This window comes from Methylobacterium sp. E-025 (assembly GCF_022829705.1).
Classification (GTDB): Bacteria; Pseudomonadota; Alphaproteobacteria; order Rhizobiales; family Beijerinckiaceae; genus Methylobacterium.
In genome coordinates this window covers 1-55,244 of sequence record NZ_JAKSYR010000091.1, presented here as the reverse complement: position 1 = coordinate 55,244, position 55,244 = coordinate 1, and the positions used below count along the sequence as shown (strand labels likewise).

Genomic DNA, 55,244 nt, shown 5'->3' with positions numbered 1-55,244 from the left:
ATGCCCCCTCGACGCTTCCTCGGCCCGCGGGCTACGAGGGATGATCGTGCCACCGTCTCGGCCAGGGGATGCGGGTGGCGACGGGACGTTCGCGAAGAGGCACGGGGTCGCCGCGCTTTCCGGGGCCGGGATAGCAGTGGTCGCAAGGACTGACACGGACTCGACGGAGGCGGCAGAGCGCGACGCGCCCGTCGCGGTGCCGCGTTCCGACCGCTGGCTCAAGCGCCTCGGCCTTTCCGGACGGCTCTTCCTCGTCACCGTCGCCTTCGTCGCGGCGATCGAGATCCTGATCTTCGTGCCCGCGGTCGCGAATTACCGCCTGTCCTGGCTGTCCGACCGGATCAGCGCCGCGCAGGTCGCGGCCCTCGTGCTCGATGCCAGCGAAGGGCACCCGGTGTCCGACGAGCTCGCCCGGCGCCTGCTGGCCGGCGTCGGCGCCCGCGCGATCGCGGTCCGCGACGGCGACACCCGCCAGCTCCTGTCGATCGAGCCGATGCCGGACCGGGTCTCCGACACGGTCGACCTGCGCAACCGATCGATCTGGTGCGCCATCCGCGGCGCCTGGCGGACGCTGACCGAACCGGTCGACGAGCCGATCCGCATCGTCGGCCAGGGCTGGGAAGGCTTCGACCTGGTCGAGATCATCCTCGACGACGCGCCGCTGAAGCAGGCGGTGGTCGATTTCGCGATCCGGCTGGCGGTGTCGTCGCTGATCATCGCCACCGCCGCGGCCGGCCTCGTCTTCTTCGTGCTGCAGACCCTGATCGTGCGGCCGGTGCGCCGGCTCGCGCGCAACATCACCGCCTTCGCCGACGACCCGGAGGGGGCCGACCGGATCATCACGCCCGCGCCGCGCAGCGACGAGATCGGGCTCGCCGAGACCGCGCTGGCGCGGATGCAGCGGACGCTCGCGGACCAGCTGCGCCAGAAGCGCCGGCTCGCCGAGCTCGGGCTCTCGGTCGCCAAGATCAACCACGAGCTGCGCAACCTGCTGACCGGAGCGCAGCTGCTCGGCGACCGGCTCGAGGAAACCTCGGACCCGACGGTGCAGCGCGTGGCGCCGCGCCTCGTCGCGACGCTGGGGCGGGCGATCCGCTTCTGCGAGGCGACGCTGGCCTACGGCCGCGCCGCCGAGCGCACGCCGCGCAGCCGCGCGTTCGCGCTGGCCCCGGTCCTGGCGGAACTCGCCGATCTCGCGGCGCTCTCCGCCCACGGCCGCGTCCGGGTCGTGACCGAGGTCGCCCCCGAGCTGACGGTGTTCGCCGATTCCGAGCAGATCGGGCGGGCGATCGGAAACCTGGTGCGCAACGCCGTGCAGGCGCACGACTTCACCGAGGCGAACGTGGCCTCGCCGGAGGTGCGGATCACGGCCGGGCGCGAATGCGCCGGTGCGGTGACGATCCTGGTGGCCGATAACGGTCCCGGCCTGCCGGCGCGGGCGAAGGAGCACCTGTTCGAGGCCTTCCAAGGCTCGATGCGCTCGGGCGGCACCGGGCTCGGCCTCGCCATCGCCTCCGAGCTCGTGCGGCTGAACGGCGGGACGCTGTCGCTCGACCCCGCCGCCGAGGGCACCCGGTTCCGGATCGTGCTGCCGGACGCCGAGGCCTGAGGCCTACTCGGCGGCTTCCATCATGGGCGCGGCCACCGTGATGCCGATGTCGCGCAGCAGGGCGGCGTCGGAATCGGTCTCGTTGTTGGCGGTGGTCAGCAGGCGCTCGCCGTAGAAGATCGAGTTGGCGCCGGCGAGGAAGCACAGGATCTGCGCCTCGCGGGTCAGCCCCTTGCGCCCGGCGCTGAGGCGCACCCGCGCCTTCGGCATCACGATCCGCGCGGTCGCGCACATCCGCACGAGGTCGAGCGGGTCGACCGGCGGGCGGTCCTCCAGCGGCGTGCCCTCGACGGCGACGAGGGCGTTGATCGGCACGCTCTCGGGATGCGGCGCGTGGTTGGCGAGCACCTGGAGCATCGCGGCCCGGTCGGTCACGCCCTCGCCCATGCCGACGATGCCGCCGCAGCACAGGCCGATGCCGGCCTCGCGCACGTTATCCAGGGTCTGGAGCCGGTCGGCGTAGGTCCGGGTCGAGATGATGTCCTCGTAGAAGTCCGGGCCGGTGTCGAGGTTGTGATTGTAGGAAGTCAGCCCGGCCTCGGCGAGCCGCCCGGCCTGGGACGGCGTCAGCATGCCGAGAGTGACGCACGCCTCCATGCCCAGGCCGCGCACGCCGCGGACCATGGCCAGCACCGCGTCGAATTCCGGGCCGTCCTTCGGCTGGCGCCAGGCGGCGCCCATGCAGAACCGATGCGCCCCGGCCGCCTTCGCCTCGGCGGCCTCGCGCAGAACCGCGTCGACCGGCATCAGGCGCTCCTTGGCCAAGCCGGTGCCCTTGTGATGGGCCGATTGCGGGCAGTAGGCGCAATCCTCGGGGCAGCCGCCGGTCTTGATCGACAGGAGCGAGGCGCGCTGGATGTCGGCCGGATCGTTGTGGGCCCGGTGCACGGAGGCGGCGCGAAACACGAGGTCGAGCAGCGGCAGGTCGTGGATCGCGCGGATCTCCTCGACCGTCCAGTCGTGGCGGATGGCGGGGGCGGCGGGGAGCGGGGTCGGCTGCATCATGCGCCCATGAGGCGAATCCGCGGGCGAAAATCAAGCCGTCCGGCTCAGGCCGCCGCACCGCGCAGGCGCGACAGGCCATGCCAGGCCGGCGCGATCACGAAGCTCGTCAGCGGAATCAGCAGGCCGCCGACGACGAGGCCGACGAGACCGGAGCCGGCGGCCGTCACCAGCCATTCGGCAAGGCCGGACAGGGCAGGCGGCAGCAGGCCGGCGACCGCTTCGGAGGCCGCATGCAGGGCGTGGGCGACCTGCGGCAGGCCGTAGGTCTCGAGCCCGTGGACCAGGATGCCGCCGCCGACCCAGATCATCGCCGCCGTGCCGACGATGGCGAGCAGGGCCAGGAACGGCGGCATCCCGGTGACGATGCCCCGGCCGAGCGCGCGGGTGACGCCGCCGAACGCGGAGGTGGAGGTGCTCGCCGCCATCGCCAGACCGGCGTCGTCCGCCTTCACGATCAGCGCCACCGCGCCGTAGACGAAGGCGGTGATGCCGACGGCCACCAGCGCCATCACGGCGGCCTTCGTGGCGACGCCGCCGTCGGGCAGCGCCGCCAGGGTGATCGCCATGATCTCGGCCGAGAGGATGAAGTCGGTCTTGATCGCGCCCGAGACCTTGCGGTCCTCCATTGCCCGGCCGTCGCCGGCGGCATCGCGCGGGGTGTCGTCGGCGTGGCCGGCATGCGGGAACAGCGCCTCGTAGACCTTCTCGGCGCCCTCGTAGCAGAGGTAGGCGCCGCCGAGCATCAGCAGCGGCGTGATCGCCCAGGGCGCGAAGGCGCCGAGCGCCAGGGCGGCCGGGAGCAGGAACAGCAGCTTGTTGCGCAGCGACCCCAGCGCGATCCTGCCGACGATCGGCAGCTCGCGCTCGGCGGCGAAGCCGACGACGTAGCGCGGCGTCACCGCCGCATCGTCGATCACCACGCCGGCCGCCTTCACGCCGGCCTTGGCCGCCTGGGCGGCGACGTCGTCGAGCGAGGCCGCGGCGACCTTGGCGATCCCGGCGATGTCGTCGAGAAGGGCGATCAGACCGATGCTCACGTGACGGCGTCCTCCGAGGTACAGAGCCTTCTGTGCAGAGGACGTTCACGAAGTCGAGAGCGGATCGCCGTCCGTCGTGGCGGCACGACCGCAGCCATCGAGGAAAAGCGTCAGTTCGTGGGCTCGCCGGCGGAGACCTTCGCGGTCCAGTCGTCGAAGGCGATCACCGGCTGGCGCTGCTCGCCCAGCCCCTCGATGCGCACGATCATCTCGTCACCGGCCTTGAGATAGCGCGGCGGCTTCATGCCGAGGCCGACGCCGGGCGGGGTGCCGGTGGTGATGATGTCGCCGGGCTCGAGCATCATGAAATGCGAGACGTAGGCGACGAGCTGGGGCACGTCGAAGATCATCGTCGCGGTCGAGCCGGTCTGCATTCGCTTCTCGTTCACGTCGAGGCTCATCGCGAGGTTGCCGAGGTCGGGGATCTCGTCGAGGGTCACGAGCCACGGGCCGAGCGGCCCGAAGGTCGGGCAGCCCTTGCCCTTCGTCCAGGTCGGGCCGCGCTCCATCTGCCATTCGCGCTCGGAAACGTCGTTGCAGATGCACACGCCCGCCACGTAGTTGAGCGCCTCGTTGGCGTGGACGTAGGAGGCGCGGGAGCCGATCACCACGGCGAGCTCGACCTCCCAGTCGGTCTTGGCCGATCCCTTGGGGATGATCACCGTGTCGTTGGCACCGACGATGCAGGACGGCGCCTTGTTGAAGACGATCGGCTCGGACGGGATCGGCGAGCCGGTCTCGGCGGCGTGATCCGCGAAGTTCAGGCCGATCGCGACGAAGTTGCGGGTGCCGCCGACGCAGGGGCCGAGCCGGGTCGAAGCCGGCAGGAGCGGCAGCGTCTCCGGGTCGATCACGCGCAGGCGGTCGAGCGCTTCGGGCGAGAGCCCGGGCCCGGCGATGTCGCGCAGGACCGCGGACAGGTCGCGCAGGCCGCCGTTCCCGTCGATCAGGCCCGGCTTCTCGTCCCCCGTCGCTCCGTGCCGAACCAGCTTCATGTGCGCCCCCCGTTTCGAACGATCCTGACGCGGAAGGTGGTCGCCGCGGCAGGCGGGTCAAGCCGACGCTCAGGCCTTCATGCGCACGTAGGTGCCGGGGGCGGGCGCCAGCGAGGGCAGCGCGTCGCCGCCGGGCTTGCGGGCGGACACGCGCTCGGGCGCCTGCGCCTCGAGCCACTTGAACCAGTACGGCCACCACGAGCCCTTGGTCTCGGTGGCGGCCCCGAGCCAATCCTCCAGGCGCCCTTCCGCCTTTCCGCCGGTCCAGTAGCCGTATTTCGGCTTGGAGGGCGGGTTGACGACGCCGGCGATGTGGCCGGAGCCGGCCAGCACGTAGTCCACCGGGCCGCCGAACTTCGAAGAGCCCTCGAACACCGAGATCGCCGGCGCGATGTGGTCCTCGCGCGTGGCGAGGTTGAACACCGGCACCGTCACCTTCTTCAGGTCGAGGCGGATGTTGCCGAGCACCATCCGGCCCTGCGCGAGGTTGTTCTCGAGGTAGCAGTTGCGCAGGTAGAAGGCGTGGTTGGCCGCCGGCATGCGGGTGGCGTCGGCGTTCCAGTACAGCAGGTCGAAGGCGCTCGGCGGCTTGCCCTTGACGTAGTTGTTGACGACGTAGGACCAGATCAGGTCGTTCGGCCGCAGCATGTTGAACGCGTTGGCCATCTTGGCGCCGTCGAGGTAACCGCGCTCGGCCATCTGGGTCTCGATCTGCCGGATCTGCCCCTCGTCGGCGAAGACCTTGAGGTCGCCGGCATGGGTGAAGTCGACCTGCGTGGTCAGGAAGGTCGCGCTCTTGATGCGCTTGTTGCCGGTGGCGGCCTGCATCGCGAGCGTGACGGCGAGCAGCGTGCCGCCGACGCAGTAGCCGGCCGCCGCCACTTCCGTCTCGCCGGTGGCGACGCCGATCGCGTCGATCGCCGCCTCGATGCCCTCGCGCATGTAGGACTCGAAGTCCTTGTCGCGGTGGCGCTCGTCCGGGTTGACCCAGGAGATCACGAAGACGGTGAGGCCCTGGTCGACCATCCAGCCGATCAGGCTTTTCGCCGGATTCAGGTCGAGGATGTAGAACTTGTTGATCCACGGCGGCACGATCAGGAACGGGCGCTTCAGCACCGTCTCGGTGCGCGGCGCGTACTGGATCAGCTCCATCAGGTCGTTGCGGAACACCACCTCGCCGGGCGTCACCGCGACGTCGACGCCGAACTCGAACGCGTTCCGGTCGGTCTGGCGCACCCGCAGCTCGCCGGCGCCGGCCTCGATGTCCTCCTGCAGCATCTTCATGCCGCGGACGAGGTTGGCGCCGTTCTCCTGCAGCGTGTGCCGGATCAGCTCGGGGTTGGTCATCACGAAGTTCGAGGGCGAGAGCGCGCCGGCGAGCTGGCGCAGGTAGAACTGCGCCTTGTGGCGGGTGTGCTCGTCGATGCCCTCGGCCTCGTTCACCAGGCCTTCGGCCCAGCGGGTGGTGATCAGGTAGCCCTGCTTGATGAAGTCGAAGTACGGATTCGACGACCATTCGGCGTCGGCGAACCGCGCATCCTTCGGCTCGGGTTGCGCCACCGGCTCGGCCTCCTGGCCCTGGAGGCGCATCCACGTCGTGCCCCACAGAGCGACGAAGGCCTCGCTGAGCTTGGCCTGCGCCTCGAGCGTCCGCTTCGGATCGGAAAGCCACGTCTCGGCCACGGTGCCGAGGGTGCGCACGAGCTCGCTCGCCTCCTGCGGCGGCTTGGGCTGGACCGGCAGGCCGTCCTCGGGAGCGACGTAGCGCGCGGCGGCCCGTCCGAGCTGTTCCATGAACTGGCCCGCATTGCGCGAGAGGGTCTCGAAATCGAGCATCGCGGGCGTCGTCGGCTGCGTCGTCACGCGTGATCCACTCCCTGGCTTCGTCCGCGCCGGCAGCGCGGGCGGACCCGAGCACCCGCCCCGGAGGGCGGTCCGAGCCTCGTTTCCGCCAAATTAACGCGCCAACCCCGAATTTGCCCAGCGCGGCAGGCGCGAACGGCGATATAACTGCGGCATGACCTCAACTTGCGACAAGGTTCCGGACCCCGGCACGACTTCTCCGGGCAGGCCGTCGAATCCGTCCGGCTCCGCAGCGCAGGGCATCGCGTTCCGGCGCCTCCTCGGCACGCTCGCGCTCTGCGCGGCGGCGGCCACGGGCGCCTGCTCCTCCGACCTCTCGCCGATCAAGACGCTGGCGGTCGAGGCCGGCTACGGCCCGAAAACCGTCGCCGCGCCGGACTTCGTGGCGAACTCGCGGCCGAAGGGCGGGACCGAGTTCATGCCGGTCGGCGTCTCCGCTCCGGCGCGTCCGGTGCGGGCGAAGTCGGCCGAGAGCCAGAAGGCGCTGGAAGCCGAGCTCGAAGGCGCCCGCGGCCGCAACGAATCGCGGGGCCGGGCCGCGGAGAGCGCCGGCAAGGCGACGAAGCCGGCGAGCGCGCCGGCCCAGCCGGCACAATAAGGCCGATATTCGGGGTCGGCGGCAGGCCGCTTCGATGTTAGAGAGGCCGACCGCCACCCGTCGGGGCCGCCAGTGCCGCCCCACGGGATCCGCGCCGATGGACAGATGGCCATGACCGATTTTCACCGCATCAAGCGCCTGCCCCCCTACGTGTTCGAGCAGGTCAATCGGATCAAGGCCGCCGCCCGCGCCAACGGCGCCGACATCATCGACCTCGGGATGGGCAACCCCGACCTCGACGCCCCCAAGCACGTCATCGCCAAGCTGTGCGAGACGGCCGGGCGCCCGCGCACCGACCGCTACTCGGCCTCGAAGGGCATCGCCGGCCTGCGCCGCGCCCAGGCGGGCTACTACCAGCGCCGCTTCGGCGTGAGCCTGAACCCCGACACCCAGGTGGTCGCCACCCTCGGCTCGAAGGAGGGCTTCGCCAACATGGCGCAGGCGATCACCGCGCCGGGCGACGTGGTGCTGGTGCCGAACCCGAGCTACCCGATCCACGCCTTCGGCTTCCTGATGGCGGGCGGCGTGATCCGCTCCGTCCCGGCCGAGCCGACGCCCGCGTTCTTCCCGGCGCTGGAGCGCGCCATGGCGCACTCGATCCCGAAGCCGGTGGCCCTGGTGGTTTGCTACCCGTCGAACCCGACGGCCTACGTGGCGACGCTCGACTTCTACCGGGACCTCGTCGCCTTCGCGAAGCGCCACGAGATCATCCTGCTCTCGGACCTCGCCTATGCCGAGGTGTACTTCGACGGCGAGCCGCCGCCCTCGGTGCTGCAGGTGCCGGGTGCGATCGACGTGACGGTGGAGTTCACCTCGCTGTCGAAGACCTATTCCATGGCTGGCTGGCGCATGGGCTTCGCCGTCGGCAACGAGCGCCTGCTCGCCGCGCTGTCGCGGGTGAAGTCCTACCTCGATTACGGCGCCTTCACGCCGATCCAGGTCGCGGCGACCGCCGCGCTCAACGGGCCGGACGATTGCATCCAGGAGATGCGGGCGATCTACAGGAAGCGCCGCGACGCGCTGGTCGAGTCCTTCGGCAAGGCCGGCTGGAAGATCCCGGCGCCCGCCGCCTCGATGTTCGCCTGGGTGCCGATCCCGGAGAAGTTCAAGGCGCTCGGCAGCCTCGAATTCTCGAAGCTCCTCCTCGAGAAGTCGGACGTCGCGGTGGCGCCCGGCATCGGGTTCGGCGAGTTCGGCGACGACTTCGTCCGCATCGCCCTCGTCGAGAACGAGCAGCGCATCCGCCAGGCGGCCCGCAACGTCCGCCGCTTCCTCGAGACCGCGGACAAGACGCTGCACAACGTCGTGCCGCTGGCCAAGAGCGCCTAATCCCGATTGTTGCGGCGGGGCGACAGGCCCGGCCAAAGCGCGATAGGTGTGCTGCATGTGCTTGTCACCCGCCGGCCCCGTGCGCAGGGTCGGCGGCAATGATCCGCACTCGCGTCCCCGAGGCTTGCATGCGTCGCCTGTCCCTGCCCGCCGCCCTGCTGCTGGCGGCAGCCGCCTCGGCCTGCGCGCCGAACCCGATCGTCGCCCGCGACCCGATCCCGGCGCCGGGCCCTGATGCGGCCTTCGCCTGCGATTCGCGCCCGCTGGTGCTGAACGCCTTCGACACGACCTGCAAGCCGATCGCCCGGCAGCCGGCGGTCGTGCTGCATTCCAAGGGCTGATCGAGGCTGATCGAGAGCCGACCGACCGGGGCTTCCGGTCGGTTTTTCCGGGGGCGATGCCGCGGCCGGCGCGTCGCGGCGACGGACACGCGGCCGCGCATCGGGCATGATGCCCCGACGATCGAACCCGCCCCTCAGCGACGGAGCACGCGATGAACACCTTCCTCCGACACGGCCTCGCCGCCGGCCTGTTCGCGCTCGCCGGTGCCGGTGCCGCCCAGGCCCAGTCCGGGGCCTACGTGTTCCAGGGTCCGGACGGCCCCACGGTGCTGCAGGTCGACGGCGCCAACCGCCCGATCGTCCCGCCCGCGCGCCCCGACCTCGCGGTGCCGGCGATCGCCGTGCCGCAGGTGATGAACGGCGGCGGCTACGGCATCACCGGCTTTAACTACTACGACAGCGGCCTCATGGAGGGCCGCACCGATCCCCGCGCCAAGCGGCGCTACGTGCTGGCACCGGCCTGGATCGCCGGCTACGGCCAACACTGACGGGCTCGACGCGGCGCGCTGATTTTCCAACGCGCCGCGCGGATTTCGTCGACGCGCCGCGCGATCCGGCTCAGTCCTTCGACGGGTCGTGGCCCCAGTTCATCAGCGACAGCGCCCAGGCCGAGTCGGGATCGTTGCGGGACTTGCCGCCCTGCGCGAGGTGCCGGCGGACGTAGCCGACGACCTTGCGCATTTGGCCGTAATCGTCGTCCGTGAGGTCGGCCTTCTTCTTGGCCTTGATCTCGAGAATGCGGCGCCCCTCCTTGTGCCCAGTGGCCTCGCCGCCGCCGGACTTCTGCCCAACCGACTTGCTGGCGTCGGAGTCGAGGTGCTTCCTCAAGGCGGCGGGCGTCATGTTCACCGCCGCGTCGAACTCCTTCCGGGTCTGCTCGCGGTCGTGCTCGGCGTCGTCCCGCGAATCCTTGTTCTCGGCCTTCGTCATCGCGCGTCCCTCCCGATCGGGGTGAAAATCCCCGGTCAACGCACGAGGCGGCCATGGTTTCACGGATCGGCGCGGGTGGGAGCGTCGCATGAGCTCGGCACGCGCCATGGGATGGGAGCCGTTTACAGAGGCGCCCGCCGCCGGTATCACCCCGCTCGACCTCTTTGAGCCCCCGACACAAGCGACACACCCTCGAAATGCGCGCCGAGATCGAGCAAGCCTCGGATGCCGCCAAGCAGTCGATCGGACTGCTGAGGAGGCATCTTTGACTGGGATACCGTCGATAAACGACTCGCGGAGCTGAATGCGGCGTCCGAGAACCCGGAACTGTGGAACGACGCCGACGCCGCGCAGAAGGTGATGCGCGAGCGCCAGCAGCTCGACGAGGCCGTGGCCGCCATCCGCAAGCTCGAGCAGGACCTCGACGACGGGGCGATGCTGATCGAGCTCGGCGAGACGGAGGGCGACGAGGCCTCGATCCGCGAGGGCGAGGCCACGATCCTCACCGTCGAGAAGGAGGCGGCCGGCCGTCAGGTCGAGACGCTGCTGTCGGGCGAGGCCGACGGCTTCGACACCTATCTCGAGGTCCATGCGGGCGCCGGCGGCACCGAGAGCCAGGATTGGGCCAACATGCTCCAGCGCATGTACGGCCGCTGGGCCGAGCGCCGGAAGTACAAGGTCGACATCGTCGAGTGGTCGGACGGGGAAGAGGCCGGGATCAAGGGCGCCACGCTCCTGATCAAGGGCCACAACGCCTACGGCTGGCTCAAGACCGAGTCCGGCGTGCACCGCCTGGTGCGCATCTCGCCCTACGATTCGAGCGCGCGGCGGCACACCAGCTTCGCCTCCGTCTGGGTCTACCCGGTGATCGACGACCGGATCGAGATCGAGATCAAGGAATCCGACTGCCGGATCGACACCTACCGGTCGTCGGGCGCGGGCGGGCAGCACGTCAACACCACCGACTCGGCGGTGCGCATCACCCACAACCCGACCGGGATCGTGGTGGCGTGCCAGCAGGAGCGCTCGCAGCACAAGAACCGGGCGACCGCCTGGAACATGCTGCGCGCCCGCCTGTACGAGGCCGAGCTGAAGAAGCGGGAGGAGAAGGCCAACGCCGAGGCCGCCTCCAAGACCGACATCGGCTGGGGCCACCAGATCCGCTCCTACGTGCTGCAGCCCTACCAGCTCGTGAAGGACCTGCGCACCGGCACGCAGTCGACCGACCCGGACGAGGTCCTCGACGGCGACATCGACCCCTTCATCGAGGCGTCGCTGGCGCAGCGCCTGTACGGGGCGACGGAGAAGGTCGAGGACATCGACTGAGGCGGCAGGACGGGAACCGTTTTTCGTCCATCGAACGCTTGCCATTCCGGGTTCGCCTCGGGCGCCCCGGAATGGCGGGACACGCGACGTCGCGCCGGCCGCGACGTCAGGGCCCACCGCCCTCGGCGAGTTCGCGCCCCGCCTCCAGGAACCCCAGCGGGTCGACCGGCTCGCCGTCGATCCGGGTCTCGTAGTGCAGGTGCGCGCCGGTCGAGCGCCCGGTCGAGCCGACGCGGCCGACCAGATCACCGGCGCGGAGCCATTGGCCGGCCCGTACCGCCATGCGCGACAGGTGCGCGAAGCGCGTGACCACGCCGTGGCCGTGGTCGATCTCCACCATGTTGCCGTAGCCGCCGGTGGCCTCCGCCGTGACGACGCGCCCGGGCGCGGTGGCCAGCGCTGGCTCGCCCATCTCCGCCTTCAGGTCGAGCCCGGTATGCAGCGCGAGCCCCCGCGTGAACGGGTCGAGCCGCGGCCCGAAGGTGCTGGCCACGCCGCGGTCGCGCGGCAGCGGGCGGTCGAGCGGCAGGCGGGCGGCGAGCCGGCGCAGCGCCTGGGCATCGCCGACGGTGCGGGACGCGACCGCGAGGGCGTCGGCGAACGGGCTCGGATCGATCGGCACGAGCGGCCCGCCCAGGCCCGCCGCGGCCGGACGCTGCAGGTCGATTCCGGTCCGCTCCAGGGCGCGGCGCAGGCGTCCGAGATCGCTCGCCGCCCGCTCGGTGATGCGGTCGAGCCCGAGCACCTGCGCCGCCGCGAGGCCGTCGAGCCGCCCGGCGAGGGCCGCAACCTGCAGGTCGGTCTCGCGCGCGCTGCGACGCCCGGGCCGCGCCTCGACCCCGCGCAGGCCGAGATCGCTCTCGCCCGCCGAGGATGGGCCGGGCAGCGAACCGGTGGTCGGCGGATCGATCGGATCGGACGACGCGTCGTCCGGCTGCGCGAGACGGGCGAGCACGGCCTGCCGCCGCTCCAGATCGTTCTGGCGCGCCGTCAGCCCGTCGAGGCGCGCCGCGACGGCGACCTGCGCCTCCGCCCGCGCCGAGCCGCCGCGGTCGAGCTCGGCCCGCAACGCGGCGAGGCGCGCCTCGTAGGCCGTCTGCATCGCGCCCTGCCGCGCGACGAACCCGGCGAGGATGTCGTCGTGGAACACCACCAGCCCGCTCGCGCCGGCGGCCCACAGGCCGGTGACGAGAAGGGCAGCGGCGAGAAGCCGGCTCCTGCGGTGCGGAAGGCTGGCGGAAGGGGTCATCGATTCGGGCCCGATGCCGAGGGCGCCATCGAAGGCCGACAGGGTTAAGAAACCGAGAACCCTCATGCCTCCCGCGGGATGCGGGATCGGCTCAGGGGAGGGCGCGGGCGGCCTCAAGCACCTCCTCGGCATGGCCCGGCACCTTCACCTTCGGCCAGATCCGCGCGATGCGACCGTCTCGGTCGAGCAGCATCGTGGTGCGCTCGACGCCCATGTACTTGCGCCCGTACATGCTCTTCTCAACCCAGACGCCGTAGGCCTCGAGCATCGCCTTGCCCTCGTCGGAGGCGAGCGGGAAGGCGAGGTCGTGCTTGGACGCGAACTTGTCGTGGCTCTTCACCGGGTCGGGCGAGACCCCGATCACGACGGCGTCGGCCGCGTCGAAGTCGGCCAGCCTCGCGTTGAAGGCCTGCGCCTCCAGAGTGCATCCGCTGGTGTCGTCTTTCGGGTAGAAGTAGAGCACGATCTTGTGACCGACGTGCTCGCCGAGCTGGAGCGTCTTGCCGCCGGAGCCGGGAAGGGTGAAGTCGGGAGCGCGTTCGCCTTGGGCGAGGGGCATCGTGCCATCCTTTCGGCCGATTGATGGTGTGCTTTGGCGCGGTGCCGGACCATCCGATGCCCGCGCTTCGGGCGCGAGAGCCGGACACGCTCCGGAAACGCGTCGTCACGAGGTTGCGTCCTAGAATGAGCGCACGTTGCGAAACAGCGGACGCGCCGATGCAAGGTTCTCATGCCTGAGGAAGAGGCCCGGCCTGAGGATACGCCCGGCGGCGGGCAGACGCGCAAGGCCGTTCGGTGCTGGACGCGGCGCTGCCTGTGGACGGCCGCCGCCCTCGTCGTCGTGCTCGGCCTCGGCCTCGGGGGCGGGGTCATGCGCCTCGCATACGGGCCCCTGCAGATCGACGGCCTGTCGGCGCGGGTCTCGTCGGCGCTCGCCGACCGGATCGGGCCGGGCTGGCGCATCAGCCTGCGCGACAGCACCCTCGAGCTCGACTCCGAGAACGCCCTGGCGCTGCGCGTCAGCGGGCTCGATATCCGCAACCCGCAGGGCGCCCTCGTGGTCCGCGCGCCGCTCGCCCTCGTCAGCATCGATCCCTGGAGCCTGCTGAAGCTCGCGCCGACGCCGCGCTCGATCGAGTTCCGCGACGTGCAGATGACGGCGCTCGTCCACCGCGACGGCTCGATCGCCTTCGCGGCCGCCGAGCCGGCGCATCCGGGCGACGCCTCGCCGCACACGCCGCCGAGCGTGGATGCGGCGCGCGGCATGGTCTCGCCGCTCTCGGCCGCAACGGCCTCGATCTTCGGCGTCGTGCTCGACTCCGCCGGCGTCGTCGGCGCGCTCGACCGCGCCCGCATCACCAATGCCCGCCTCACGCTGATCGACGACGACGCCCGCGAGCGCGCGGTGTTCGAGCACGTCAACGGCCTGTTCGGCCGGGACCCGAACCAGGACGCGCGCCTGTTCGAGCTGCGCATCGACGGGCCGCACGGGCAATGGCGCTTCGGCGGCACCCTGCGCGAGGCCGGCGGCCCGCGCCGCACCGGGATCATCACCCTCGACGACCTGCCGGCCACCGACCTGCTGCTGCTCTCCGGCCAGTCGAAGCTGCCGATCACCACCGACCTGAAGCTCTCGGCGCGGGCCGACGTCGCCCTCGACGGCGGCCGCATCGAGGCGATGAAGGCGACGCTGCGCACCAGCGACGGCACCTTCCTCGTCGAGGAGAAGGACTTCAACCCGGTCACCGTCGAGAGCCTGAAGGCCACGGTGAGCTGGGACGAGACCGCCCGGGTGATGACGCTCGACGGGCTCGACTACCTCGGCGCCGGCAACGCGGTGAACCTCACCGGCACCTGGGCCGTGGCCAAGCCGGGCGAGGACTTCGCCTGGACCGCGACCCTGTCGAGTCGGAACGCGACGCTCCGGGGCGCCGCCCCCAAGGACAAGCCGATCACCATCGCGGCGATGGACGGGCACCTCACCGGCCGCGCCGGCGGCGTCGCGATCGACAGCTTCGCGATGAGCGGCGACGGCATCCACGGCAACATGTCCGGCACCCTCGGCACCACCGCCGACGACGACGGCCTCACGCTCCACGTCACCGCCAGCGACAGCGAGGCCCGCACGGCGCTGCGGCTCTGGCCGGAGAACATCGCGCCGGGCGCGCGCAACTACCTCGTCGACGAGCTGCGCGCCGCCCGCATCGAGGCGGTCGACATCACCGTCGACATGTCGGGCGCCGAGCTCGCCGCGGCGACGCGGGGCGACCCGATGCCGGACAACGCGGTGCATATCGACTTCCGCGTCTCGGACGCGACGCTCGAGGTCTCGCCCGACGCGCCGCCGCTGACCCGAGGCAACGTCGCCGGCACGATCACCGGGCGCTCGACCCGGATCAGGAACGTCACCGCCGACATCCGCATGACCGACGGGCGCGCGCTGAACATCGCCGAGGGCGCCTTCGTCATCCCGGAGATCTCGCCCGACAAGGTCGTGGCGGATATCGGCCTTCGCCTGTCGGGCGGCGCCGACGCGCTGGCGGCCCTGCTGCAGACCAAGATGTTCAAGGCGCTGTCGGGTGTCGATCTCGACCCGTCGACGGTGAAGGGCCAGGCCGACCTGCGCATCGGCTTCCCGCTCGACCTCAAGCACATCCCCGACCTGCCCGACCTACCGGTCAGCGTCTCGGGCACGCTGAACGACCTCGCCGTCGACAAGGTCGTCGGCAAGGACAAGCTCGAAGCCGGCCGCTTCGCCGTGACCTACGACCCGCGCGGCTTCACCCTGAAGGGCGACGCCAAGCTGTCGGGCGCGCCGGTCTCGATCGACATGCATCAGGCCAAGACCGGCGGCACCGGCGAGGTGCTGGTGAACCTGACCGTCGACGACGCCCTGCGGGCGCGCAAGGGCCTGCCGACGGCCCCCCAGCTGAGCGGCCCGATCGCGGTCAAGGCCACCATCCCGCTGGTCAAGGCCGGCGCCACGAAACCCCCGATCCGGGTCGAGGCCGACCTCGCCCGCGCCGGGATCGACGGCCTGCTGCCGGGCCTGAGCAAGGCCGCGGGCAAGGCCGGGCGCCTGACCTTCTTCCTGGTCGATACCGGCCCGGGGATGGACCTGCGCGACATCGCCCTCGATGCCGGCTCGACCACGGCCCGCGGCAGCGCCTCGATCACCGGCGAGGGCGGCCTCGAGCGGGCGGACCTGACCAACCTCAAGCTCTCGCCCGGCGACGACATGCGCGTCACGCTGGATCGCAACGGAAACGGCTACCGCGTCGCGGTGAAGGGGGCGGTGGCCGACGCGCGCCCGTTCCTGAAGATGCTGACCGCGCCCGAAGGCAAGTCGCAGCGGGACGCCAACCCGAAGGACATCGACGCCGACATCCAGCTCGGCATCCTCACCGGCTTCAACGAGGAGGCGCTGACCAACGCCAGCGTGAAGCTGTCCATGCGCGGCAAGGACGTGCGCGCGGCGGCGATGAGCGGCAAGTTCCGCTCCGCCCCCTTCGTCGCGAGCGTGACCAAGGGCGAGCGCGGCACGCCGACGCTGGCGATCGAATCCGGCGATGCCGGCGCGACGCTGCGCTTCGTCGACGTCTACCGGCGGATGTACGGCGGCCGGCTCAATCTCGGCATCGTGCTGAGCGACGGGCCGCAGGCCGGCGTGGTGCAGATCCGCGAGTTCGCGCTGCGCAACGAGCCGGCCCTCTCCAGCATCATGGCCCAGGGACCGGAGACGGTGGAGACCGTCGATGCCCGCGGGCGCAAGCGCACGGTCGCGGGGCAGGGCAGCGCGGTCTCGTTCGACCGGATGCGGGCGAACTTCGTCCGCTCGGGCTCGCGCGTCGACTTTTCCGATGCGGCGATCTCGAACGCGGCGATGGGCTTCACGCTGTCGGGTTTCCTCGACACCGCCCGCGAGCGCACCGACATCAACGGCACCTTCGTGCCGCTCTACGGCCTGAACAACATCGTCTCGCAGGTGCCGCTGATCGGACCGCTCCTCGGCGGCGGCCACAACGAGGGCCTGTTCGCGGTCAACTTCCGGGTCGCGGGCAAGCTCAACGCGCCGGACGTCAGCGTGAACCCGCTCTCGGCGGTCGCGCCGGGCTTCCTGCGAAAACTCTTCAGCGCGGGCGGCGGCTCGAACTTCGCCGACGGCGTGCCCCCGGCGGTGCAGGGCGACCGCTGAGGCGGCCGATCCGCCGGCGGGCGGCCTACTCCGCGGGCGACGTTTCGCTGCCGCGTGCCGCGGGCGCCAACGGGCCGGCACCGGGCGACCCGTCGCAGGCTCCGGACGCGTAGGCGTTGATGATCGCGCCGAGCAGGCCCGGAAAGCGCGCCTCGACCTCGGCGTAGCGCGACTCGTTGCGCATCTCCACGCCGTGGCGCGCACTGCGGATCAAGCCGGCTTCGCGCAACACCTTGAAGTGCGTCGACAGCGACGATTTCGGGATCACCCGGTCTCCGAGGGCGGAGACGGCCGAGCACGCCTCGACGCAGCCCGCGCGCATGATCCGTGCGAAGATCGCCGCGCGGTTCGGATCGGACAGGGCGTGGAGGATCGCGTCCGGGCGCACGTCCTCCATCGCGGGATGGAACAGGGATCTCATGATTTCGGCATATGGGGGCTTGATCCGCGCGACATTAGTTCCGAAATCCCGAACTATGGGAATACGGCGGCCATCCCGGTGCCGGCCCATGCCGAGGGTTAGCATACATGTCCAAGCTCGCAGGCAAAGTCGCCGTCGTGACCGGCGCATCGAAGGGCATCGGTGCCGGCATCGCCAAGGCGCTGGCACAGGACGGCGCGGCGGTCGTCGTGAACTACGCATCGAGTAAAACCGGCGCGGAGGCGGTCGTCGCCGCGATCACCGCGGCCGGCGGCCGGGCGATCGCGGTCCAGGGCGACGTCTCTCAGGCCGCCCAGGCGCAAGCGGTGATCGAGGCGGCGGTGACGGCATTCGGCCGGCTCGACGTGCTGGTCAACAATTCCGGCGTCTACGACTTCGCGGCGATCGAGGAGATCACCGAGGCGCATTACCGCAAGCTGTTCGACGTCAACGTGCTCGGCGTGCTGCTGGCGACCCAGGCGGCCGCCAGGCACCTCGGCGAGGGCGGCAGCATCGTCAACATCTCGTCGGCGATCACCCACGTGCATACGCCGACGGCGGCGGTCTATGCCGGGACGAAGGGCGCCCTCAACGCGATCTCGGGGGTGCTCGCCAACGAGCTGGCGCCGCGCCGGATCCGGGTCAACACGGTCAGCCCGGGCTACGTGGTGACCGAGGGCACCCATTCGGCCGGCATCGCCGGATCCGAGATGGAAGCCGGCTTCGTCGCGCAGACCCCGCTCGGCCGCGCCGGCGCGCCGGACGACATCGCCCGGGTGGTCGCCTTCCTCGCCTCCGACGACGCGCGCTGGCTCACCGGCGAGGTGATCACGGCGAGCGGCGGCATCCGCTGACGAACGGCCCCGCATAAAGACGAAGCCGAGCCCGGTCCGGGCCCCGCTTCGCCGCGAGCCGTCACGCCACGCGTAGCAGCACGTGGCGCTTCTTGCCGAACGAGAGCTTGATCACGCCGGTCTTGGCGAAGTCGGCGGTGCGCAGCACGGCACGCTCGTCGGTGAGGACCACGTCGTCGATGCGCAGGCCCCCGCTCTTGATCTGGCGGCGGGCCTCGCTCGTGGACGGCACCAGCTTGGCGTATTCCGGCCCGAAGGCGCTGAGCACGCCGAGGCCGGCATCGACGAGGTCGCGCGAGACGGTGACGCTCGGCAGGTCCTCGGCCAGCGTCCCCTCGACGAAGGTCTTCCGCGCGGTCTCGGCGGCGGCGTCCGCCGCCTCGCGGCCGTGCATCAGCGCCGTCGCCTCGGTGGCGAGCCGCACCTTGGCCTCGTTGATCCCGGCCCCGCCCTTCGCGGCGAGGTCGGCGATCTCGGGCAGCGGGAGGAAGGTGAACAGCTTGAGGAAGCGCGCGACGTCGGCATCCTCGGTGTTCCGCCAGAACTGCCAGTAATCGTACGGCTTCAGCATCCCGGCATCGAGCCAGACCGCGCCGGCGGCGGTCTTGCCCATCTTGGCGCCCGACGCGGTGGTCAGCAGCGGGCAGGTCAGCCCGAGCAGGCCCGGGATGCCCATGCGGCGGCCGAGATCGATGCCGTTGACGATGTTGCCCCACTGGTCCGACCCGCCCATCTGCATGGTGCAGCCGTGGCGGCGGTTCAGCTCGACGAAGTCGTAGGACTGGAGGATCATGTAGTTGAATTCCAGGAACGAGAGTTCCTGGTCGCGCTCCAGCCGCATCCGCACGCTGTCCATCGACATCATGCGGTTGACCGAGAAATGGCGACCGACGTCGCGCAGCATCTCGATGTAGTTCAGCTTGGTCAGCCATTCGGCGTTGTCGACCATGATCGCGCCGGTCGCCGAGCCGTCGAAGGCGAGGAACCGGGCGAAGGTCTTCTGGATGCCGGCCTTGTTGGCCTCGATCTGCTCCAGGCTGAGGATCTTTCGCGATTCGTCGCGCCCCGAGGGGTCGCCGACGCGGGTGGTGCCGCCGCCCATCAGCGCGATCGGCCGGCCGCCGGTCTTCTGCAGCCAGTGCAGCATCATGATCGACAAGAGGTGGCCGATATGGAGCGAGGCCGCGGTGCAGTCGTAGCCGACGTAAGCCGTGAGCCGCCCCTCGGCCGCGGCCGCGTCCAGCGCGGCGAAGTCCGAGCACTGGTGGACGTAGCCGCGCTCGCTCAGGACTTTCAGGAACTCGGATTTCGGCGCGAAGGGCTCGGCGGCGGTCATGGGAGGCTCGGACTTCTCGGTTCGAAGCGGGCGGCTCCGGCACGGGACCGGACCGGTCCTGCGCGCTGGCGCGTCCGCTCGCAAAAGGGCATGAGGCGGCTGAGTGTCACTCGCAAAACCTCCGTCGCGTCGTCGTCGCCATCTCGGGCGCCCGCAGGGATCGGAGGTTTTGCGAGGGTCACCCATAGCAGGACGACCGGCGAAAGGCACGGGGGCAGGTCATGACCATGATGCGCGCGATCGGCCTGATGAGCGGCACGTCGCTCGACGGCGTGGACGTCGCCCTGATCGAGACCGACGGCGAGGCCGTCCACGTGGTCAAGGGCCACAACAACTACCTCGAGCCCCTGGGGCCGACCGGCTACCGCGGCTATTCCGAGGACGAGAAGGTCCTGCTGCGCGCCGCCACCAAGGACGCCGAGGGCGTCGTCGCCCCCGGCGACCGGCCCGGCCGGCTGCCCGAGGCGGAGGCCTTCGTCACCGAGGCGCATGCCCAGGCGGTCGAGCAGTTCCTCGCCGAGAACGGGCTCTCGCCCGCCGACATCGACGTGATCGGCTTCCACGGCCAGACGGTGATCCACCGCCCGGACCAGCGCATCACGATCCAGATCGGCGACGGGCAGGCGCTCGCCGACCGGTTGCGCATTCCGGTCGTCTCCGACCTGCGCCGCGCCGACATCGAGGCGGGCGGCCAGGGGGCGCCGCTGGTGCCGGTGTTTCACCAGGCGCTGGCCGCGGCCTCGGGGTTCGAGGGCGCCTACGGCATCCTCAACATCGGCGGCGTCGCCAACGCGACCCTGGTCGACGCGAAGGGCGGCGTGATCGCCTTCGACACGGGGCCCGGCAACTCGCTGATCGACGAGTGGATGCAGGAGCGCGAGGGCAAGAATCTCGACGACGGCGGCCGCACCGCCGCGCGCGGGCGAGCCGACGAGCCGCTGCTGGCGTGGCTGCTGACGCACCCGTTCTTCTTCCGGCGGCCGCCGAAATCGCTCGACCGCAACTGGTTCTCGCACAAGCTCGCGGGCCAGCTCTCGACCGAGGACGGCGCGGCGACGCTCACCGCCTTCACGGCCCGCGCGGTCGCCCGGGCGCTCGACCATGCCCCGGAGATCCCGGCCCGCTGGATCGTCGCCGGCGGCGGCGCCCGCAACGGCGAGCTTGTGCGGCTCTTGAACTATCACCTGCGCGCCGAGATCACGACGGCCGACGCCATCGGCTGGTCCTCGGCCTTCCTCGAGGCGCAGGCCTTCGCGCACCTGGCCGTGCGCTCGCTCAAGGGTCTGCCGATCACGTTTCCGTCGACCACCGGCGTGCGCGAGCCGATGACCGGCGGCGTCCTGGCGCGACCGCGGGATACCTGAGCGCCAAGCGCGGTTCACCCTGGAGCGATTCTCGAAGAGCTTCAGAGCGAGCCCCATGACCGACCGCGCGACCCCGATCCGCTATCACGACAACGTCGAAACCCCGGCCCCCGACGAGAACCACGTCATCGACGAGATCATCGCCTCGATGACCCGCGAGAGCGAGACCACCGCCGCACGCTACAAGCACGCCGTGCGCGCCTCGCACGCCAAGATCAGCGGCATCGTCGTCGGCGAGCTCCAGGTGCTGCCGAACCTGCCCGCGGAGCTGGCCCAGGGCCTGTTCGCGACGGCGGGCACGCATCCGGCGATCGTGCGGTTCGCGCAGGGGCCGGGCGAGCTCCTGAAGGACAGCGTCTCGACCCACCGCGGCATGGCGATCAAGGTGCTCGGCGTCGCCGGCGAGAAGCTCGCCGGTCACGCGGCCGACACCCAGGATTTCGTGCTCGCCACCGGGCCGGTCTTCCCGAACCCGGACGCGAAGGGCTTCCTCGGCAGCATGAAGCAGCTCGAAGCCGGCACCAAGGCGCCGGAGGCGGTGAAGGTCGCGGTCTCGGCGACGGCGCGGGCGGCCGATTCGGTCGTGAAGGCGGTGACCGGCAAGAGCGCGCCGCTGCTCGATTTCTTCGGACACCAGCCGCTGCATCCCCTGGCCGAGCCGTACTACTCGCAGGCGGCGCTGCGCTACGGCGACCATATCGCCAAGATCGCCGCGTTCCCGGCCGCGCCCGCGCAGGAGGCCCTGGCGAAGGAGGAGCTTCACCCCGGCGACGACCCGGACACCTTCCGCCACGCGGTCGCGGCCTTCTTCCGCGGCCAGGAGGTGGTGTTCGAGATCCGCGTGCAGCTCTGCCTCGACCTGAACGACATGCCGATCGAGGACGCCTCGAAGGAATGGTCGGAGGAGGCCAGCCCCTACCGCACCGTCGCCCGCCTCGTGCTGCCGGCGCAGGACTCGACGAGCGAGACCCGCCGCGCCTACGCCGACGACGTGCTCTCCTTCCGTCCCGCCCACAGCCTCGCGGCGCACCGTCCGCTGGGCTCGCTGATGCGGGCGCGGCTGAAGACCTACCAGGCGCTCTCGAGCTTCCGCCATGCCCGCAACGGCGTGCCAGAAACCGAGCCGCGCGCCATCGAGGAGGTGCCGGCCTGATCGCCCGCATGGGCGCCGCCAGTCGGCGTCGCGCCGAACGCGCTCCCTTCCCTTTCGGGGGAGGGAGGCGGCCACCCGACGCAGACGCAACGCGGCCCCGATTTGTGCCTCCGCCGCCCGCGCGCTAGAGCACGCGCACGATGTCCCACAACACGTTCGGCCACCTGTTCCGCGTCACCACCTTCGGCGAGAGCCACGGGGTCGCCCTCGGCTGCGTCGTCGACGGGTGCCCGCCCGGGCTGGCGCTGGAGGTCGAGGAGATCCAGGCCGAGCTCGACCGGCGCAAGCCCGGACAGTCGCGCTTCACCACCCAGCGGCGCGAGCCGGACCAGGTGAAGATCCTGTCGGGCGTGTTCGCCGACGACCGCACCGGGGGCCGCCAGCTCACCACCGGCACGCCGATCGCGCTGATGATCGAGAACACCGATCAGCGCTCGAAGGACTATTCCGAGATCCGCGACAGCTACCGCCCGGGCCATGCCGACTACGCCTACGACGCCAAGTACGGCATCCGCGACTATCGCGGGGGCGGGCGCTCGTCGGCGCGCGAGACCGCGGCGCGGGTCGCGGCCGGCGCCATCGCGCGCAAGGTGATCCCCGGCGTCACGATCCGCGCGGCTTTGGTGCAGATGGGTCCGCACGCGATCGACCGGTCGCGCTGGGATTGGGAGGCGGTCGGCGCCAACCCGTTCTTCTGCCCTGACGCGGCGACCGCGAAATTCTACGAGGACTACCTCGACGGCATCCGCAAGGACGGCTCGTCGATCGGCGCAGTGATCGAGGTGGTGGCCGAGGGCGTGGCACCCGGCCTCGGCGCGCCGATCTACGGCAAGCTCGACGCGGAGCTGGCCGCCGCGATGATGTCCATCAACGCGGTCAAGGGCGTCGAGATCGGCGACGGCTTCGCCTCGGCGGCGCTCCGCGGCGAGGACAACGCCGACGAGATGCGCGCGAGCAACGACGGGCGCCCGACGTTCCTGGCCAACCATGCCGGCGGCGTGCTCGGCGGCATCTCGACCGGCCAGCCGATCGTGGTGCGGTTCGCGGTGAAGCCGACCTCGTCGATCCTCACGCCCCGGCGCACGGTCACGGGCGACAACCGCGACGTCGACCTGATCACCAAGGGCCGCCACGATCCCTGCGTCGGCATCCGGGCCGTCCCCGTCGCCGAGGCGATGATGGCGTGCGTGCTCGCCGACCACCATCTCCGCCATCGGGGGCAGGTCGGCACCTGACTTCGGCACCTGACTTCGGCGCCTCACGTCGGCGCCCGACGCCCGACCGTCCCCGGACGCAAAGCCCATTCGAGTACCGAACCGTGCCCCACATCTCCGTCACCTCCGCCATCGAAGCCTTCGCCCGCGGCGAGATCGTCGTCGTCACCGACGACGACGATCGCGAGAACGAGGGCGACCTCGTCGTCGCCGCGATCCATTGCACGCCGGAGAAGATGGCGTTCATCGTCCGCAACACCTGCGGCATCGTCTGCGCGCCGGTGACGGTCGCGGAGGCGCGCCGCCTCAACCTCGCGCCGATGGTTGCCTCGAACGACGCGCCGCTCGGCACCGCCTTCACCGTCACGGTGGACGTGAAGCACGGGCTGACCACCGGCATCTCGGCCGAGCAGCGCTGCAACACCGTGCGGGCGCTCGCCAACGGCAACATGGGCGCCGACGACTTCGTCCGCCCCGGGCACGTCTTCCCGCTGATCGCGCGGGACGGCGGCGTGCTGATGCGCTCAGGCCATACGGAAGCCGCGGTCGACCTGTGCAAGCTCGCGGGCCTGCCGCCCGTCGGCGTGATCTGCGAGCTCGCCAACGACGACGGCACGGTGATGAAGGGGCCGCAGATCGCGGCCTTCGCCGAGACGCACAGCCTCGCCCGCGTCTCGGTGGCCGACCTGATCGCCTACCGCCAGGCGCGCGACAAGCTGGTCGAGCGCGTCGGCCACTTCCCGGTCGAGACCGAGTTCGGCCCGATGACGGGCTACGCCTACACCACGCCGTTCGAGGCGATCCAGCAATTCGCCTTCGTCCACGGCGACATCGGCGACGGCCGCAACGCGCTGGTCCGGCTCCATCGCTCGGACGTCGTCGCCGACGTGATCGAGGGCGGCCGCCAGATCGAGACGGTGATGCGCCGGTTCGCGCGGGAGGGCCGCGGCATCCTCGTGTACCTGCGCGACGGCACCGCCGGGGTTCCGCTGAACCGCGTCGCGGACGAGGGCACCGAGGCGCAGCGCGTGCGCCAGTGGCGCGAGGTGGGCCTGGGCGCGCAGATCCTGCGCGACCTCGGCGTGGTCTCGATCCGCAACCTCTCGACCTCGGCCCGCGCCTATGTCGGCCTGTCGGGCTTCGGGATCGAGATGCTCGGCGACGAGCCGCTGGAGGGATAGTCCGCGACGAACCGGCCGTAGCGCAGCGCCAAGGCCGGCAGGATCGCGAGGTTCAGCACCGTCGAGGTGACGAGCCCGCCCAGGATCACGATCGCCATCGGCCCCTCGATCTCGCGCCCCGGCTCGCCGGCGCCGAGCGCCAGCGGCAGCAGGCCGAGGCCGGTGACGAGGGAGGTCATCAGGATCGGCACCAGCCGGTCGCCGGCGCCCTCCGCGGCGGTGGCGGCGTCCCAGCTGCGCTCCTCGCGGGCGACCATGTGCTCGTAATGGGCGATCAGCATGATCGCGTTGCGCAAGCTGATCCCGAACAGGGTGACGAAGCCGACGATCGAGCCGAGCGAGACCACCGCGCCGGTCGCCGCCACGGCGAGCACGCCGCCGACGAAGGCGAAGGGCAGGTTGACCAGCACCAGGACGAGGTTGCGCACCGACCCGGTCACCACCGCGAGCAGCAGCACGATGCCGAGGCCGGCGAGCGCGGAATAGGTCAGCAGGTCGGCGCGCGCCCGCGCCTGCGTCTCCGCGGCGCCCTCGAAGGCGACGTAGACGCCGGGCGGCAGGGTCACCTCCTTGGCGACCTTGCGCTTGGCCGCCTCGACGAAGGAGGCCACGTCGCGCCCCGTCACGTTGGCGGTGACCGCCTGCACCCGCTGCGCGCCCGCGTGCTGGACCTGGTAGCGCCCGGCCGTCTCGTAGACGTCGGCGACCTGGGCCAGCCGGATGTAGCTGCCGCTCGTGGTCCGCAGCGGCAGGTCGCCGAGGCGGGTGAGGTGCGCGCGGGTCGCCCGGTCGAGGACGACGATGACGTTGAAGACGGCGTTGCCCTCGTAGGCCTGGCCGACCACGTCGCCCTGGTAGGCGGTACGGACGATCTCCAGCACCTCGATCGCGTCGAGGCCCCAGTGGCGCAGGTCGTTCCGGCGTAAGGACACGGTGATCTGTGGCAGGCCGGCGGGCGATTGCTGCTGCACGTCGGCGGCGCCCCGCACCTCGGCGAGCTCGCGGGCGACGTCGCGGGCCGCCGCCTCGATCCGGTCGAGGTCGGCGCCGAACACGTTGATCACCACCGGCGCGGTGTAGCCCGAGACCGTCTCCTCGATGCGCTCGGTGAGGAAGGTCTTGAGCGAGAACGCGGCGCCGGGCGTGCCCGCCATCAGCGCGCGGATGCCGGCCTCGCTCCACCCCTGCGCCGCGCCGTCGAGCCCGGGCTCGAGGTCGATGTGGATCTCGCTGTAATGCGTGCCGGCCGTGTCCTGGCCGGCCTCGGCCCGCCCGACCTGCTGCGCCACGGCGCGGACGCCGGGCACCGCCTTGAGGCCGGCGGTCATGCGCGCGCCGAGCCGCAGCGATTCCTGCAGCGAGGTGCCCGGCGCCGCCGCCATGTGCAGGATCAGGTGGCCCTCCTTGAGGTCCGGCAGGAAGGTGCCGCCGAAGAAGGGCAGGGCGGCCGCGCCGGCGAGGGTGAGGAGGACGGCCGCCGTCGCCGCCCAGCCGAAGCGCCGCTCGACGGCCCCAAGCATCCGCGCGTAGGCGGCGCGCGCGATCCGCATCACCGGGGGATCGCGCGCGGGCAGGTCCTTGCGCGCGACCAGCGCCATCGCGAGCGCCGGGGTCACCGTGAGCGCCACCGCGAGCGAGGCCACCACCGCCAGGATGTAGGCGAGCGCCAGCGGGCCGAACAGGCGCCCGGCGACGCCGGTGAGCGCCAGCACCGGCAGGAACACCAGCAGCACGGCGAAGGTGGCGTAGGCCACCGCACCCCGCACCTCGAGGATCGCGTCGCGCACCACCCGCGCGACCGGAAGCGGCACGGCGAGGCGGCGGTTCTCGCGCAGGCGCCGCACCGCGTTCTCGATGCCGATCACCGCGTCGTCCACCACCTCGCCGATGGCGATGGCCAGCCCCCCGAGGGTCATCGTGTTGAGGCTCTCGCCCATCGCCCCGAGCACCAGCACGGCGGCGAGCAGCGAGAGCGGGATCGCCACCGCGCTGATGACGGCCGTGCGCCAGTCGAACAGGAACACGAACAGCACCACGACGACCAGGATGCCGCCGAGCGCCAGCGCCTGCAGCACGTTGCCGTTGGCCTGGGCGATGAAGTTCGCCGGTCGGAAGAGGTCGCCGCGCAGCACGATGCCGTCGCGCGCCAGCCCGGGCCGAAGCTCGTCGAGGGCCGCCTCGACCCGGCGCGTCGCCTCCAGGGTGTTGGCGCCGATCTGCGCACCGACCATCAGGAGGATGCCGGGCCGGCCGTCGACGAGCGCCGCGCCGATCGGCGGCTCGGGGGCGGCGACCACGGTGGCGACGTCGCCGAGCACCACGCTCGCGCCGCCCTCGTTGACGAGCACCGTGCGGGCGATCTCCTCCGACGTCAGCGACTGGCCTTCCGTCTGCAGGGCGATGCGCTGGTTGGGGGTGTCGACGAAGCCGGCGCCACGCACCCCGGTGGCCTTGCGCGCGGCCACGAGCACGTCGTTCAGGCCGAGGCGGAAGCGGATCAGGTCGTGCGGCCGCACCTCGACCTGGAAGGCGCGCACCGCCCCGCCGTAGACCGAGACCTGGGCGATGCCGGGCACCGCGAGCAGCCGCAGGCGCACCCGCCAGTCGGCGATCGTGCGCAGGTCGAGGGCGGAGCGGCTCTCCGAGGTCAGCCCGACCAGGAGCACGGTGCTGGTCGAGGAGGTCAGCGCGGTCATCGCCGGCGGCAGCACGCCCTGCGGCAGGCGCCCGGCGAGGCTCGCCAGCCGCTCGGTCACGAGCTGGCGCACCCGGTAGATGCTGCTGCCGGCGGTGAAGGTGGCGGTGATGACCGACAGGCCCTGGATCGAGCTCGACCGCAGGGTGGCGAGGCCGGGAAGCCCGTTGACGGCGACCTCGACGGTCTGGGTCACCAGGATCTCGACCTGCTCCGGGTTGAGCCCCGGCGCCTCGGTCTGGATCACCACCGAGGGCGGCGCGAACTCGGGGAAGACGTCGTACTTCGCCTGGCCGAGGCTGGCGGTGCCGTAGACCAGCAACGCCAGCGCCAAGGCCACGACGATGCCGGGGAAGCGGATCGCGAAGGCGACCAGGGCGGCCTGCGGGCCGACGGGATCGGGCGCGGCGGGGCTTTGATCGGACGACATCGGCTCAGTCGTCGTCCGCGCCGCCGGCGGCCTGCACCTGGGCCTTCATCTCCTCCGACAGCAGGGCCTGCGCGCCCCGCATCACGATCTCGGTCTCGCCGGCGAGATCCGCGACGACGAAGCCGTCGCCCGAGAGCGCGGGGTCGGCGCCGAGCGCGTGGCGGGCGAACCCGGTCTCGCCGACCGCGCGGTAGAACCAGGCCCCGCCCTGCCAGTGCACCACCGCCTCCTCGGGCACGAGCACGCCGGTGGCGGCCCGCGACGAGGTGATGAAGGCCAGCGTGCTCATGCCGGGGAGGAGGCCGCTGTCGCCGGAGACCGTGTAGAACGAGCTGAGGCCCTGGATGCGCTGGTCGGTGCGGGTCGCGGCCGAGACGAAGCGCAGCGCCACGCGCTCGCTCTGCGGCGGCACCTCCGCGAAGGCCGCGCCGGGCCGGCCCTTCAGCGTCTCCCCGGGCGGCAGCGTCACCTGCACCAGGAAGTCGGCGCGCTCGATCAGCCGGGTCACGAGGACCGAGCGCTCGACGATGCCGCGGCCGATCACCGGCCCCCATTCCTGCTGCGCGGTGGCGCTGAGCGTCCGCACCTGCGACTGCGCGGCGGCGAGCGCCGCCTGGTCGGTCTGGAACGTGCCCTCGGTGGTCTCGATCTGCACCTGCGTCGCGTAGGGCCCGAGGGATTTGGCGCGCTGGAACGCGGCGCGCGAGACCTCGACCCGCGCCTGCGCGGTCTGCAGCTGCGCCGTCGCGGCGGCGTAGGAATTCGTGAGCTCCGTCACCCGCGCGAGGTCGAGGACGCTGCCGTAGGCCTGGATCTCGATCGGGTGCGATTCGGGCTGCCGCCGTGCGGTCTCGAGGCCGATCCGGGCGCGTTCCTCGGGCGTGAGCGCCACGACGACGCGTCCGCCCTCGACCGCGGTGCGCTGGGGGGCAGCGAATGGCGTGGGCTTGGCGGGGGCGGGGGCGGACCTGGCCGCATCGCGCGCCGCGAAAAGGTTCGTCAGCCGTGAAGCGACCTGCCGAACGTCGTCGCCGGCGAAAGCCGCGACGAGCGCCACACCGGCCAGCCCGATCGCCGTCGCCCAAACCAGCCCGTAGCCACGCCTCTGCCGCACCCGATCCACCCCATCAACGAGCGGCCGCCATGCCGGCCGACGCCGGGCGTGGCATTACCACATAATCCCGGTTCCGATTGCCGAATTATCCTGAAACCCGACGATGACGATCGTTGGCTACACTTTCCCGACGATCCCCTCCCTCTCGGGGGAGGAAAGGGCACCCGATCTCTCCCTCATCGCCCCATCAGCGCGTCGACATGCGCCGACACCGAGCGGCCGAGGCCGTCGAGGCTGTAGCCGCCCTCCAGCATCGAGACGAGGCGGCCGCCGGCGTGCCGGTCGGCGACCTCCATCAGCTTGCGCGTGGCCCAGCCGAAATCGGCTTCCGTCAGGCGCAGGTTGGCCAGGGGATCGAGGTGGTGGGCGTCGAAGCCGGCCGACAGGATGATCACATCGGGCGCGAAGGCGTCGACCCGGGCGAGGATGCCGGCCTCGAACGCCTCGCGAAAGACCGCGCCGTCGTCGCCCGGGCGCAGGGGCACGTTGACGATGGTGTCCTTCGCGCCGCGCTCGGAGGCCGCGCCGGTGCCGGGAAACAGCGGCATCTGGTGGGTCGAGGCGTACATCACGTCGGCATCGTCCCAGAAGATGTCCTGCGAGCCGTTGCCGTGGTGCACGTCCCAATCGACCAGCGCCACGCGGGTCGCGCCCTTGGCGCGGGCGTGGCGCGCGGCGATGGCGGCGTGGTTGAACAGGCAGAATCCCATCGCCCGGGTGCGCTCGGCATGGTGGCCGGGCGGGCGCATGGCGACGAAGGCGTTGCTGCATTCGCACCCCATCACCGCATCGACCGCCATGATACCGCCGCCGACGGCGCGAAGCGTCGCGTCCAGGCTGCCCGGGGACATCAGCGTATCCGAATCGATCGCGACCATCCCGTCCTTGGGCGAGGCCGCGACGATCGCCTCGACATAGGCGGCGGGGTGGGCGAGCGTGGCGACCGAGGCCTCGGCCTGCGGCGCCATGGTGCGGACGAGGCCGGAGAAGCGCTCGTTCTCCAGGACGCGCTCGATCGCGCGGATGCGGTCGGGCCGCTCGGGATGCCCCTCGGGCACAGCGTGGTCGAGGGCGGCCGGGTGGCTCACGTACAGGGTCGTCACGATCATCCCTCCGGCTGTGCGCGCCGCCTCGCTGCGGACGCACCTGTCGCAAAGCGGCAACAGCGCTTGGCATTGTGCCCGCGGGCAACGCGGGACGCTACGCCGAAGTGCCTCGTCCGCCTATGCTTCGGTCAGTTTCCGTCAACCCTGGTTCGAACGGCGGAAGCCCACTCGAGAGAGGCCCGCCATGCGCTTCGCCCCGATCATCGCGTGTGCCGTGCTGCTCTCGGGCTGCAACTTCAAGGCGGTGCCCGATCCGGCCCTGTCGGCACGGGACACCGCCTTCATGGCGCTGGTGCCGGACGCCGAGTTCGACCCGCACTTCGCCCGCTACCAGGTCACCGACCCGACGAAGGAGCAGCCCGGCACCATCGTGATCGAGACGATGGAGCGGCAGCTCTACCTCGTGCTGCCCGACGGCAAGGCGATGCGCTACGGCGTCACCGTGGGCGACGAGGCCTATGGCTGGAAGGGCACCGCCACGGTCGACCGCAAGGCGGAATGGCCGGCCTGGAACCCGCCGGCCGAGATGGTCAAGCGCTGGCCGCACGTCCACCCGATGCAGGGCGGGCCGGGCAACCCGCTCGGCGCCCGCGCGCTCTATCTCTCCGACAAGGGCCGCGACACGCTCTACCGCATCCACGGCACCAACGAGCCGGAGAAGATCGGCCAGGCCGCGTCGTCCGGCTGCATCCGCATGCGCAACATCGACGTGGTCGACCTGTTCAACCGCGTGCCGGTAGGCGCGACGGTGATCGTGCGCTGAGGGCGGACGACCTTCGGTCCGTTTCCCCTCGTCGTTCCGGGGCTGCGAAGCAGAGCCCGGAACCCAGAACCGCCGACGCCAGCCGGATCCGCCACCGCCGGCGGCTCTGGATTCCGGGCTCGCCTGCGGCGCCCCGGAATGACGGGATAGCGGTGAGCGGGTGACGTTTCATCTGCGTTCCCGGAGAGCGGGCGACGATCGTGCGGTCTCGACAGATGCCGGCATGTCGCTCGAAAAAAGCAAGATTCTCGAAACGCTCATTCGTGAGCACGTTTTAACCTGAACGCCGGTTCAGATTTGGCCGTTAACCTCTGAAGACGATCTCGTCTCCTACAGTCCAATACACACGAGGACAGGCGGCGGCCGAACAAAGGTCGCGGAGGAATTCGGTGATGATCAACGTTTCTCTTCAAGACTTCTGCAACCATGCCGTCGCCGAGGGCCGCATTGCGGCGGCCGCCGTGCAGGTTCTGCTGCGCGACGTGCTGCCGGACGGCATCGCCCATCGCGACGAGGCCGACATGCTGATCGCCCTGGAGCGGGCGGTGCCCGACGCCGACCCGGCCTTCGCCGACGCGCTGGTCGCCCTCGTGGTCGACTTCGCGGTCTGGGGCGAGCGTCCCTCGGGCTACGTCGACCGCGCGGTCGCCGCCTGGCTTTCGGCGTCGCTCGCCGGCCTCACCGGCCCGACGTCGGCCGGCGCGCGAATCGCCGTCGAGGTCGTCCGGGAGGCGCAGGGGAGCGCCGAGGCGCTGATGGTGTTCGCGATGGAAGCCAACCGCTGGACCCGCGAGCCGGCCAGGACCGACCGGCCGCGCTTCGCGCTGGCCGCTTGAAACGAGACCAAAAACTTTTGACCGCGGTCGCCCAGGCATCGGCCGCCGGCACAGCTTCCGTCGCCTGCGGATCTGCTTTATCGGGAACGCTCTATCCGGCTCACGCCAAGCCGCTTCCTGAAGACGACCAGACCCGAGCGCGATAAAAGATGTTCGACAAGATCCTGATCGCAAACCGGGGCGAGATCGCCTGCCGCGTCATCAAGACGGCGCGGCGCATGGGCATCAAGACCGTGGCGGTCTACTCGGACGCCGACCGCGACGCGGTCCACGTGGCGATGGCCGACGAGGCCGTCCACATCGGCCCGGCGGCGGCGGCGCAATCGTACCTCGTCATCGAGAAGATCATCGACGCCTGCAAGCAGACCGGGGCGCAGGCGGTGCATCCGGGCTACGGCTTCCTGTCCGAGCGCGAGGCCTTCGCCAACGCGCTCGCAGAGGCCGGCATCGTCTTCATCGGCCCGAACGCCGGCGCCATCGCCGCGATGGGCGACAAGATCGAATCCAAGAAGGCGGCGGCCGCCGCCAACGTCTCGACGGTGCCGGGCTTCCTCGGCGTGATCGAGAGCCCCGAGCACGCCGTCGAGATCGCCGACGGCATCGGCTATCCGGTGATGATCAAGGCGTCCGCCGGCGGTGGCGGCAAGGGCATGCGCATCGCCTACGCCTCGGGCGAGGTCGCGGAGGGCTTCGCCCGCGCGAAGTCCGAGGCCGCCTCGTCCTTCGGCGACGACCGGGTGTTCATCGAGAAGTTCATCACCGATCCGCGCCACATCGAGATCCAGGTGATCGGCGACAAGCACGGCAACGTGGTCTACCTCGGCGAGCGCGAGTGCTCGATTCAGCGCCGCAACCAGAAGGTCATCGAGGAGGCACCCTCGCCCCTTCTCGACGAGGCCACCCGCCGGAAGATGGGCGAGCAGGCGGTCGCCCTGGCGAAGGCCGTGGACTACGATTCCGCCGGCACGGTCGAGTTCGTCGCCGGCCAGGACAAGTCGTTCTACTTCCTGGAGATGAACACCCGCCTCCAGGTCGAGCATCCGGTCACCGAGATGATCACCGGCGTCGACCTCGTCGAGCTGATGATCCGGGTGGCGGCCGGCGAGACGCTGCCGCTCACGCAGGATCGGGTGACGCTCGACGGCTGGGCGGTGGAGAGCCGCGTCTACGCCGAGGATCCGACCCGCAACTTCCTGCCCTCGATCGGCCGGCTCACCACCTACCGGCCGCCGGAGGAGGGCACGTTCGGCACCGGCAAGGTCCGCAACGACACCGGCGTGGAGGAGGGCGGCGAGATCGCGATCCACTACGATCCGATGATCGCCAAGCTCGTCACCTGGGCGCCGACCCGCGCCGAGGCGATCGAGCTCCAGGCCGAGGCGCTCGACGCCTTCGCCATCGACGGCATCCGCCACAACATCCCGTTCCTCGCCGCCCTGATGGCGCATCCGCGCTGGCGCGAGGGGGCGCTGTCCACCGGCTTCATCGCCGAGGAGTTCCCGGAAGGGTTCTCCGCGCCCGAGCCGAAGGGCGCGGTGGCGCAGCGGATGATGGCGGCCGCGGCCGCGATCGACCACAAGCTCAACGCGCGCAAGCGCGGCATCTCCGGCCAGATGCGCGACCCCGCGCTGCTGCACTTCGAGCGCGACCGGGTGGTGATGCTGGCCGGCGAGGCGTTCCCCGTCACCGTCGATCCGCACGAGGATGCGCTGGCGCAGAACTGCCTCGTCGTCACCGAGGCCGACGGCACCGCCCACGTCGTCGAGAGCGACTGGCGCCCGGGCGAGCCGGTCTGGACCGGCACGATCGGCGCGCAGCGCGTCGCGATCCAGGTGCGCGGGCTGCTCAACGGCGTCGCGCTCCAGCATGCGGGCGCCGCGGCCGAGGCCCGCGTCTACACCCGCCGCGAGGCCGAACTCGCCGCGCTGATGCCGGTGAAGGAGGATGCCGGCTCCGGCAAGCAGGTGCTCTGCCCGATGCCCGGCCTGGTGAAGCAGATCCTGGTCACCGAAGGCCAGGAGGTGAAGAACGGCGAGGCCATCGCCATCGTCGAGGCGATGAAGATGGAGAACGTGCTCCGCGCCGAGCGCGACGCCACGGTGGCGAAGGTCCACGCCAAGGAGGGCGAGAGCCTCGCCGTCGATGCGGTGATCCTGGAATTCGCCTGAGTCGCGTCAGCCGATCGAGGCGATCGCCCGGTGCGTGCGGCGAACATCGAGCAAACGAAGCTCCTCGCGACGGCGATCAACAATGTCGCCGTGGCGTTCATCGTAATCGGCTTCGTCACGCCGATCACCGCTGCAAGCTTCAATCTCGGCGGTGTCGGACCGCTCCGATCGGAAAGCACGGTGTTGACCCTGGTCTGGCTTTTCACCGGGATCGGCATACATTTAATCGCGAGGCGCATCCTGCGAGGCATCACGCCGTGAATTCCGGCCAGATCTTCGTCGTCTTCGGCATCCCGGCGATCGCATTGGCGACCGCCTATCTCGCCATGCGCGCGAACGAATGGGCGATTCGCCGCGACGAGCGCCTGCCGCCGGGCGAGTAGTCGATTCCGGCCGATCCGAAATCCATGCCTCTCTACTTCGCCTACGGCGCCAACATGGATGCCGCCGCCATGGCCTCCCGCTGCCCGGCCTCGCGGCTGATCGGGCAGGGCCGGCTGCACCGCCACCGCTTCATCGTCATGCGCGAGGGCTACGCCTCGGTGGTGCGCGACGGGCGCCACACGGTCTGGGGCGTGCTGTGGGAGCTGGCCCTCGCCGACGTCCCCGCCCTCGACCGCTACGAGGGCGTTGCCGGCGGCCTCTACGTGAAGGCCTCGCAGCCGGTCGCGACCGCGGGCGGCGTCAAGCGCGCGCTGATCTATCTCGGCCGCTCCACCGCCTGCGGCGTGCCGAAGCCCGGCTATCTCGAGGCCGTGCTCGCGGCGGGCGAGGCCGCGCAGCTGCCGGCCCCCTACCTGCGCGAGGTGCGCGGCTGGCGTCGCGGAGCGCCGACCTAGGTGCGACGCAGATGCCGCGGCTTCAACGTCCGGTTTGGCCCTGACCTTGCCTGCTCCCGGATCGCAGAACATCGAACACCGGGAGCCTTCCGCCAATGGACTTCGTTAAACCTACGGACATGGCCGCGACCATGAGCGATTCGGGCGTCATGCGCGCCGAGCTGTCGATCCGCGACATGCTCGTGCGCGGCATGATGGCGGGCGCGCTGCTCGGCATCGCCACCAGCCTCGCCCTCACCGGGGCGGTGCAGACCGGCGTGCCCTTCGTCGGCGCCATCGTCTTTCCCGTCGGCTTCGTGATGATCGTGTGCCTCGGGCTCGAGCTCTGCACCGGGAACTTCGGCATCCTGACGCTGTCCTGGATGGAGAACCGGATCGGGTTCGCGCCGATGATGCGCAACTTCGCCTGGAGCTTCATCGGCAACCTGCTCGGCAGCGTGCTGTACGCGCTGCTCCTGGTGATCGCGCTGACCAACGCGTGGCACACGCCCGTCGCCGGCGTCGCGCAGAAGCTGGTCGAGATCGCCTCGGCCAAGACGATCGCCTACGAGAACCTCGGCACGGCCGGGATGCTGACCTGCTTCGTCAAGGCGATGCTGTGCAACTGGATGGTCTGCCTCGGCGTGACGATGTCGATGATGTCGACCTCGACCTTCGGCAAGATCCTCGGCGCCTGGCTGCCGATCTTCCTGTTCTTCGCGCAGGGGTTCGAGCATGCGGTGGTGAACATGTTCGTCATCCCCGCCGGCATGATGCTCGGCGCGCCGGTCCATTTCAGCGAGTGGTGGCTGTGGAACCAGATCCCCGTCACGCTGGGCAACTTCGTCGGCGGAGTGCTGTTCATCTCGGTGGCATGGTACCTGACCTACCGTCAGAGGACCGTCGATCCGGCCCGCGTCGAGGGCCGTCCGCAGGGCCGCGCCGCCATCGCCCGCTGAGAACGACCCGACGCGGCCGGACACCTCGGGCGTCCGGCCGCGTTGTGCCGTCATGAGCGAGATCAAAAGCGTCGCCGTCGTCGTCGTCGGCCGGGTCCAGGGCGTCACCTATCGCGCCTGGACCCGGCGCGAGGCCGAGGCGCGCGGCCTGTCGGGGCACGTGAGCAACCGCGCGGACGGGGCGGTCGAGGCCGCGTTCACCGGGCCGGCCGACGCGGTCGAGGCGATGGTGCAGGCGTGCTGGGCTGGGCCGCCCGGCGCCCGCGTCGAGCGGGTCGAAGTGACGGCCGGCGAGCCGTCCGCCGGCGCCTCCGGGTTCGCAATCCGGCGGTGAGGGGTCCCGCGCATGGACGGCCTGCTCCGGCGCGTCTCGACAGCGCGCGCCACGCCGGGGTAGCCATCCCGCGGTCCCGATGCGCCCACGGCCGGCGCGGCGCGCGGGCCCGATGGGCACCCCGGGGACGATGACCGACCTCCCTTCCACCACGCTGCTCGCCGCCTACCTGCCCTCCGGGTTCTCGCCGATCGACCTCGGCGCGCTGATCTACTTCGTGCTGGCCTGGCTCGGCTACGGCCTCTCCGTCGGGCGCCTGCGCGGACGGATGGTGTCGCTGAGCCAGATCATGAACGCGCAGCGCGAGGAATGGGCGCGCCAGCTGATCGTGCGCGAAAACCGCGTGGTCGACACCACGATCAACGCCTCGCTGCAGAACGGCACCGCCTTCTTCGCCTCGACGTCGCTGATCGCGCTCGGCGGCGTGCTCACCCTGTCGCGCTCCGGCGACGACGTGCTCAACCTGTTCGGCACGCTGCCCTTCGGCACGATCGCCACGCGCACGACCTGGGAGATCAAGGTCGCAGGGCTCGCGGTCGTGTTCGTCTATGCCTTCTTCAAGTTTGCCTGGGCCTACCGGCTGTTCAACTACAGTGCGATCCTGCTCGGGACCGTGCCGCCCAAGGGCTCGGGGGCGAGCGAGTCCGCGATGCTGCGCGCCGCGCGGCGCGTGGCGGCGATGAACACCGCGGCCGGGCTCCACTTCGCCCGCGGGCAGCGTGCGTTCTTCTTCGCGTTGGCGTATCTCGGGTGGTTCGTCAGCCCCTATTTCCTCGTCGCCTCGACGACGGCGGTCGTGTTCGTGATGTGGCGGCGCCAGTTCGTCTCCGAGATCCGCGCGATCCTGCTCGCCGACGGCGCCCCGCCCGCCGAAGGATCCACGCCGTGAGCGACGACCGCACCGGAACCCGCAGCGAGGACGCGATCGAGGAGACGATGCTGCGTCTCGTGGCCGAGCGCGGCCCCGGCAAGACCATCTGCCCCTCGGAGGTCGCACGCGCGCTGGCGGGGTCGGATCCGGACCAGTGGAGCCCCCTGATGCAGCCGGTGCGCCGCATCGCCGTGCGCCTGACCAAGGCCGGCCGCCTCGCCATTCTGCGGAAGGGCAAGCCCGCCGATCCGGACGATTTTCGCGGGATCTACAGGTTGTCGCTCCCCGAGGGCTGATCCGCCGGCCCCGGCAGCAGCGCGTCGGTGTAGCCGGCGAGCCGGTAGACCGCGAGGCCGATCCATTCCTTCACCGCCAGGTCGAGCACCAGCAGCCCCTCCGAGGCGAAGCTGCCGAAGCGCAGCGCGTCGCGCGGGCCGCGGGTGCGGTAGTCGACGGGGAAGGCGACGACGTGGAAGCCGGCCGCGCGGAAACAGCCCATCGCCCGCGGCATGTGGAAGGCCGAGGTCACCAGCAGCCAGCGCTCGCCCGGCTTCGGCTGGGCCATCGCGGCGGAGAACAGCGCGTTCTCGCGGGTGTTGCGCGAGCGGTTCTCCAGGATCAGCCGGGTGCGCGGCAGGCCGAGGGTGTCGGCGTCGCGGCTGACGATGTCGGCCTCGGCGATCGCCCCGTCGACGAGGCTGCCGCTGCCGCCGGAGAACATCAGCCGCGCCTGCGGGTAGCGCCGGGCGAGATCGGCCATGTAGATCGGCCGCTCGCCGGCATCGTTGACGACCACCTGCCCGCGGCCGGACGACAACCCGGCCTCGATCCCGCCGCCGAGCACGATGATGCCGTCGGGCGGGCGATCGTCGGCGTAAGCCGGGAAGCGCTGCTCCAGCGGCAGCACCGCCCAGGCCGAGAGCGGCGACAGGCCGCCTGCGAGCAGGCCGAGGAGGCCGAACGCGCTCAAAGCTCCGCCGAGGCGCCGCCGCGCGGTCGCGAGCGTCAGCGCGACGCCGACGAGCCCGACGAGGGCGAAAACGTTCGACGGGGTGATCAGGAAGAAGATCACCTTCGAGAGCGGGAAGAACATCGGCGCGGGTCCGGCGGGCGTCGGACCTCAGGCCTTCGTCTCGGCCTCGTAGCGGGCCAGGGTTTCGGCGTCCGGCGGCAGCAGGGTGGCGAGGCTCGCGCCCTTCTCCGCCTCGCGGGTGAGCCAGAGATCGAGGCGCTGCTGCTCGACCGCCTCCAGCGCCACCGCCTCGGCGATGTCAACCGGGATCACCACCACGCCGTCGGGGCCGCCGACCACGACGTCGCCGGGATGCACCGCGGCCCCGGCGCAGGCGATCGGCTCGCCGGAGACCGCAAGCTGAAGCGTACCCTCGCCCGGCGCAAACGCGGCGTCCCAGACGGCGAGGCCGCTCTCAGCTGCGAGGCAGCCGTCGGTGACGAGGCCGGCGACGCCGCGGGCGGAGAGCCGCGCGGCCAGGATCGCGCCGAAGGGGAGGGCGAGCCCGGAGCGGCCGGTATCGACCACGACGACGGCGCCCTCGGGCACCGCCTCGATCGCCTCCGCGAGCGAGCGCGCGACCTCGCCGCGCGCCGGGATCATTCGCAGCGTCACGGCCGGCCCGACGGCTCGGCCCGAACCGGCGATGCCGGAGAGCGCGCAGGCCGGGACGCCGCGGCGCGCCAGGGCGCGGGCGAGGCTCGCCACGGTGACCGCGGAGAGGGCGTCGCGCAGGGTCGGGTCGAGGGCCATCGGGGTGCGGTCTCCGGGCAGGCTGCCTGACGCCCAAGTGGGTCGCGCAGGGGCGAGGGCAAGGCGGGCAACGGTTGAGCAGGGCAGGGGCAAGGCCGGTCGGCCAAGACGTGCCGGCGTCAGCTGATCGGCGCGGCGAAGATCCGGGCGGCGGCGGGCCGCTGCGCCAGCGCCGCGTACCAGCGCCGGATCTCGGGCCGCTCGACGCGCTCCGCCGGCAGGGCGAGCCAGCGGTGGGCGGCGCAGCCGAGCGCGATGTCGGCGATCGAGAAGCGCGTGCCGACGACGAAGGTTCGGTCGGCGAGGTGCCGGTCGAGGATCGCGGCGAGGGCCTCGGACCGTTCGAGCGAGCTTGCGATGAGGGCATGGTCGCGCGCATCCGGCGCGGCGCGGTAGAGCTGCCAGAACGCGTCGCGCATCGCCGGGGTGAAGCTCGTCGCCTGCCAGTCGAGCCATTGCTGCACCTGCGCCCGCTCGCGCCGGTCGTCGGGCAGGCGGAGCACGCCCTCCGCCCCGTCCGCGAGGTAGCGCAGGATCGCGTTCGACTCCCACAGGGCGAAGTCGTCCTCCTGCAGCACCGGCACCAGGCCGTTCGGGTTCATCGCCCGGTAGGCGGGGTCGGCGACCACGCCGTGCGCGCCGCCGGCCTCGACCCGCTCGTAGGCGAGGCCGGATTCGTCGAGCCCCCAGAGGGCCTTCTGCACGTTGACGGAGTTCGCCCGCCCCCAGAGCCTGCGCATCGGCTTATTCCTGCTCGCTCGCCTCGGGCCGATACGGCTCGGGCGGATAGGCATGCACGCCGCCGTTCGGATCGGTGATCCGGGTGCCGTCGCGATCCGCCGCGACGTAGCCCGGCCCGACCGGCACCTTGCCGTGGCCACCGGGGATGTCGAGGACGTAGGTCGGCTGGGCCAGCCCCGAAAGCCGGCCGCGGAGCGTGCGCATCAGCGCCTGCCCGGCATCGAGCCCGGTGCGCAGGTGAGCCGTGCCCGGCGCGAGGTCGCCGTGATGCAGGTAGTACGGCTTGATCCGGTTCTCGACGAAGCTCCGCATCAGCGCCTCCATCACCGCCGCATCGTCGTTGACGCCGGCGAGCAGCACCGTCTGGCTCACCATCGGGATCCCGGCGTCGACCAGCCGCGCGCAGGCGGCCCGCGCCTCGGCGCCGAACTCGCGGGCGTGGTTGGCGTGCAGGGCCACGAACACCGCCCGGCCGAAGCCTTTCAGCGCGGCGATCAGAGCGTCGGTCACCAGGGCGGGGCTCACCACCGGCACGCGGGTGTGGACCCGCAGGACCTTGACGTGGGGCACGCGCTCGAGCCGCCGCGCGATGTCGGCCAGCCTGCGCGGCGAGAGCGCGAACGGGTCGCCGCCGGTCAGCACCACCTCCCAGATCGCCGGGTCGGCGGCGATGTAGGCCAGCGCCGCATCGAGCTCGGCCTCGCTCAGCGTGCCGGCGCCTTCCGGCCCGACCACCTCGCGGCGGAAGCAGAAGCGGCAATAGACCGGGCAAACGTGGAGCGGCTTCAGCAGCACCCGGTCGGGATAGCGGTGGACGAGGCCGGGCATCTTCTCGTGGACGGCGTCGCCGATCGGGTCGGCGCGTTCCTCGGCCGCGGTGACGACTTCCTCCGCCCGCGGCACGAACTGGCGGGCGATCGGGTCATGCGGGTCGGCGGCGTCGATCAGCTCGGCCATGTCGGGGGTGATCGACACGGCGTAGCGCGCGGCCACCGCCCGCAGGGCCGGCAGGTCGGCCGCCGCCACGAGGCCCGCGGCGGCGAGCTCGTCCGGGCTGCGCAGCGGGCGGTTCATCGCGTTCCGCCCGCGACGGGGGTCCAGATCACGTCCTCGATATGCGGCGCGCCGGTCGCGAGCATCACCAGCCGGTCGAAGCCGAGCGCGCAGCCCGACGCCTCCGGCATCACCGCCAAGGCGTCGAGGAAGTCGTCGTCGATCGGATAGGTCTCGCCGTAGACGCGATGCTTCTCCGCCATCTCGCAGGCGAAGCGCCGGCCCTGCTCGGCGGCGTCGGTCAGCTCGCCGAAGGCGTTGGCGAGCTCGACGCCGCAGGCATAGAGCTCGAACCGCTCCGACACCCGCGGGTCGTCCGCGCTCGGGCGGGCGAGCGCCGCCTCGCTCACCGGGTACTCGCACAGGATCGTCGGCCGCCCGTGCCCGAGATGCGGCTCGATCCGCGCCACCAGCACGCGGCTGAACAGGTCGGCCCAGGTGTCGTCGGCGGCCACCCGCAGGCCCGCCTGCGCAACCGCAGCGGCGAGCCCGTCGCGGTCGGTGGCGCCGTCCCGCGACAGGGTGGCGAGGAGGTCGATGCCGGCATGCCGGTCGAAGGCGTCGGCCAGCGTCAGCCGCTCCGGATCGGCGAAGGGATCGCAGGTCCGATCGCGATGGCGCAGCCGCGCCGTCGCCGCCGTCTCGGCGGCGAGCCGCAGCAGGTCGGCGCAATCGGCCATCAGCACGGCGTAGGGCTCGCCGGCGCGATACCATTCCAGCATCGTGAATTCGGGATGATGCAGCAACCCGCGCTCGCGGTTGCGGAAGACGTGGCCGAGGCTGAACAGCCGCGATTCGCCGGCCGCCAGCAGCTTCTTGCAGGCGAATTCCGGCGAGGTGTGGAGGTAGAGCGGCGCGCGCAGCCCGTCGCCGCCGATCGCCTCGGTGGCGAAGGCGGAGAGATGCGCCTCGTTGCCGGGCGAGACCTGGAGGCAGGCGGCCTCGACCTCGACGAAGTCGCGGGTTGCGAAGTGGCCGCGGAGCGCATGGGCGATGCGGTTGCGCAGGATCAGCAGCGGGCGCCGGTCGGCGTGCCGGTGCGGCGCCCACCACGGGGAGGGGGCCGCCGTCACCGGGCGGCCCTGCGATCGGCGGATCGGACGTTTCCGGCTTCGAACACGCGCGCTCCCGGCGGACCGATACTGGCGCGGCTGGCAACCGGGCCGCGGATAGGATAGTGCCGGAGCCCGATATCGCTCTCGAGGGATATGCCTCTCCCGCGGGGCACCGCGCTAGGCGCGCGAACCCCGCCTTGTCAACGCAGGACCTGACCCCGTGAAGGTGATCGCTTCTACCCTCCGCAAGGGCAACGTCGTCGATAAGGACGGCAAGCTCTACGTCATCCTGTTCGCGGAGAACATCCATCCCGGCAAGGGCACCCCCGTGACGCAGCTCGACATGCGCCGCATCACCGACGGGGTGAAGGTGTCGGAGCGCTACCGCACCACCGAGCAGGTCGAGCGCGCCTTCGTCGAGGACAAGGAGCACACCTTCCTCTACAGCGACTCGGAGGGGTTCCACTTCATGAACCCGGAGAGCTACGAGCAGATCCAGGTGCCGGCCGACGTGGTCGGCGACGCCGCCCCCTACCTGCAGGAGGGCATGGCGGTGATGGTCTCGCAGCACAACGGCGTGGCGCTGACGATCGAGCTGCCGCAGCGCGTCGTGCTCGAGGTCGCCGAGACCGAGCCAGCGATGAAGGGGCAGACCGCCTCGTCCTCCTACAAGCCGGCCACCCTGTCGAACGGCGTCCGCACCACCGTGCCGCCGCACATCGCCGCCGGCACCCGCATCGTGGTGATGACCGCCGACGGCGCCTACGTCGAGCGCGCCAAGGACTGAGGCATCCGGGAACGGGGGGCTACGGCGGCGGCGCCGTGCCCTCGGAGGCCTCGTAGCAGCGCTGCGACAGGCCCTGCGCCCGCATGCGCTCCGGCACGGTGAAGCCGCGGCCCTCCACCGACCACAGGCCCTCCCTGCGCAGGGCGTCGGCGGTGCAGCGCGCCGCGATCCGGCACGAGCCCGGCTCGCCCCCGGTGCGGGTGCAGGTCTCGACGTAGTCCGCCCGGAACTTCGCCAGCCCGGCGCGCGGATGCGGCCCGGTTAGCGCGACCAGGCCCGTCAGCGCCCCGAGCAGGAGCGGCTGGTGCACGAGGTAGATCGCCAGGCTGTGGCGACCGGCGAAGGTCGCAGCCCGTGCGCCTCGGCTCCGCGGCTGCCAGAGACCCGCCCGCGAGCGCGCGAACCAGGGCAGGGCGATCCGGCCGAGGGCGACCCCGAGCAGCACGATCCCGAACCACGGGAACAGCGGCACGTAGTCGTTGGTCTGCGGCGTCAGCCGGCCGAGGCCGAGGAAGAACAGCGCAGGCGCATCGAGCAGCGGATGCGCCACGAGGTGCGGCAGCGCCACGACCAGGGCGCCGGCCAGCGCCGTCACCACCGCCGGCACGAACAGGAACGGCAGCGCCAGCACGCTCGACACCGCGATGCAGTGCAGGATGCCGAAGAAGATGAAGCTGTCCGGGAAGGCGTAGAACGTCGCCAGGGTGATCAGCGCCGCCGCCCCGCCGACCCGCAGCAGCCGCAGGGCGGTCGGCCGCAGCCGAACGCCGCGGCCGTTCATCAGCACCAGACCGACCCCGACCAAAACGAGGAACGTTCCGGCGATGACGTGCGCCGCGACCCGCCCCGCGGGCGACAGCGCGACGTTCTCGGGCGTGAGGCGGAGGTACCCGAGGTCCCAGGTCAGGTGATAAGCGGCCATCGCCGCGAGCGCGGCGGCACGCCCGGCATCGATCGCCGGGATCCGGCGGGACGCGACGGCAGGCGCTTCCGGCGCGTTCGTCGGGGCGAATGTGGGATCGGGTGGCATGGCCGGCCCCCTAAGCACCATTCGCCGCGCGCGGCCATGGGCGGCTCCGAAGATTCGTGCGGCGGACGGCGCGTCGACGGTGCTCCCGCCACCTGCTGCGCCGCAGCAACAGTCACGAGAAAGTGACCGAACTCGGTTGTTTGCGCCGGGAGCGTTCCGATGGGGTCGGCCGGCGCAAAAGCGTGAGTCCGGACACGGACTTGGGCCTGCTCGATGCTCGCCGAACCGGCACGGATCGCCGCGGAAGCGTGCCGATCGGGCCGGCCATTGCCGTCGGACCGTCCAGGCCTGCCGGGCAAAGAGGCTTTCGCCGCTTCAAGACTTCGTTAATCCTGGCCGGGAAACGCACGTCGCGATTCGGTGTAGGTTGCTTATCGACATGTCTGACGGGTTCGGATCAGGGCCGGCGAGCTCACGGGCAACGGACGGCGCGGGCATCGGCGCCTCATCGCAGGCCGACGTCGAGGAGCCCCTCGACCTCGTCGAGGTGTCGGGCCGGATCAAGTGGTTCGACGTCGCCAAGGGGTTCGGCTTCATCGTCCCCGACGACGGCATGCCCGACGTGCTGCTCCACGTCACCTGCCTGCGCCGCGACGGCCACCAGAACGCCAGCGAGGGCGCCCGCATCGTGGTCGAGGCGACCGAGCGCACCCGCGGCTGGCAGGCCTTCCGGGTCCTGTCGCTCGACCAATCCTCCGCCACGCACCCGTCCGAGCTGCCGCTGCCGCGCACCCATGTCAGCGTGACGCCGACGAGCGGGCTCGAGACCGCCGTGGTGAAGTGGTTCAACCGCCTGCGCGGCTTCGGCTTCCTGACGCGGGGCGACGGCACGCCGGACATCTTCGTGCACATGGAAACCCTGCGACGCTACGGTATCGCCGAATTGAAGCCCGGCGAGACGGTGCTCGTGCGATACGGCGACGGCTCCAAGGGCGTGATGGCCGCCGAGGTTCGGCTGCCCGACGGAGCCGTTCCGTCCTCGCATTGATGGTGTTGCGCTTGTCTCGCGTCCGAAACCTTCTCGCCGGCGGCCTGGCCCTCGGCCTCCTCGGCATGGCCGCCCTGCCGTCGGCGCTCGCTCCCGCCTCGGCCGAGGAGGCGCGACAGGCCAGGAGCCAGACTGAGCCGCTGAGCATCCGCTCCAAGGACGGCACCCACCGTTTCGACGTCGAGGTGATGCGCGACGATGCCGGCCGCACCCGCGGGCTGATGTTCCGCCGCACGATGGCGCCGAACCACGGCATGCTGTTCGACTTCGAGCGGTCCGAGCCGGTCGCGATGTGGATGAAGAACACCTACCTGCCGCTCGACATGCTGTTCATCCGCGCCGACGGCACCATCGCCCGGGTCGCTGCCGACACCGAGCCGCTGTCGACCGCCATCATCGCATCGCCGGAGCCGGTGCTCTCGGTGCTGGAGCTGAATGCCGGCGTCGCCGCCAAGCTCGGGATCAAGGCCGGCGACCGCGTCGAGCACCCGCTGTTCCAGGCACGCTGACCCGGAGCGCCGTCGCGCCGGGAAAATATGAACGCATCGAGAACATCGCGCTTGACGCCCGTTCCGTTGCGGATCACTGTTCCTCGTATGTTCCACGTGGAACAGGCGCGCGATAGTCGCGCCTCTTCCGCGAAGGTGGCGAGGATCCCGATGATCGACGCAACTATCGCCTCTTGCGCAAAGGCCGTCCTGTTCCGCAACGCCGACTGGACCCTGTCGGGCGAGGGCCTGGAACACCGCACGACCGGCTACTTCATCAGTCGCGACGTGCTCGCCGCCCGCCGCGCTGAGGGCCTGTGGGACTGGCCGCTGCAGATGGCCGAGAAGAGCTGGTGCCGGCCGAGCCTGTTCCGCGAGGCGTTCCTGACCGCGCTCGACGCGTTCGGCATCGCGCGCGATGCCGGCCTGAGCCAGGCCTTCGCTCTCGGCTTCGGCTTCCGCGCCGGGCAGGCGCCGCAGGCCGACGGGTTCGTCGCGCTCGCCGACCTGCTGCGGCCGCAGCCCGCGCCGCGGCCCGTCCCGGTGCCGGCGCGCCGGCCGGCACGGGTCTCCGCCGGCGCCTGAGCGTCCCGCCCGGGCGGCTCCGCACGGTTGACCCGGGCCCGGCAGCGTGGTGCGCTGGCCGGAGGGTTCGAGGAGCACGGCATGACGCACGACAACGAAGGCGGCGGCGAGGGCCTCGACGGATTGATCGTCCCGCCGCTGTCGCGGCGGGGCTTCGTGATGACGAGCCTCATCAGCGGCTTCACCCTCGCGGTGACGCTGGTGGAGGCGCAGGTCATCCACACCGACGACACCGGGATCGAGGCCGGCGAGGTGCGGATCCCGGCGGCCGACGGGCCGATGCCGGGCTATCGCGCGGTTCCCGAGGGGGCCGGGCCGTTTCCGCTGGTGCTGGTGATCGAGGAGATCTTCGGCGTCCACGAATACATCAAGGACATCTGCCGTCGCCTGGCCAAGGCCGGCTACTGCGCCGTTGCGCCGGAGCTCTACGCCCGGCAGGGCGACCTGTCGCAGATGACCGACCCCAAGCTGATCATCCGCGACGTGATCTCGAAGACGCCGGACGCGCAGTGGATCGGCGACCTCGACGCCACCGTCGCCTGGGCGACCTCCGCCGCCAAGGGCGATCCGGCGCGCCTCGGGGTGATGGGCTGGTGCCGCGGCGGCCGTGCCGCCTGGCTCTACGACGCCCACCGCCGCGACCTGAAGGCGGCGGTCGCGTGGTACGGCCCGCTCGGCGGCGACCCGACCGACATCCAGCCGCGCAGCGCCGGATCGGTGGCCGGCCAGATCAACGCACCGCTGCTCGGCCTCTACGGGGGCGCCGACACCGGCATCCCGGTCGCGACCGCCGAGGCCGCCCGCGACGCGGCGAAGGCCGCCGGCAAGCTGGTGGAGTTGGTCGTCTACCCGGAGGCCCCGCACGGCTTCCATGCCGATTACCGGCCGAGCTACCGCAAGGAGGCGGCCGAGGACGGCTGGCGCCGCGCCCTCGCATTCCTGAAGGCGAACGGCGTCGGCTAGGTCGCGCCGACGGTCCGCGACCAGCGGTCACGGCGGCTCCGGCACGCTCCTTCAGGGTTGTGTGCCCTATCCGACACGGCGGGGACGACCGGTTTATGCCAGGATGGGGCCGGGCGGCGCGTGCACGCACGGGTCGACCCCCGTTCGCATCGACGATGGCGATGAACGACCGATCCGAGGGGCCGACCATCCGGCCCGCCTAGAGTGTCCCGGCTATGACCGACGTGAACCCGCCCGGACAGAAGCCCGTCATCCTCGTGGTGGAGGATCAGCCGGACGAGCGCTTCCTCGCCGCGACCCTCCTGGAGGAAACCGGCTTCACCGTGATCGAGGCGGAGACGGCGGAGCGGGCGCTTGCCATCCTCAACGATCGCGGCGACGAGGTCAGCGTGGTCTTCTCGGACGTGCGCACGCCGGGACCGATCGGCGGTTTCGAGCTGGCGCGGATCATCGGCGTCACGTGGCCGCGGGTGCGCGTGCTCCTCACCTCGGGCGATGCCGGCGACCAGCCGAGCGACCTGCGCGTCTCGGCGACCTTCATCCCGAAGCCGTGGCGGGCCGAGGACATCCTGGCCTGGGTCGAGCAGGCGGCCGGGCGCCCGGCCGGATCGTCGACGGGGCCGTCGGTGATCGGCCCCGGCGGCAAGCTGGTCCCGCACGCCCTCGAACCCTGAGGCTTCGCCGTGCGAACCCCGCCCCGGTGCAGGGCCTGCCGCGAGGAGGCCGGCGCATCGCCCCGGGGGCCGAATCTGCTATGCCGGCCCGCGAGCGGTCTGCCCCCCTTCTCGAAGCGATCGAGCCGTCCATGTTCCTGAAAGACCATCGCGGCCCGTTGGCCGCGGGCCTGTTCGGCCTCCTCGTCTCGGTGCTGCCCGCCGCGGCCGCGGCGCCGCCGGCCCAGCCGAACGACGGGCCGGGCGGCGTCGGCGACCGCAAGCTCACCATCGTCAAGCGCGCGGTCGGGCGCACCGGCGCCTCGACCTTCGTGTTCCACGCCGCCGGCGCGGCCCCCGCCGAGGGGCGCCCGGTCGCGGTGCTCCTGCACGGCTGGGGCGCCACCAACCCGCAGAGCTACGGCGCCTGGATCGACCATCTCGCCCGCAACGGCTGGCTCGTCCTGTTCCCGCGCTTCCAGGACGTGAACCGGACCCGGCCCGTCGATGCCGTCGCCAACGCGGAGGGCGCGCTCAAGACCGCCTTCGAGGCGCTGGCCGCCGACGCGGAGGGCAAGCCCGACCTGGGGAAGGTCGCGCTGATCGGCCACCTCGCGGGCGTCCCGCTCGCCATGGACATCGCGGCCGACGCGAAGGCGCAGGACCTGCCCGTGCCGAAGCTGGTGTTCGGGGTGATGCCGGGCGGCATCGCCAGCGGGCCGAAGTCGCGCGGCATCGTGCTCGGCGATCTCGCGAAGATCGCGCCGCAGACGCTGCTGATCGCCATGATCGGCGATCGCGACGCCCGCGCGGCCGACCTGGCCGCCCGCCGGCTGCTGCGCGAGGCGAGCGCCGTGCCGACGGAGCGCAAGCTGTTCATGCGCGCGCTTTCCGACGACCACGGCTTCCCGGCGCTCACCGCGACGCTCGCGGCGCCGGCCGGGCTCGATGCCGCGTTCGACGGCGCGGCGATCAAGCTGCCGGCCGACCCGAAGGACACCAAGCCGCCGCCGTTCAAGTGGTCGGCCGACATGTCGCTCTCCGGCGAGCAGCAGACGCTGGTGGCGCAGATCAACAACGCCCGCGCCGACACCCTCGACTACCTCGCGTTCTGGAAGACCTTCGACCTCGCGGCGACCGCGGCCTTCGCCGGTCAGGACGCCACCGGCCTGAAGACCAATCCGCGCTTCGGCGACATGGAGCGCTGGGCCGACGGCTGGCCGGTGAAGCGCCTCTTCGTCGAGACGCCGCGCGCGAGCCCGCCCGCCGCCGTCACGCCGGCGGCGACGGCCGGCACCGTCCCGGCCAAACCCGCCGCCCGGCGCTGATCGCGCCGCCCACGCCGACGAGACCCCGATGAAGCTGTTCCATTCCCCGACCTCGCCCTTCGTCCGCAAGGTGATGGTGGCGGCCCAGGAGCTCGGCTTGGCCGAGCGCATCGAGACGCTGCCGAGCGCCGTCCACCCGGTGACCCGGGACGGGCGCGTGCTGAGCGTGCATCCGCTGGCGCAGGTCCCGACCCTGATCCTCGACGACGGCGCGGCGATCGCCGACAGCCGGGTGATCTGCGAGTACCTCGATGCGCTCGCCGGCGGCCACCTGTTCCCGGCGCCGGGCGCAGCGCGCTGGACCGCGCTGAACCTGCAATCGACCGCCGACGCGGTGCTCGATGCCGCCCTGCTGATCCGCTACGAGCTGACCGCGCGACCCGAATCCGAGCGCTCGCAGGCGTGGATGGACGGGCAGACCGCCAAGATCGTCACCGCCCTCGACTGGTTCGAGACGCAGGCGCCGTCGCTCGCGGGCGTCGACATCGGCACCATCGCGCTCGCCTGCGCCCTCGGCTACCTCGACCTGCGCTTCGCCGAGCTCGGCTGGCGCGCGAGCCGACCGGGCCTGGCCGCCTGGTTCGCGACCTTCGGCGAGCGGGCGTCGATGCGGGCGACGGCCTGACGCGACCGGCGCGGTTCTTGCGGCGGCCGGCATCGTCCGAGAGTGGGATGCCGAGCCATGCCCGATTTCGTCGCCGCGCTGCTTGCCGCCGCCGCCTTCTGCCTCGTCCTCATGGCCCTGAACGCGCTCACGCGCGGGCTGGTCCACTGGCAGCTGGCGCCGTCCGACCTCGCCGAGAACGGCTTCCTGCAGCTCGGAGGCGCCGTGGTTCTGGCCCGCGTCGCCTACCGGCGCGCTCCGGTCCGCCGCATCACCTAGGCCGCCGTATCAAGCGCCGCGCGCCGACAGGCTCAGGGCTTCGCGCAGGTCGCCGACATCGGTGAGATAGCGGCCCCGGCGGCGCATCGCCTTGAGGAAGCCGGCATCCGGGAACGGGCAATAGGGCAGCACCGGCACGGTGCGGCCTTCCGGCACCGCGCCGTCGCGGGCGATATCGGCCAGCACCGCATCGAGCAGGTTCCGGCCGTGCTCGTGCAGCAGTACGGCGGCGCGGGTCGCGGTCACGTCCGCGGGCAGCGCGACCGGCGCCTGCTCGAGGATCGCGCCGGCATCGATCGCCACGGCCAGCCGGTGGACCGTCACGCCGAAGGCGTCCGGCCCCTCGGCCAGCGCATGGATCGTCGGCACCGGCCCGCGATGGCGCGGCAGCAGGCCGGGATGGACGTTGAGGCCACCGAGCCGCGCCCGCGCGATCGTCTCGCCCGCCAGGATCTGGTCGAAGTGAAAGGTGACGATCAGGTCCGGCCCGTGCCGCCGCAGGAGATCGGCGACGTCGGCACCGTTGACGTCGTCGACCGTCAGCGTCGGGATGCCGTGCCGCCGGCACAGGGTCGCGAGCGGCGTCGCCTCGGGCGAGCCGGTGGTGCGGGCGATGCGCTGGGTCAGCGGCGCGACCGGGCGGAGCAGGTCGGGCAGGCCGAAATTCACCGCGAGGTAGGGCAGAAAGGCCGGCCCGGAGCGGGCGAGATGGCGCCGGACCTGCCCGACGAGGCCGCCGGTCGAGGGCCGCTCGGCATTCGACAGGCCGACGAAGGCGATCTCCGCGGCGTGGTCGGCCACGAACCGGCGCACCGCACGCGCGTTCGGCAGCGCTTCCAGCGCGAAGAGCGCGATGCTGGGCTTGGGCATCAGCGGCGCGGCCGCAGCTGGAAGCGGAAGGCGCGCATGGCGGCGGTGCGCAGGAATTCCGGTGCGACGAGGCCGGCCCGGGCGAGGTGGAAGAGCACGCTCGGGAAGGTGACGATCTCCCGGTTGCGCACCAGCCCGCGGGCGATGCGCTCGGCGGCCTGATCGGCGCTCATCTCGAGTGGCCGCCAGCCCTTGAGCTGGCCGCCCATCGGCGTCTTCACGTAGCCCGGCATCACCACGTTGACCCGCACGCCCCTCGGCGCGAGCTTGGCGCGCAGGGCCTGCCCATGCGCGACCAGCGCCGCCTTGGTGCCGCTGTAGGATGGGGCGTCGGCGAGCGGCGCGTAGGCGGCGAGCGAGGAGATCAGGGCAATCTGCCCGCGCCCCCGGGCCGCCATGGCGGTGACGCAGGGCAGCACGACGTTGAGGCAGCCGACGAGGTTGATGTCGAGGGTCTCGAAGGCGACGTCCTCGCTCTCGACCTCGCCGGTCGGATGGCCGCCGTTGACGCCGGCATTGGCGATCACGAGGTCGATCGGGTCATCCCCGTCGAGGGTCCTGATCCAGGCGCGGACCGCCTCGCGGTCGCGCAGGTCCAGGGGCACGACCGTCGCTGCGGCGCCGCGGGCGCGGCACGCGGCGGCCACCGTTTCGAGGCGGCCGCGGTCGCGGGCGTTGAGGGTCAGGCGGTTTCCGGGCAAGGCATAGCGGCGGGCGAGCGCCGCGCCGATGCCGCTCGACGCGCCGGTGATCAGGATGTGGGGCATGATCCGGGTGCTACCGCGCGCCGGTCGGCCGAATCAATACACCTCGGCGAGACGGCCGGCATCGGCCTCGCCCTCGCGGATCGTCCGGGCGGCCGCGACCCGGGCGTCGGGGAGCGCCGCCTCCATCCGCGGGACCGTCGCGGCGACGGCGCGGGCGATGGCGGCCTTGGAGAAGTAGCCGCCGTTCACCTGCGTCCGGTGCAGCACCACGCGGCGGAAATCCGACATCAGGCCGAGATCCGGAGCGGTCGGTGCGGTCCAGAACCCGTCGATGTCGCCCTGATGGGTGAGGCCGGGCATGTTGTAGATCGCGGTGCCGAGCGCCATCGTCGGCCGGCCCATCTCCAGCGAGAGCATGCCGACGGTGCTGTTGACGATCACCACGCCGCGGGCGCCGGCGATCAGGCTGGGCAGCTCGCCGCCGTCGATGAAGTCGAGGCGCTCGCTCACCCCGTGGCGGCGGGCCGAGGCGCGGGCGAACTTGCGCCAGTTGATCAGGCCGGCATCGAGGGGGTGGAGCTTCACCAGCAGCCGGGTCGGCGCCTGCGAGGCCTCTGCGAAGGACTTGATCACCCGGTCCATGAAGCCCTCGACCCCGAGGAAGGGGGAGTGCACGCGGATCTGGTAGTCGCTGTCGAGCTGGAGCGGCAGCAGGAAGTAGTCGCAGCCGACCGCGTTGTAGATCTCGTTGCAGCGGGCGGCCTCGCGCCTGGTCCGGCCGCGGCGGGAGAACTTCTTGATCCAGCCGGCATATTCCATCGCGATATGCGTCGGGCGGTGGCTGCGGAAGCGCGGGTAGAGGTAGGGGAAGCAGACGTTGGCGACGTTGTAGCCGACGTCCCAGATGCTGCGCAGGGCCATGTCGCCGGTCGAGGGCATCGCGCGGCCGGGCTGCGGCAGGCGGCGCGCCAGCGCCCGGACGCCCTCGGCGGTCTTCGGAAGGGTCGAGTACCCGTTCACGCCGCCGAGCTCGCAGGTGATCCAGTTCGGGCGGATGTAGCCCTCCTCGAACACGTGAACGCGCAGGCCGCGGGCGACCGCGACGGCGCGCGCGACGACGTGATAGGGGCGGCAATCGCCGAACAGGACGATGTCGGTCACGCCGTAGGTGGCGACGTAGGCGTCGAGCCAGCGCTCCCAGCCGGGCCGGGTGCCGCGGTAATGGTCCGCGTCGCCGCGCCAGAACAGCCAGTCGCCGGGACAGAAGTTGATCCGCCGCACCCGATGCCCGCGGGCGGCCAGGGCGCCGCCGAGATCGGAGAAGAAGGTCGAGGCGAGGCCCTGGAGGAAGAGGAACGTCGCCGGGCTCGCATCGACGGAATCTGGGCGAGGCTGAAGCATTCCGGGGCGCTCTGTACCTTCAGCGGACGGGACGGGGCAGCCACCACGGGTCGCACGGTCGAGGCGGCCCGGCAATCCGGGGCCGTTCCGCCCCGCACGATTCCGCCGGGCCGTGGCCGTCCCGCAACGCCGTCGCGGCCGGCCCCGAACGGGTAACGAGCTAGGAGCCAATCGCGGCGGCGATATGTCCGGGGGGTGTCCGTTCATGTCCGGCTCATCCGCCCGCCCCAGGAAGCATTCGCCTGCCGCGGATGAATTGGGCTAAAGCCCGCGGGTCCGGGCAGGAACGCGTCGAGGCCGGCGCGACCCGTCGCTCGGCCCTCACGATGGGTCGCGGGATCCCGGCAGGCGATGCCGGGCGCCGCCGCGCGCCCCGCCCGGCCCGGAGCCCTCGACCGAAATGGTGATGCGCCCGATCCTTCCCGACACGCTGTTTCCCGTCGGCCGCACGATCCGGCTGCTGCGCGCCGAGATCGAGGCCGCCACCGGCAGCCGCTTCGGCGCGCCCGGCCTTCGCGGCCGCGCCGTCGTCTGGCGCGACGGGCCGGCCGCCCGGCTGCTGCGGCTCGCCGGCCGTCCCCCGCTCGTCGTGGCGCCCGGGCCGCTGCTCAGCCCCTACGACAGCGCCGAGACCGGGTTCTCGAGCCTGATCCTGACCTTGGCCGGCGAGCCGGTCGGAGGGCGCGAGACGCCGGGCCTTCACCATTTCGACCCCTGGACGCGGGCGCCGATCGACCGCGCGGCCTGCGCCGAGCGCGTCGCCTGGCTCCGGGCGCGGTTTTCCGAGAACGCGCGGCGCGTCGTCTACGTCGGCATCTCGCGCTGGAAGCGGCCGGCGCTCGACGCCTTCGCCGTCGGCCCGAAGGGCACGCCGATCCACACCATGACCGTCGCCACCGCAGTCGCCGCCGCGAAGCGCCACGACGGGCAGGTGCTCGCCTGGGCGACGCGCGCGCCGGAGGCCCTGGAGGCGGCCTGCGCGGAGGCCGGCCTGCCGCTGGCGCGGGTCGAGGACGGCTTCCTGCGCTCGGTCGGCCTCGGGGCGAGCCTGCAGCCCGGCGCCTCGATCGTGGTCGACGATCGCGGCATCTACTACGATCCGCGGCGCGAGAGCCGTCTCTCGCGGATCCTGGCCGAAGCCGAATTTTCCGACGCCCTGGTCACCCGGGCGAAGTCCTTGCGCGAGACGATCGTCGCGCGGCGCCTGAGCAAGTACAATGTCGGCCTCACGGTCGCCGCGGGCGCGTGGCCGGCGGACCGGCGGATCGTGCTGGTGCCGGGCCAGGTCGAGGACGACGCCTCGGTCCGCTACGGCTCGCCGAACGTGCGCTCGAACCGGGCGCTGCTGCAGGCGGCGCGGGCGCGCAACCGGGACGCCTTCCTGCTCTACAAGCCGCATCCCGACGTGGAGGCCGGGTTCCGCCCCGGCGCGATCCCCGAAGCCGAGGCCCTGGGGCTCGCCGACCGGATCGTCTCGGGCCTGAGCATCGTCGACCTGCTCGACCGGGTGCACCACGTCGAGACGATGACCTCGCTCGCCGGCTTCGAGGCGCTGATCCGGGGCCTGAGCGTCGCGACGCACGGGCGGCCGTTCTATGCCGGCTGGGGCCTCACCGAGGATCTCGCGCCCGGCGCCGACCGCGGCCGGACGCTCGCCCTCGACGAGCTCGTCGCCGGCGCGCTGATCCTGTATCCGCGCTACCTCGATCCGGTGGCGATGAAGCCGTGCGGCCCCGAGCAGCTGCTCGACCGCCTCAGCGCCGCCCGCGCCGCGGCGCCCCCGAGCGCCCTCGCGCTCGGCCGGCTCGCCGGCTTCGGCATGCGGGCGCGCTACCGCCTGCTGAACCCGATCGTGCGGGCCCTGCGCGCCCGGCGCGGCGTCGCGTCCGGCGACAAGCCCGTCACCCAGAAGCCCGGGCAAGGTTGAGCCGAGCACGATGTCCTTCCTCCTCGCGACGGTGGTCGCCTTCGTCCTCTGCCTCGCGATCGAGTTCCGCTTCGGCGACGTGCCGGGGCGCGCGAGCCGCAGGCCCGGCGACCTCGCCATCCGGCTCGGCGCCTACGGGCTGATCCTGCTGTTCTGGTTCGTGTTCTCGTGGCGCCCGTGGCTCGCCGCGTCGAGCTGCGTGCTCACCGTCGCGATCCTCCACCTCGTCAGCCACTTGAAACGCGCGGTGATCGGCGAGCCGCTGGTGTTCAGCGACTTCGCGCTGCTCCCGCAGGTGCCGCGCCATCCGCAGCTCTACTACGTGCCGCCGGTCACCAGCCCGCGGATCGCTGTGCCGCTCCTGCTCGGGCTGGCCGGCATCGCGCTGTGGTACCGGATCGAGCCGAGCCTGCTGCCCGCCTCCGCCGGCGGGGCCCTGGCCGCCGTCCTGGGCCTGCCGCTCGGCCTCGCCGCCCTGCTCGTCGCCGCCGATCGCGGGCCGTTCACCGGCCGGGTCGCCCGGCGGTTCCCGCAGCCGGAGCTCGAAGCCGACCTCGCCCGCTACGGCCTGCCCGCCTGCCTGATCGCCTACGCGCTGCGGTGGCGGAGCGAGCGCGGCGGCCCCGCGGCCGTCGCAGCGCCCGCGATCGCGCAGCCGCCGGGCGACGACGTCGTGGTGGTGATCCAGCTCGAATCCTTCCTCGACCCCGAACGGCTCGGCGGACCGCACCTGCCGCTGATGGACCTGATCCGGGCGCGCGCCAGCGAGCACGGCCGCCTGCGGGTGCCGGCGCACGGCGCCTACACCATGCGGACCGAGCACGCCGTGCTCACCGGGCGCGGCGCGCGCGATCTCGGCTTCGGCGTGTTCGACCCCTATCTCGCCTCGCGCGGGAACGAGCCGGGCAGCCTCGCCCGGACGGCCCGGCGGAACGGCTACGCGACCACCTTCGTCCACCCGTTCCACCGCGACTTCTTCCAGCGCGCCCGCGTCATGGAGGCGTTCGGCTTCGACACCCTCGTGATGGAGGAGGCGTTCGGCGACGCGCCCCGCGTTGGACCCTATGTCGGCGATGCGGCCTTCGGCGAGCGCGTGCGCGCCGAGGTCGCGGCACGGCGCGGGCCGCTGTTCCTGTTCGGCGTCACCATGGAGAACCACGGCCCCTGGAAGCCGGGACGCCTGCCGGGGATCGACGACCCGGTCGCCCAGTACCTCCACCACGTCGCCGCCGCCGGGCGCATGGTCGAGGACCTCGTGGCCGCGCTCGCGGGCCTGAACGCGACGCTCTGCATCTACGGCGACCACGCGCCCGCCCTGCCGACCTGCCGGCCCGGCTTCGGCGACACCGCCACCGACTACGCGCTGTTCCGGTTCGGCCACGCCGACCCGGCCGCGCCGCGTCGGGTCGACCGCACCGCCGACGATCTCGGGCGCCGGCTGCGAGCCGCGATCGGCCGGGCCGCGACGTCGGCGGATGGGCCAAGCGTGGCCGTGCCACGGTCGTGACGCAATGCCGGGCGATGTCCGGCGCGCGTGCTCGAGCCGTCGTTAAAGCGATCGCAGGCTTTGGCGCGCAACGTCGAGGCTCCAGCCATGCGCGCGTCGTCCGCCGACACTTCGGCACGGACCTCGGTGGCGCGGGCTCGCGACGAAGACGACAGGGTCATACGGGCGTTGCGTGCCGGTCTCACGGAGACGGGCACGGCTCCGGGAGTTCGAAGATGGTTCGTTTCACGGCGCTGTTCGCGCTGACGGCCTGCCTCGTCGGCGGCTGCTCGGTTCTCCCGGCTTCGGGTCCGACGGCGCGTGCCGTGGAGGCGGGGGCGGAGCTGTCGACGCCGGAGGGGCTGCTGGCGCGCTACGAGCTGGTGGACGTGACCCCGGCGGTGATCGAGGCCCTGCGCGGGCGCCCGCTCGACAGCCTG

Annotated in this window: 54 protein-coding genes and 1 pseudogene; 34 read left to right on the top strand and 21 right to left on the bottom strand. The window is 71.8% G+C overall.

Annotation, left to right across the window (positions count from 1 at the left end):
- The first annotated feature begins 196 nt into the window (after positions 1 to 196).
- Positions 197 to 1,609: a sensor histidine kinase gene (locus MKK64_RS11520; protein WP_243935059.1), complete on the top strand. Its 1,413-nt coding sequence runs from the start codon at positions 197 to 199 to the stop codon at positions 1,607 to 1,609.
- 3 nt (positions 1,610 to 1,612) lie between these two features.
- On the opposite strand, the gene bioB is transcribed toward MKK64_RS11520, so the two are convergent.
- The 4 genes from bioB to MKK64_RS11500 form a co-directional block, all read right to left on the bottom strand.
- Positions 1,613 to 2,611, bottom strand: coding sequence for a biotin synthase BioB (gene bioB, locus MKK64_RS11515; protein WP_409567935.1), 999 nt, complete (start codon positions 2,609 to 2,611; stop codon positions 1,613 to 1,615).
- 47 nt (positions 2,612 to 2,658) lie between these two features.
- Positions 2,659 to 3,651, bottom strand: a complete 993-nt coding sequence (locus MKK64_RS11510; RefSeq protein WP_243934873.1) for a DUF808 domain-containing protein — start codon at positions 3,649 to 3,651, stop codon at positions 2,659 to 2,661.
- A gap of 110 nt (positions 3,652 to 3,761) precedes the next feature.
- On the bottom strand, positions 3,762 to 4,646 hold the full coding sequence (locus MKK64_RS11505) for a fumarylacetoacetate hydrolase family protein (protein ID WP_243934871.1): 885 nt from the start codon (positions 4,644 to 4,646) through the stop codon (positions 3,762 to 3,764).
- A gap of 69 nt (positions 4,647 to 4,715) precedes the next feature.
- Positions 4,716 to 6,482, bottom strand: a complete 1,767-nt coding sequence (locus MKK64_RS11500; protein WP_279593145.1) for a class I poly(R)-hydroxyalkanoic acid synthase — start codon at positions 6,480 to 6,482, stop codon at positions 4,716 to 4,718.
- A gap of 181 nt (positions 6,483 to 6,663) precedes the next feature.
- Between MKK64_RS11500 and MKK64_RS11495 the strand changes: the two genes are divergently transcribed.
- The 4 genes from MKK64_RS11495 (at position 6,664) to MKK64_RS11480 (ending at position 9,265) form a co-directional block, all read left to right on the top strand.
- Positions 6,664 to 7,107: a hypothetical protein gene (locus MKK64_RS11495; RefSeq protein WP_279593143.1), complete on the top strand. Its 444-nt coding sequence runs from the start codon at positions 6,664 to 6,666 to the stop codon at positions 7,105 to 7,107.
- A gap of 111 nt (positions 7,108 to 7,218) precedes the next feature.
- Positions 7,219 to 8,436 (top strand): LL-diaminopimelate aminotransferase, encoded by a 1,218-nt coding sequence (locus MKK64_RS11490; protein ID WP_147842879.1) that lies wholly within the window; start codon positions 7,219 to 7,221, stop codon positions 8,434 to 8,436.
- Between the two features lie 128 nt (positions 8,437 to 8,564).
- The gene (locus tag MKK64_RS11485; RefSeq protein ID WP_147842880.1) at positions 8,565 to 8,777 is read left to right on the top strand and encodes a hypothetical protein; all 213 of its coding nucleotides are present in this window, start codon (positions 8,565 to 8,567) and stop codon (positions 8,775 to 8,777) included.
- Between the two features lie 152 nt (positions 8,778 to 8,929).
- Positions 8,930 to 9,265: a hypothetical protein gene (locus MKK64_RS11480; protein WP_147728101.1), complete on the top strand. Its 336-nt coding sequence runs from the start codon at positions 8,930 to 8,932 to the stop codon at positions 9,263 to 9,265.
- A gap of 70 nt (positions 9,266 to 9,335) precedes the next feature.
- Here the strand turns inward: MKK64_RS11480 and MKK64_RS11475 are convergent, their stop codons facing one another.
- Positions 9,336 to 9,707, bottom strand: coding sequence for a DUF3140 domain-containing protein (locus tag MKK64_RS11475; RefSeq protein ID WP_243934864.1), 372 nt, complete (start codon positions 9,705 to 9,707; stop codon positions 9,336 to 9,338).
- A 197-nt stretch (positions 9,708 to 9,904) separates the two neighbouring features.
- Here MKK64_RS11475 and prfB point away from each other — a divergent pair.
- Positions 9,905 to 11,033 (top strand): peptide chain release factor 2 gene (gene prfB, locus MKK64_RS11470; RefSeq protein ID WP_147728103.1). Its coding sequence is split into 2 segments (ribosomal slippage): positions 9,905 to 9,973 and positions 9,975 to 11,033, totalling 1,128 coding nucleotides; the frame shifts between segments, so codons are not numbered across the junction.
- Positions 11,034 to 11,139: 106 nt separating this feature from the next.
- Here the strand turns inward: prfB and MKK64_RS11465 are convergent.
- Positions 11,140 to 12,348: a M23 family metallopeptidase gene (locus MKK64_RS11465; protein ID WP_243934862.1), complete on the bottom strand. Its 1,209-nt coding sequence runs from the start codon at positions 12,346 to 12,348 to the stop codon at positions 11,140 to 11,142.
- Positions 12,349 to 12,373: 25 nt separating this feature from the next.
- Positions 12,374 to 12,841, bottom strand: a complete 468-nt coding sequence (locus tag MKK64_RS11460) for a peroxiredoxin (RefSeq protein ID WP_147726636.1) — start codon at positions 12,839 to 12,841, stop codon at positions 12,374 to 12,376.
- 171 nt (positions 12,842 to 13,012) lie between these two features.
- Between MKK64_RS11460 and MKK64_RS11455 the strand changes: the two genes are divergently transcribed.
- Positions 13,013 to 16,477 (top strand): DUF3971 domain-containing protein, encoded by a 3,465-nt coding sequence (locus tag MKK64_RS11455; RefSeq protein ID WP_409567934.1) that lies wholly within the window; start codon positions 13,013 to 13,015, stop codon positions 16,475 to 16,477.
- A 25-nt stretch (positions 16,478 to 16,502) separates the two neighbouring features.
- Here the strand turns inward: MKK64_RS11455 and MKK64_RS11450 are convergent, their stop codons facing one another.
- Positions 16,503 to 16,898, bottom strand: coding sequence for an ArsR/SmtB family transcription factor (locus tag MKK64_RS11450; protein ID WP_243934860.1), 396 nt, complete (start codon positions 16,896 to 16,898; stop codon positions 16,503 to 16,505).
- 107 nt (positions 16,899 to 17,005) lie between these two features.
- Between MKK64_RS11450 and MKK64_RS11445 the strand changes: the two genes are divergently transcribed.
- Positions 17,006 to 17,752, top strand: coding sequence for a glucose 1-dehydrogenase (locus MKK64_RS11445; protein WP_243934858.1), 747 nt, complete (start codon positions 17,006 to 17,008; stop codon positions 17,750 to 17,752).
- A 61-nt stretch (positions 17,753 to 17,813) separates the two neighbouring features.
- Here the strand turns inward: MKK64_RS11445 and tyrS are convergent, their stop codons facing one another.
- The gene (gene tyrS, locus MKK64_RS11440; protein WP_243934856.1) at positions 17,814 to 19,088 is read right to left on the bottom strand and encodes a tyrosine--tRNA ligase; all 1,275 of its coding nucleotides are present in this window, start codon (positions 19,086 to 19,088) and stop codon (positions 17,814 to 17,816) included.
- Positions 19,089 to 19,309: 221 nt separating this feature from the next.
- Here tyrS and MKK64_RS11435 point away from each other — a divergent pair, with 221 nt between their 5' ends.
- The 4 genes from MKK64_RS11435 (at position 19,310) to ribB (ending at position 24,000) form a co-directional block, all read left to right on the top strand.
- Positions 19,310 to 20,452 (top strand): anhydro-N-acetylmuramic acid kinase, encoded by a 1,143-nt coding sequence (locus tag MKK64_RS11435; RefSeq protein WP_243934853.1) that lies wholly within the window; start codon positions 19,310 to 19,312, stop codon positions 20,450 to 20,452.
- Between the two features lie 55 nt (positions 20,453 to 20,507).
- Positions 20,508 to 21,605, top strand: a complete 1,098-nt coding sequence (locus tag MKK64_RS11430) for a catalase family protein (RefSeq protein ID WP_243934851.1) — start codon at positions 20,508 to 20,510, stop codon at positions 21,603 to 21,605.
- A 140-nt stretch (positions 21,606 to 21,745) separates the two neighbouring features.
- Positions 21,746 to 22,840, top strand: coding sequence for a chorismate synthase (gene aroC, locus MKK64_RS11425; RefSeq protein WP_243934849.1), 1,095 nt, complete (start codon positions 21,746 to 21,748; stop codon positions 22,838 to 22,840).
- 83 nt (positions 22,841 to 22,923) lie between these two features.
- Positions 22,924 to 24,000 (top strand): 3,4-dihydroxy-2-butanone-4-phosphate synthase, encoded by a 1,077-nt coding sequence (gene ribB, locus MKK64_RS11420; protein ID WP_243934847.1) that lies wholly within the window; start codon positions 22,924 to 22,926, stop codon positions 23,998 to 24,000.
- On the opposite strand, the gene MKK64_RS11415 is transcribed toward ribB, so the two are convergent.
- From MKK64_RS11415 to MKK64_RS11405, 3 genes are all read right to left on the bottom strand, one after another.
- On the bottom strand, positions 23,940 to 27,125 hold the full coding sequence (locus tag MKK64_RS11415; protein WP_243934845.1) for an efflux RND transporter permease subunit: 3,186 nt from the start codon (positions 27,123 to 27,125) through the stop codon (positions 23,940 to 23,942). The genes ribB and MKK64_RS11415 overlap by 61 nt on opposite strands.
- Before the next feature lie 4 nt (positions 27,126 to 27,129).
- Positions 27,130 to 28,239, bottom strand: coding sequence for an efflux RND transporter periplasmic adaptor subunit (locus MKK64_RS11410; protein WP_243934843.1), 1,110 nt, complete (start codon positions 28,237 to 28,239; stop codon positions 27,130 to 27,132).
- Between the two features lie 176 nt (positions 28,240 to 28,415).
- A complete protein-coding gene (locus MKK64_RS11405; RefSeq protein ID WP_243934835.1) occupies positions 28,416 to 29,342 on the bottom strand; it encodes a histone deacetylase family protein in 927 nt (308 codons plus the stop codon).
- A 187-nt stretch (positions 29,343 to 29,529) separates the two neighbouring features.
- Between MKK64_RS11405 and MKK64_RS11400 the strand changes: the two genes are divergently transcribed.
- The 10 genes from MKK64_RS11400 to MKK64_RS11360 all read left to right on the top strand — a co-directional run bounded on the left by MKK64_RS11400 (position 29,530) and on the right by MKK64_RS11360 (position 36,390).
- Positions 29,530 to 30,108 carry a L,D-transpeptidase gene (locus tag MKK64_RS11400; RefSeq protein WP_243934834.1) on the top strand — a complete coding sequence of 193 codons (579 nt, stop codon included), beginning with the start codon at positions 29,530 to 29,532 and terminating at the stop codon, positions 30,106 to 30,108.
- Positions 30,109 to 30,500: 392 nt separating this feature from the next.
- Positions 30,501 to 30,944 carry a hypothetical protein gene (locus MKK64_RS11395; RefSeq protein WP_243934826.1) on the top strand — a complete coding sequence of 148 codons (444 nt, stop codon included), beginning with the start codon at positions 30,501 to 30,503 and terminating at the stop codon, positions 30,942 to 30,944.
- 149 nt (positions 30,945 to 31,093) lie between these two features.
- On the top strand, positions 31,094 to 33,112 hold the full coding sequence (locus MKK64_RS11390; RefSeq protein ID WP_243934824.1) for an acetyl/propionyl/methylcrotonyl-CoA carboxylase subunit alpha: 2,019 nt from the start codon (positions 31,094 to 31,096) through the stop codon (positions 33,110 to 33,112).
- Between the two features lie 30 nt (positions 33,113 to 33,142).
- Complete coding sequence (locus MKK64_RS11385) at positions 33,143 to 33,373, top strand: hypothetical protein (protein WP_147842464.1); 231 nt, start codon at positions 33,143 to 33,145, stop codon at positions 33,371 to 33,373.
- On the top strand, positions 33,370 to 33,495 hold the full coding sequence (locus MKK64_RS28085) for a hypothetical protein (protein ID WP_279593141.1): 126 nt from the start codon (positions 33,370 to 33,372) through the stop codon (positions 33,493 to 33,495). Before MKK64_RS11385 ends, MKK64_RS28085 begins: the two co-directional genes overlap by 4 nt.
- Before the next feature lie 24 nt (positions 33,496 to 33,519).
- Complete coding sequence (locus MKK64_RS11380) at positions 33,520 to 33,951, top strand: gamma-glutamylcyclotransferase family protein (protein WP_147842465.1); 432 nt, start codon at positions 33,520 to 33,522, stop codon at positions 33,949 to 33,951.
- Positions 33,952 to 34,082: 131 nt separating this feature from the next.
- Positions 34,083 to 34,889 (top strand): formate/nitrite transporter family protein, encoded by an 807-nt coding sequence (locus tag MKK64_RS11375; RefSeq protein WP_243934817.1) that lies wholly within the window; start codon positions 34,083 to 34,085, stop codon positions 34,887 to 34,889.
- 52 nt (positions 34,890 to 34,941) lie between these two features.
- Complete coding sequence (locus MKK64_RS11370; protein WP_243934810.1) at positions 34,942 to 35,223, top strand: acylphosphatase; 282 nt, start codon at positions 34,942 to 34,944, stop codon at positions 35,221 to 35,223.
- 130 nt (positions 35,224 to 35,353) lie between these two features.
- Positions 35,354 to 36,112 carry a DUF599 domain-containing protein gene (locus MKK64_RS11365; protein WP_243934803.1) on the top strand — a complete coding sequence of 253 codons (759 nt, stop codon included), beginning with the start codon at positions 35,354 to 35,356 and terminating at the stop codon, positions 36,110 to 36,112.
- 47 nt (positions 36,113 to 36,159) lie between these two features.
- Positions 36,160 to 36,390, top strand: coding sequence for a DUF3253 domain-containing protein (locus tag MKK64_RS11360; protein WP_147726996.1), 231 nt, complete (start codon positions 36,160 to 36,162; stop codon positions 36,388 to 36,390).
- Here the strand turns inward: MKK64_RS11360 and MKK64_RS11355 are convergent.
- The 5 genes from MKK64_RS11355 to epmA form a co-directional block, all read right to left on the bottom strand.
- Complete coding sequence (locus tag MKK64_RS11355; RefSeq protein WP_243934802.1) at positions 36,363 to 37,187, bottom strand: YdcF family protein; 825 nt, start codon at positions 37,185 to 37,187, stop codon at positions 36,363 to 36,365. The two genes, MKK64_RS11360 and MKK64_RS11355, sit on opposite strands and share 28 nt — an antisense overlap.
- A 27-nt stretch (positions 37,188 to 37,214) precedes the next feature.
- Positions 37,215 to 37,859, bottom strand: a complete 645-nt coding sequence (locus MKK64_RS11350) for a dimethylmenaquinone methyltransferase (protein ID WP_243934793.1) — start codon at positions 37,857 to 37,859, stop codon at positions 37,215 to 37,217.
- Positions 37,860 to 37,978: 119 nt separating this feature from the next.
- Positions 37,979 to 38,599 carry a glutathione S-transferase family protein gene (locus MKK64_RS11345; protein ID WP_243934791.1) on the bottom strand — a complete coding sequence of 207 codons (621 nt, stop codon included), beginning with the start codon at positions 38,597 to 38,599 and terminating at the stop codon, positions 37,979 to 37,981.
- 4 nt (positions 38,600 to 38,603) lie between these two features.
- Positions 38,604 to 39,674 (bottom strand): lysine-2,3-aminomutase-like protein, encoded by a 1,071-nt coding sequence (locus MKK64_RS11340; protein WP_147843682.1) that lies wholly within the window; start codon positions 39,672 to 39,674, stop codon positions 38,604 to 38,606.
- Positions 39,671 to 40,726, bottom strand: coding sequence for an EF-P lysine aminoacylase EpmA (gene epmA, locus MKK64_RS11335; protein WP_243934789.1), 1,056 nt, complete (start codon positions 40,724 to 40,726; stop codon positions 39,671 to 39,673). The genes MKK64_RS11340 and epmA overlap by 4 nt, the downstream gene beginning before the upstream one ends.
- A 202-nt stretch (positions 40,727 to 40,928) precedes the next feature.
- Between epmA and efp the strand changes: the two genes are divergently transcribed.
- Positions 40,929 to 41,495, top strand: coding sequence for an elongation factor P (gene efp, locus MKK64_RS11330; RefSeq protein WP_147728635.1), 567 nt, complete (start codon positions 40,929 to 40,931; stop codon positions 41,493 to 41,495).
- 19 nt (positions 41,496 to 41,514) lie between these two features.
- Here efp and MKK64_RS11325 read toward each other — a convergent pair whose 3' ends face one another.
- Complete coding sequence (locus MKK64_RS11325; RefSeq protein ID WP_243934787.1) at positions 41,515 to 42,525, bottom strand: DUF1624 domain-containing protein; 1,011 nt, start codon at positions 42,523 to 42,525, stop codon at positions 41,515 to 41,517.
- Positions 42,526 to 42,904: 379 nt separating this feature from the next.
- Here MKK64_RS11325 and MKK64_RS11320 point away from each other — a divergent pair, with 379 nt between their 5' ends.
- The 8 genes from MKK64_RS11320 (at position 42,905) to MKK64_RS11285 (ending at position 48,413) form a co-directional block, all read left to right on the top strand.
- Complete coding sequence (locus MKK64_RS11320) at positions 42,905 to 43,513, top strand: cold-shock protein (RefSeq protein WP_243934785.1); 609 nt, start codon at positions 42,905 to 42,907, stop codon at positions 43,511 to 43,513.
- Positions 43,513 to 44,022: a DUF192 domain-containing protein gene (locus MKK64_RS11315; RefSeq protein WP_409567933.1), complete on the top strand. Its 510-nt coding sequence runs from the start codon at positions 43,513 to 43,515 to the stop codon at positions 44,020 to 44,022. Before MKK64_RS11320 ends, MKK64_RS11315 begins: the two co-directional genes overlap by 1 nt.
- A 150-nt stretch (positions 44,023 to 44,172) precedes the next feature.
- The gene (locus MKK64_RS11310) at positions 44,173 to 44,586 is read left to right on the top strand and encodes a hypothetical protein (RefSeq protein ID WP_243934783.1); all 414 of its coding nucleotides are present in this window, start codon (positions 44,173 to 44,175) and stop codon (positions 44,584 to 44,586) included.
- An 81-nt stretch (positions 44,587 to 44,667) separates the two neighbouring features.
- Positions 44,668 to 45,549, top strand: coding sequence for a dienelactone hydrolase family protein (locus MKK64_RS11305; RefSeq protein ID WP_243934781.1), 882 nt, complete (start codon positions 44,668 to 44,670; stop codon positions 45,547 to 45,549).
- 215 nt (positions 45,550 to 45,764) lie between these two features.
- Positions 45,765 to 46,223 (top strand): response regulator, encoded by a 459-nt coding sequence (locus MKK64_RS11300; RefSeq protein WP_147729357.1) that lies wholly within the window; start codon positions 45,765 to 45,767, stop codon positions 46,221 to 46,223.
- Between the two features lie 131 nt (positions 46,224 to 46,354).
- A complete protein-coding gene (locus tag MKK64_RS11295) occupies positions 46,355 to 47,530 on the top strand; it encodes a chlorophyllase/cutinase-like alpha/beta fold protein (RefSeq protein WP_243934773.1) in 1,176 nt (391 codons plus the stop codon).
- 28 nt (positions 47,531 to 47,558) lie between these two features.
- The gene (locus tag MKK64_RS11290) at positions 47,559 to 48,155 is read left to right on the top strand and encodes a glutathione S-transferase (RefSeq protein ID WP_243934770.1); all 597 of its coding nucleotides are present in this window, start codon (positions 47,559 to 47,561) and stop codon (positions 48,153 to 48,155) included.
- Between the two features lie 57 nt (positions 48,156 to 48,212).
- Positions 48,213 to 48,413 carry a hypothetical protein gene (locus tag MKK64_RS11285; RefSeq protein WP_243934769.1) on the top strand — a complete coding sequence of 67 codons (201 nt, stop codon included), beginning with the start codon at positions 48,213 to 48,215 and terminating at the stop codon, positions 48,411 to 48,413.
- A 9-nt stretch (positions 48,414 to 48,422) separates the two neighbouring features.
- Here MKK64_RS11285 and MKK64_RS11280 read toward each other — a convergent pair whose 3' ends face one another.
- The 3 genes from MKK64_RS11280 to MKK64_RS11270 are packed head-to-tail and all read right to left on the bottom strand — an operon-like array spanning position 48,423 to position 51,391.
- A complete protein-coding gene (locus MKK64_RS11280) occupies positions 48,423 to 49,283 on the bottom strand; it encodes a formyltransferase family protein (RefSeq protein ID WP_147844340.1) in 861 nt (286 codons plus the stop codon).
- Positions 49,283 to 50,050, bottom strand: coding sequence for an SDR family NAD(P)-dependent oxidoreductase (locus MKK64_RS11275; protein ID WP_147844339.1), 768 nt, complete (start codon positions 50,048 to 50,050; stop codon positions 49,283 to 49,285). The genes MKK64_RS11280 and MKK64_RS11275 overlap by 1 nt, the downstream gene beginning before the upstream one ends.
- 33 nt (positions 50,051 to 50,083) lie before the next feature.
- Complete coding sequence (locus MKK64_RS11270) at positions 50,084 to 51,391, bottom strand: capsule biosynthesis protein (protein ID WP_243934761.1); 1,308 nt, start codon at positions 51,389 to 51,391, stop codon at positions 50,084 to 50,086.
- Between the two features lie 406 nt (positions 51,392 to 51,797).
- On the opposite strand from MKK64_RS11270, the gene MKK64_RS11265 reads away from it, so the two are divergent.
- The 3 genes and pseudogenes from MKK64_RS11265 to MKK64_RS11255 all read left to right on the top strand — a co-directional run.
- On the top strand, positions 51,798 to 53,318 hold the full coding sequence (locus MKK64_RS11265) for a capsular biosynthesis protein (protein ID WP_243934759.1): 1,521 nt from the start codon (positions 51,798 to 51,800) through the stop codon (positions 53,316 to 53,318).
- A 10-nt stretch (positions 53,319 to 53,328) separates the two neighbouring features.
- Complete coding sequence (locus MKK64_RS11260; protein ID WP_243934757.1) at positions 53,329 to 54,825, top strand: LTA synthase family protein; 1,497 nt, start codon at positions 53,329 to 53,331, stop codon at positions 54,823 to 54,825.
- A gap of 215 nt (positions 54,826 to 55,040) precedes the next feature.
- Positions 55,041 to 55,244, top strand: a pseudogene (locus MKK64_RS11255) (sugar transporter); the annotation flags it as partial.

Bases quoted from the DNA above. Each gene is read 5' to 3' on its own strand.
- bioB (WP_409567935.1), bottom strand. From the start codon at position 2,611: ATGCAGCCGACCCCGCTCCCCGCCGCCCCCGCCATCCGCCACGACTGG.
- MKK64_RS11505 (WP_243934871.1), bottom strand. From the start codon at position 4,646: ATGAAGCTGGTTCGGCACGGAGCGACGGGGGACGAGAAGCCGGGCCTG.
- MKK64_RS11500 (WP_279593145.1), bottom strand. From the start codon at position 6,482: ATGCTCGATTTCGAGACCCTCTCGCGCAATGCGGGCCAGTTCATGGAA.
- MKK64_RS11495 (WP_279593143.1), top strand. From the start codon at position 6,664: ATGACCTCAACTTGCGACAAGGTTCCGGACCCCGGCACGACTTCTCCG.
- MKK64_RS11490 (WP_147842879.1), top strand. From the start codon at position 7,219: ATGACCGATTTTCACCGCATCAAGCGCCTGCCCCCCTACGTGTTCGAG.
- MKK64_RS11485 (WP_147842880.1), top strand. From the start codon at position 8,565: ATGCGTCGCCTGTCCCTGCCCGCCGCCCTGCTGCTGGCGGCAGCCGCC.
- MKK64_RS11480 (WP_147728101.1), top strand. From the start codon at position 8,930: ATGAACACCTTCCTCCGACACGGCCTCGCCGCCGGCCTGTTCGCGCTC.
- MKK64_RS11475 (WP_243934864.1), bottom strand. From the start codon at position 9,707: ATGACGAAGGCCGAGAACAAGGATTCGCGGGACGACGCCGAGCACGAC.
- MKK64_RS11465 (WP_243934862.1), bottom strand. From the start codon at position 12,348: ATGAGGGTTCTCGGTTTCTTAACCCTGTCGGCCTTCGATGGCGCCCTC.
- MKK64_RS11460 (WP_147726636.1), bottom strand. From the start codon at position 12,841: ATGCCCCTCGCCCAAGGCGAACGCGCTCCCGACTTCACCCTTCCCGGC.
- MKK64_RS11455 (WP_409567934.1), top strand. From the start codon at position 13,013: ATGCCTGAGGAAGAGGCCCGGCCTGAGGATACGCCCGGCGGCGGGCAG.
- MKK64_RS11450 (WP_243934860.1), bottom strand. From the start codon at position 16,898: ATGAGATCCCTGTTCCATCCCGCGATGGAGGACGTGCGCCCGGACGCG.
- MKK64_RS11445 (WP_243934858.1), top strand. From the start codon at position 17,006: ATGTCCAAGCTCGCAGGCAAAGTCGCCGTCGTGACCGGCGCATCGAAG.
- tyrS (WP_243934856.1), bottom strand. From the start codon at position 19,088: ATGACCGCCGCCGAGCCCTTCGCGCCGAAATCCGAGTTCCTGAAAGTC.
- MKK64_RS11435 (WP_243934853.1), top strand. From the start codon at position 19,310: ATGACCATGATGCGCGCGATCGGCCTGATGAGCGGCACGTCGCTCGAC.
- MKK64_RS11430 (WP_243934851.1), top strand. From the start codon at position 20,508: ATGACCGACCGCGCGACCCCGATCCGCTATCACGACAACGTCGAAACC.
- aroC (WP_243934849.1), top strand. From the start codon at position 21,746: ATGTCCCACAACACGTTCGGCCACCTGTTCCGCGTCACCACCTTCGGC.
- MKK64_RS11415 (WP_243934845.1), bottom strand. From the start codon at position 27,125: ATGTCGTCCGATCAAAGCCCCGCCGCGCCCGATCCCGTCGGCCCGCAG.
- MKK64_RS11400 (WP_243934834.1), top strand. From the start codon at position 29,530: ATGCGCTTCGCCCCGATCATCGCGTGTGCCGTGCTGCTCTCGGGCTGC.
- MKK64_RS11395 (WP_243934826.1), top strand. From the start codon at position 30,501: ATGATCAACGTTTCTCTTCAAGACTTCTGCAACCATGCCGTCGCCGAG.
- MKK64_RS11390 (WP_243934824.1), top strand. From the start codon at position 31,094: ATGTTCGACAAGATCCTGATCGCAAACCGGGGCGAGATCGCCTGCCGC.
- MKK64_RS11380 (WP_147842465.1), top strand. From the start codon at position 33,520: ATGCCTCTCTACTTCGCCTACGGCGCCAACATGGATGCCGCCGCCATG.
- MKK64_RS11375 (WP_243934817.1), top strand. From the start codon at position 34,083: ATGAGCGATTCGGGCGTCATGCGCGCCGAGCTGTCGATCCGCGACATG.
- MKK64_RS11370 (WP_243934810.1), top strand. From the start codon at position 34,942: ATGAGCGAGATCAAAAGCGTCGCCGTCGTCGTCGTCGGCCGGGTCCAG.
- MKK64_RS11365 (WP_243934803.1), top strand. From the start codon at position 35,354: ATGACCGACCTCCCTTCCACCACGCTGCTCGCCGCCTACCTGCCCTCC.
- MKK64_RS11360 (WP_147726996.1), top strand. From the start codon at position 36,160: ATGCTGCGTCTCGTGGCCGAGCGCGGCCCCGGCAAGACCATCTGCCCC.
- MKK64_RS11355 (WP_243934802.1), bottom strand. From the start codon at position 37,187: ATGTTCTTCCCGCTCTCGAAGGTGATCTTCTTCCTGATCACCCCGTCG.
- MKK64_RS11350 (WP_243934793.1), bottom strand. From the start codon at position 37,859: ATGGCCCTCGACCCGACCCTGCGCGACGCCCTCTCCGCGGTCACCGTG.
- MKK64_RS11345 (WP_243934791.1), bottom strand. From the start codon at position 38,599: ATGCGCAGGCTCTGGGGGCGGGCGAACTCCGTCAACGTGCAGAAGGCC.
- MKK64_RS11340 (WP_147843682.1), bottom strand. From the start codon at position 39,674: ATGAACCGCCCGCTGCGCAGCCCGGACGAGCTCGCCGCCGCGGGCCTC.
- MKK64_RS11325 (WP_243934787.1), bottom strand. From the start codon at position 42,525: ATGCCACCCGATCCCACATTCGCCCCGACGAACGCGCCGGAAGCGCCT.
- MKK64_RS11320 (WP_243934785.1), top strand. From the start codon at position 42,905: ATGTCTGACGGGTTCGGATCAGGGCCGGCGAGCTCACGGGCAACGGAC.
- MKK64_RS11315 (WP_409567933.1), top strand. From the start codon at position 43,513: ATGGTGTTGCGCTTGTCTCGCGTCCGAAACCTTCTCGCCGGCGGCCTG.
- MKK64_RS11310 (WP_243934783.1), top strand. From the start codon at position 44,173: ATGATCGACGCAACTATCGCCTCTTGCGCAAAGGCCGTCCTGTTCCGC.
- MKK64_RS11305 (WP_243934781.1), top strand. From the start codon at position 44,668: ATGACGCACGACAACGAAGGCGGCGGCGAGGGCCTCGACGGATTGATC.
- MKK64_RS11300 (WP_147729357.1), top strand. From the start codon at position 45,765: ATGACCGACGTGAACCCGCCCGGACAGAAGCCCGTCATCCTCGTGGTG.
- MKK64_RS11295 (WP_243934773.1), top strand. From the start codon at position 46,355: ATGTTCCTGAAAGACCATCGCGGCCCGTTGGCCGCGGGCCTGTTCGGC.
- MKK64_RS11290 (WP_243934770.1), top strand. From the start codon at position 47,559: ATGAAGCTGTTCCATTCCCCGACCTCGCCCTTCGTCCGCAAGGTGATG.
- MKK64_RS11285 (WP_243934769.1), top strand. From the start codon at position 48,213: ATGCCCGATTTCGTCGCCGCGCTGCTTGCCGCCGCCGCCTTCTGCCTC.
- MKK64_RS11280 (WP_147844340.1), bottom strand. From the start codon at position 49,283: ATGCCCAAGCCCAGCATCGCGCTCTTCGCGCTGGAAGCGCTGCCGAAC.
- MKK64_RS11275 (WP_147844339.1), bottom strand. From the start codon at position 50,050: ATGCCCCACATCCTGATCACCGGCGCGTCGAGCGGCATCGGCGCGGCG.
- MKK64_RS11270 (WP_243934761.1), bottom strand. From the start codon at position 51,391: ATGCTTCAGCCTCGCCCAGATTCCGTCGATGCGAGCCCGGCGACGTTC.
- MKK64_RS11265 (WP_243934759.1), top strand. From the start codon at position 51,798: ATGCGCCCGATCCTTCCCGACACGCTGTTTCCCGTCGGCCGCACGATC.
- MKK64_RS11260 (WP_243934757.1), top strand. From the start codon at position 53,329: ATGTCCTTCCTCCTCGCGACGGTGGTCGCCTTCGTCCTCTGCCTCGCG.